This is a genomic window from Cytobacillus luteolus, assembly GCF_017873715.1.
Lineage (GTDB): Bacteria > Bacillota > Bacilli > Bacillales > Bacillaceae_L > Bacillus_BV > Bacillus_BV luteola.
This window is the reverse complement of the sequence record NZ_JAGGKM010000001.1, coordinates 807,402-865,072: the sequence shown is the minus strand read 5'-3', so window position 1 is coordinate 865,072 and position 57,671 is coordinate 807,402. Positions and strand designations below refer to the sequence as shown.

The window sequence follows — 57,671 nt, the reverse complement described above, 5'->3', positions numbered from 1 at the left end:
AGTTTTAAAGTTTTACGAGCATTCAAATTCAAAGGTAATCTATATGCATATACTTAAATTCCATTATTTAATAATAATACTATGTAAAAAATAAGTTATCTATTATGTAAATTGTATTATAATAAAACTTGATTCATATAGAAAGTAGGTAAATCAATGAACTATGATGAGAAGCAATTAGGAAAAAAGAGAAATTACAAACCGTTTATTATTGTTACGACAATACTTCTGAATAGTGTAATCTTTATTTTAGCGGGGATACCAGGAGTAGAGAATTTTACTGCTTTTGATCCTACTATTCTACCTTTACTGAATGCCATTTTTAATAGCTTCACATTTCTATTTCTTGTTGGAGCACTTATTGCCATTCTTAAGAAAAATGTACAAGTACACCGTCGCTTTATTTATGCAGCTTTTACAACTACAGCACTCTTCCTGCTCACCTACACGACATATCATTATATAGCTGAGTCAACACCATTCGGTGGTACAGGATTAATAGCCTTTATTTATTATTTTATCTTAATCACACATATTCTATTGGCAGCCATTATTGTTCCACTTGCATTAACCTCGGTTGCAAGAGCTTGGAATATGGAAAACGAGCGACATAAAAAAATTGCTAGGTGGACCATGCCCTTATGGTTATATGTAAGCTTAACAGGAGTACTTATTTACGTGATGATTTCACCATATTATTAAGTGAATAGTTTGAGAGAGTAAGCGTCCTTAAGGGACGCTTTTTTTGCATACTTGGCAACTGATAAGAGGTGTTACCTATCAAATATTTAGGTTCAGTATGTTTATCTAAGACCTTTTAGTGGAAAAACATAATAAATCATCATATAGGAGGTATTCAATCTATGATTTATCAGGAAAGAATTGCCAAATTACGAAATTTGATTCTGCAAAAACCAGATAAGATGTTATCGTTATATTTAAACACAGATCGAAGAGATCAAGAACAGCAGGACGGTAAGTGGAAGATTGCCTTGAAAACTGGATTTAATAGATTAGAAGAATATTTGAAGGTTAGTAGTGAGGAAGAGCTGAAACGTCTACATTCAATTCGTCAGAAAGTAGAAAAGTATATTGAGAACTTAGGAAGAAAACGGCCGCGTGGGATTGTCATTTTTGCTTCTGAGGATAGTGGTGTTTGGGAAGTCTTTGAATTACAGGTTCCCGTTGAAACTAGGTTTTATTGGGAAGAGAGACCTGTATTAGACCAACTGACTGAATTGCATAAACAATATCCCTTAACAGCTTTAATACTCATGCAGCAAAATCAAGTAAAAATCCTCAAAACCAACTTTGCCCATTTGGAAGGCTCAGAAACGATTGAAGTTGATCTAGTGTTTGATGATTGGAGAAAGAATGAAGGTCCTTCCCATGTTAATTCAAGCATGGGGGGTAAAGCAGTGAAAAGTGCTAACCAAGTGGATCACTTTGAAGATCGTGTGAAGGAAAATCAATATCGCTGGATAAAAAGTCTTGGTAGTAAGCTGGATAAAAAAATTGCAGATGAAAAATTTGAGAAAGTGATCTTAGTTGGAGATAAAGAAGAAGGAAAAATGCTTGATAAGAATATGAATAAGCAAATAGATACTATTATTCAAAAAAATTTATTTAATGAGAATGAACATAGGGTTGTTGAAAAATTGTTTGATGTAAATAAATAAAGATTGCATAAAATGAAGTCAGTCCTTGTTTTAGGACTGGCTAACTTTGTTGTTCATTATTTGTTACCAAAGTTGATGTGAAAAGCATAATGAAAAACAGGGGGAATCGCTCCTTATTGGTTCTTCAATAGGTGTTTAAGGTCTTTTATTTCACTTTCGTGCTTCACAGAACGAGCCGCTAAAGTATCAATGATCCTTTGTTGATCTTCTAGTGTATCTTTAAGTTCTCCTGTCCTTTCATCAATATGTTTCTCAATGTGTTCAAAGTATGGTCCTAGACCATTGATTAAATTATCTTTAATACTAGAAACGTCTCCCTGTAGTCCTTGCTGTCCTTCTTTTAGTTCTAGCTGTACTTCTTGCAGTCCTCGCTGTCCTTCTTTCAATTCTAGCTGTACTTCTTGCAGTCCTCGCTGTCCTTCTTTCAATTCTAGCTGTACTTCTTGTAGTCCTCGCTGTCCTTCTTTCAATTCTAGCTGTACTTCTTGCAGTCCTCGATATCCTTTTTTCAGTTCTTGCTGTCCTTCTTTCAGTTCTTTTAGGTCATTGAGAATTAATTGTAATGTTTGCTCCATTAAAAATCACTCCGAATTCTTTTTTATAGTATAACACGGTTAAGAGTTAGAGTTTAAATATTTCAAAGGATGGAATCAGCAAAGGAAAAAAACGTACAAATCTAGAATTATCGTTCAAGCTGACCTTTAATTCGCGAGTAGTCCGTTTTTTCTTAAGCAACTATGTAATTTTAATTGTGAATCTCTTCTTTTTCTTTTTCTTCTTCTTTTTCTTCTAGTATTAAGTTTACAGGTGGTGTATGCCCGGGAAGTGAACGTGTAATTCTTCCATCTGTAGAGTTAATCCAAAATGAAAATCGATTCGATGGAGAAAATCTTGCTGCAACAAAGCACGTTCTCGTTAACTGCTTAAATATGATAGAAGAAGACACATTAGAAACTTCGATATAGCTATCATCCTTAAATTTAATGATTGTTTTTTCACCATTATTGGCTGGGTAAGCATCAATAAAGTTATGAGCAATTATCCAAATGCATTCATATTGCTCTGGCGAATGTGTTGGAACTGCATAGATGTAATCATGTGTTTTAATCGGTGCAGGAACTTTTTGCGTAATGCCAGTGTAGCGCTTAATCGCTTTTCGTCTACCATCATACGAAGCTCCCCCATCTTGGCAACTATCGTCTACCACCTGAAACGGTTTTCTTGAACAATAAAAAACTCCATTCAAATCAATGATCATGGTTCGCAATGTTTCATGCGCAAATGGTAACAAAGCAAGTGTTGTTTCTCCTATTAAGTAATTTTCTTTGATCTTCATTTTCTACTCTCCTTATAGTGATAATAGTTTTCAATTAACCTTACAAGTTATACTATATAAAATATTATGAAATATTAGAATAGTAATTCTTAAACATTCAATAATTTGTCATATTTTGTCATATTTTGTGATTTAGGTCACTTAAAATGGGTGGATTGGTGTGAGATGGGTCACAAAAAAACCTACCTGGAGAGGTAGGGTCAAAATTCTTGGTAGTTAAAGTCTTTTCTTCTTAAATTCCATTACCGAATATGGAAAGCTATTACATTCTACTCCTAATAAATAATGGGAAGCAGGAATCAAGCATAAGGATTCCTACTTCCCATTTATTTTTGTGCCCCTGCCAAGGAATATCATTTTAGCATATTTTATTGAAATCTAAAATGGTGTTTATAGCCCAACTGAATTCAACACCACTTTTGGCTTTCTAGTTACAGTCACAATAGACCATCTCTCCATTTACAAATCAGCAACAATAGTCATAAGGATGAAGAGGAGGCTGTGCTTTGAATATCCATTTAGGTTTATACTTAGGATCCTTCCAATGCCATGCACCTAAAGCAGCTGCACATGCATCAATGGAATGACTTTCTTCTTCTATTTCAATAGGAATTTGAGTAAGTTTCTGCTCTGTAAACCACGTCCGAATAAAGCTTCTAGCTGAACGTACTTGCTTGTAAGTTAATGCAACTTCTATGTCTTGTTTTGATAGTCTCGAGCCAATAACCGCTCCTGGATGAACTTCCACTATAGAAATTGGATACTTGACGTTCAAGTTCTCTATTTCTCTACTAAGTTTAATCCCTCTTAATGTTAAATACACCATTCTATTTAAGGTAGGCGGCATGATGGACCCTGGTTTCATTCCTAGAGATACAATAAACTTTCTTAGTTCCCGATCACCTTTCCTATCTCCTCCCCCGTCCTCATAGGATAAGGGGGCATCGATTCCAATCACAACCTCATCTAATTGACTTTGCTCATAAATCTCAGTTAAGATTTCCTGATCACTTATATTACTCATCCACTTAACAAATTGCAGTTCATTTTGCTTTTGTTCAAAAACAGTAAGAACCGTATCCTTATGATTACTTGGCCCTGATAAATCGATTCCAATTACTCTCATATAGATCCTCACTTTCGCAAATCAATAGACGAACTTTAATATCACCTTTCCTTTGTTAAGTAATCACACCTTTTAATGAAAGCTAGACTCCACGCTTATTTCCCCAAATATAGGTATGAAGTTGAGGTAAAACCTTTACGTCTTTACACTCATGATCTAGCATTGTCTTATTAATTAACCATTCATATTTCTGCAATAACAGTGATACTAACTTCAGGTTATCACTTGTTTTATTATTTTCATTTCCCACCTGTAGGAAGAAGGGAATGTGAGGATAACGATGGTGGACTTTTTTCGCATAGTTGTAATCTTCATCATCAAAAACAACCACTTTTAAACTCGTATTCTGTGTTGTTTGTCCTTCAGATAGATTGTTAATAATCATGTCAAGAGCTTCAAAATCCGTTACCATCCCTGAACTAGGTGGCTTAGGAGAAAGGGTTAATTCATCAATTTGTAAAAACCAATCCTGCCACTTGCTTCCCTGTGTTTCAAGACCAATTTTTATATTGTTTGATTTTAATAGATCAATTAAGAAACTCAAATTTTTCAATAGTGCCGGATTTCCTCCTGAAATGGTAACAAACGAAAAACCTTCCCCACCAAGTGATGTAAGTTCATTCCAAATCTCTTCTGCTTCCATTTGCTTGGTCATCTCTTTACCAGTTCCATCCCACGTAAAGGCAGAATCACACCATGAGCAAGAATAATCACAACCTGCCGTTCTTACAAACATCGTCTTTTGGCCAATGACCATTCCTTCTCCTTGGATCGTCGGTCCAAATATCTCCATAACGGGTACTTTACTCAACTTCCATCCACTCCCGTCTTACCTCTGCATAACTCGTAGGTGTTTCATATAAACGAACAAATTCAACTCTGACTCCGTTATATTGTTCAGATCTCTTGTTTAAAGACTCCATCATCTTCTCATAGATCCAAACAACCATATTTTCCGCAGTTGTATTCATTTTAGGTAACGTTTCATTTAGATAACGATGGTCAAGGTAGATTTCAATTTCCTTTTTCCAAATCTCTTTTATATCACCAAAATCAATTACAAGGCCAATCTCATCTACAAAACCACTAATCCCAAACACTACTTTGTACGTATGCCCATGTAGATTCTTGCATTTCCCCTCATAACAATGAAGGTGATGAGCCGCATCAAATGTAAATTCCTTACTTACTAACACGCGCTTTTTATGGTATTGTAGTTCACTCTTTTTGATATCTTTATCCATCTTTTGAAGATTTTCTACAATTCGAAAACCAAAGAAATCATTCGTCATCATAATTCATTCCTTTCACGTGAAGTAAGGTAGTTGTCTAATCCATTTTTTCTTAACTTACATGCGGGGCACTCCCCACAACCATCCCCGATTACACCTTCATAACAAGTAAGTGTTTTTTCACGCACAAAATCAAGTGCATCTAATTCATCAGCTAACTTCCATGTTTCTGCCTTATCCAACCACATCAGTGGCGTATGAATCACAAACTGCTTATCCATTGAAAGATTAATTGATACATTGAGAGATTTTACAAAAGCATCTCGACAATCTGGATATCCACTAAAGTCTGTTTCACATACCCCAGTAATGATGTGCTTAGCACCAACCTGGCTTGCTAACACAGCTGCAAATGATAAGAAAATCAAATTACGACCTGGTACAAAGGTTGAAGGTAATTCTCCATTCTCCCCTTCTTTAATCTCTATATCATCACGAGTTAATGCATTCGGAGCAAGCTGATTTAACAGTTGCATGTCTAACAGATGGTGCCTAACATTGAGTTCATCTGCTATCGCCTTTGCACACTCAATCTCTTGTTTATGTCGTTGATTATAATTAAAAGTCACAACCTCAACTTCTTTAAAGGTTTGTAGTGCCCAAAACAAGCAAGTTGTACTATCTTGTCCACCACTAAAAACCACAATTGCCTTTTCATCTTTTAACATGTTAAATACTCCTTTTTTAAAAAGAAAAAACAGTACCCCCAAGATAGAAGTACTGCTTCCTCTTAGTTTTTTTAGAGAGGGGTGCTAGAACCTCTACCGCTTTTTGGGCGGATTTATTATTTGTAATGTTATAATATCATATTTTTTGAGAGGAGTTTATATTAAAAAATATGGTAGGGGGGATTCGGATTAAAAAAAGAGCCCATAATGAGCTCTTATCAGTTAGATTTACGTTCAAAATGCTGATGTAATCTATATTCACATATCTCCTGTGTCCATTTAAAAAGTATGTCTTGATCTTCTAAACCAACGTCACCTAAATCAATCCAGAACTGATTATCAACGAATTTAACAAGTTCCTTGGAACTACCACTCCATTTAGTCATTGGCATTGTCGTTATTAACTTACTAATTCTTTCCTCGTTGTACTCCCAGAGTTTCTTTGACCCAGCATCGGAAAAATCAATTCGTTTACGGTACTCTTTTTCAGTTAAATACTTATGGAAAAAAGGAGCTACTTCTTCTGCTGTAATTGGTTTATACCAATCTTGTTTGCCTCGATATAGCATAGATAACAACACAACCATTTTATAGCTCTTACTCATACTTGTACGCTCAGCTTCTATAAACCAATCACTGAACTTTTTGTATACCTCATTTTCAACATCAGTAAGTTCCTCAGCCCAACTTAGGAATCCAATGTAAGAATAGAACTCTTGTTTATATTGACTTGTATCGGCAATTCCTTTTAAATGAAGTTCTAAGTAGCTAGGTCTTCTACCTAGTTCCTGTTTCACTTTAAAATAGCTATCATACAACTGTTGTTTTCTAGGCTGCCTTTTTCTAGCCAATTCTTCAAGTAAATTGACTACTTGCACTTCCAAGTCAATAAAACAACCTATAGGCACTTCTGGCTGAATTTCGCTTACCTTTTTCTTCCTGTCACGACTGGATGTATCAAATAAACTCAGTTTTATATCGGCATTACGATAGTTCCCAATTAAATCAATGATTACACAGTGCCTTTTCTCCGAATGTAACCGTAGCCCTCGCCCAACTTGCTGAGTAAATACTGTTAAAGACTCCGTTGGACGCACAAATAATAGTGTATCTACTACTGGAATATCTACACCCTCATTAAAAAGATCTACTGTAAAAATAGCATCAAGCTTTCCCTTAGCTAAGAGCTTTGTCGCATCTGCACGACCAATTTCTGTTTGCTTAGAATGAAGACTTACTGTTTTATAGCCTTTTGAATTAAAATAATCCGAAAGAAATATGGCTTGTTTGATTGATGAACAAAATACAATAGTGCGAGTTTGTTTATGCTTATTCCACGCATTAACAATCCTTTCTGCCATCTCTTCTCTTAACTGTATTTGAAGTAGTTCTTCTTCAGCATATCTATTACCTAACCAAGTAATTTGACTGTAATCTGTATCATCATAAACTCCAAAATATTGAAAAGGAGCAAGCCATTGATGCTGTATGGCCTCCAAAAAATCAATCCGATAAGCAACGTTTCCATCACAAATCGCATACACATCGCGATTATCATTTCTATCTGGTGTAGCAGTGATACCTAGTAAAAACGATGGTTTAAAATATTCTAGAACACGTTGATAAGAGTTTGCCGCAGCATGATGGAATTCGTCAATAATTATTAAGTCAAAGTCAGTTGGATCAAAGAATTCTAAGTGTCTTTTCATACTTAATGTATAAATTGAAGCGAGAACAGTATCAGCTTGGCCTTCTTTTTCTTTACCATTGTATATTCCATAGACCTTATCAGGTAATACCATTTTAAAAGAATTACGTGCTTGGTGAAGAATCTCCTCACGATGGGCTATAAACAATACACGTTTAAAATTTTTTGCAAAAAAGGCTGCTAAGTACGTTTTACCTAGCCCTGTTGCCATAACCACCATCGCCGAAGAATAGCCTTCTTCTAAGGTAGTGTTCAATTCTTCAAGAGCATCAATTTGAGCAAAACGAGGTTGAATTTCTCCATATGGTGCAGCTGTTTCTTTAACAAATTCACTTTCCTCAGTTTCTACTTCTACTGTATTTGGAAGCGTTAACTCAATTTCTTCTCGTTCTGTCCACTTTCTTACTAGATTAGGATATGCTTGATGGTATTTATCATAATCTTTCTCATAAGATTTAATCGTTTCTATATTAATTGTTATAGTCTGAGGATGATAAAAAATCTTTGTGAATTGATCCAAAGCCTCTTGGAACGTGTCTCTCTCTATTGATTGATCCATGCCAATATTCCACTCAATTCCTGTTGTTAAAGCAGATCTAGAAAGATTGGAAGAGCCAACAATCAAACAGCCCTCGTCCTGAAACTGAAGTATATAGGCCTTTGGATGAAAGGATATTCCTTTACTTTCCCAAAGACGGACTTCAATTCTTTCATCAATAGCTATTAATTCCCTTAACGCATCTGGTTGAGTGATAAATAAGTAGTCACCTGTACATATCTTAACATCAGCTCCACGTTCCACCGCCTTCTTCAAAGACTCTTTAAGCACTTGAATTCCAGATTTCATCACAAAAGACGTCAAAATATAAATAGAAGAAGCCTTTTCAATTCCTTGAATTAGCTCCTCTTTTAAATTACTAGTAATTAACTTGATGTTAGTCATCTAGGACCTCAACCAGGAAAATTTTATCCTTGAAGCCTCCGCGATCAACTGCTTTCTTTTCTCTTATCATTTCTACCTCATCAATAGATGAACCATTAGCCTCTGCTAGTGCATGTAAGATTTCAAGAAGGTCTGCAAGTTCTTCCAGTGCATCTTCTTTGTTTGTTGTATTCATGTATTCTTCTAATTCTTCGAAGCTTTTCTTTTTTAGTTCAATCATGTATTCTTCATCTGATAGGATTTGCGTGATTGGTTTACTGCCTAATTTTTCGATGATTGTTGGGATTAGGTCTCGGACTAGTTTGTTGTAGGTTGGCATGGAATCTTCCCCTTTTGTAAATTTTTCTTTTTTAGTATAACACCAAGGATTGGCTTGGAAATTTTACTTAATGCCAGTCAATTGTCATTCAACAACATTACGAATTTAGAATAGTCAAAACTAAAATTCATAACTTGTCAATTTTTATGATTCAATTCGAATTAAATAGGTCACAAAAAAACTACCTAAAAAGGTAGGGAATAAATTCTTGTTTTATTAACTAGATATCTTAAGGACGTTCAGATTGATATTTTTATCAATGAGAACGCCTACTATTAAAGACTACAATTCAAACAATTTCAAAATCTCGTCCATATCATCTGAAGGTTCCGGAGTAAGTATATCTCCTTCAATTGCTTCTATCATTCGTCCTTCTTTTTCCTTTAGTCGTACATAAATCTTTTCGTCAATGGTGTTTCTTTGATGTTCATCTTCATTTTCTAACATGAAGTAGTAATATTGTGTATATTGTCCTTCTGGTAATCCTAATCTATGTATTCGATCTCTCGATTGTAACATATGAGTTAGGTTGAAAGAGTACTCTAAATAGATTGCATCATGACAAGTTTTATGAAGTGACACTGATTCAGCCAAGGTATGTGGGTTTGTAATAAGTACTTCAATTTCAGTTTTCTTAAACATATCTATTATTTTATCCCGATCCTTTTGGGGGGTACTTCCATAAATAACAGCTGCTTTAATTCCTTTAGAGCATAACTCCCGATACACTTTATCAATCGTATTTACAAACATACACCATACAATAGATTGCTTGTTCTGTTGATGTAGTTGTTCAACTAATTGTAACGCTCGATAGAATTTTGTTGATTCAGTAACTTTTCGGATTATTTTTATTTCTTCCTCATTAAAAGATACTGTATCAGTTTGAAACTCATCATCCCAGTCTTCCACATACTCATCTCCATACATTTCAATGAAGTCAATTGTCTTCAACAAGAGTTCTGGATTTGCCGAGGCCTGGATTAAACGGATATATAAATTGAATGGCGAATTACCATATTTACGATATAGTAAATCTATAATTTTCTGTTCTTCATGTGTCATAGTACATTTAATTATCATGTCTTCATTAGCCATTGGTACTTCGAGCTGCTTTTTGTTAGTTCGCCAAAAGAAAGGATATAACTTCTCATTTATTTCTTTAGCTTCTATTGGGCTGGGATTCTTTAATTCATTTAACTGGAAGTTAAAGAACATCTTATACTCTTCCATATAAAGGATATTTAAGAAGTTATAGATATCTTGATAGGAGTTTGGAATTGGAGTTCCAGTTAATACAAATTTATAAATCGGCTTTTCAGAAATACGTTTTGCAACCTGTGCCCGAATACTTTGTACCCCTTTAATTTTGTGTACCTCATCAAATACAAGAACAGTCTTCTCGTCAATAATATCTGATAAAGCGTATTCATACTTCCCAAGAGACTCATAATTAATTAAGATTAAGTTCATATTTGATCCATTAAGACGAAGATGTACTTCAGCTGCTTCTTCATCATGAATATCAAGAACTCTTAGTTCCTTTTTGTTTCCAAAGTTTTCTTCAAACTCTAATTTCCATGAGAGAAAAGAGTTTTTGGGGCCAATCATTACAATTTTATCAGCTTTATTAACTGCTGCTGAATTAAGATAAGCAAAAGTGCCATATACCATTGATGTTTTGCCTGCCCCAGGAACAGAGAAATTTGCTGCTTTTTGCATTTGTGTCATATAGAAAGAACTCCACATTTGCTGCTCTCTTAATGTACGCTCTAGTTCCTTTGATACAATAGTTTGAAACTTTTTATAATCGGTGATAACTCTTGAGTCAAGATTTTTAATTAATAGACCATATTGTGAACGTTCTTCAATCCAATACGAGTGTTGCTCAATATACTCTATAAGTCTTCCACTGACTATAAACTTAAACTTTTTCTTGCTAGCATACTTTTCCAATATTGTTATAACTTTTTGCATATCTATGTAGGTAAGATCTGAACGAAAATAAGGATAGCCACTCTTATAGTATTGTTTTAGCTTTCGTGCTAATGCAAAATCATCAGGATTAATTCGATAAGTGTCCAAATTATCTTGTAGGACTAATTGATTATCCTCTATGGTTAAAATTAAGGAATCTTTTGTAAGCATATCGGCATCCACAATAATTCTCCCCTTATCATAGGTCATAATTTTTTTCTTTACTACTTCATTAATTTCTTTAATAAAGATATTTTTCTCTTGAGCTTTGTCATTCCACAATAATTCGAATTCTTTTTGAGCTTTTTCTAATTTCTGGACATCAAATTCTGAGGCTAGCCAAGATGTAGTTATATCAAAAGCCTCATAGTTGTGCGTTATAGCGGCATATGTTTCATTGTTTGACCCTGTAAAATATATTACGTTTCCTTGTTTATCAGTGCAAAGGCCAAATTTAGAATGAAATAAACCATTTGCCTTGAAACCAATCTTTATATCTACGACACCTTTTCCGATAAGATGGGCAAGATTGTAGAAGTTAACTTCCTCATTAAGTGTTAGATAGTCTTCTAATTTACTAAATAACTCCTCCTTGATTTCGTTTCTTAAATCATACCCTTTTTTTATTAAATCAAAATCTTCTTCGCTTATATCTTGAGATATAATTAAACGAAAATGACCACCATTTTTAGTTAAGCCACTAAGGCCCTTAGCATAAGAAGCAAGGGCCTTTGAACTAAAATATCCGCTTACACGATCATACTTAACTGAATTTGATAATACTGGATTATAAAAAGATACTACAGTATCTCCGTCTGTTGTGTAATAGCTTGGTTTTAATGCTAATTGTTTAAACATCAAGCTTGTCCCTCAATAGAATAACCGTTGCTTGAATCTTCTCAAGTAGTTCTTTAAAATCCTCTTTGTTATCTTCTCCCATTCTTGAGACAGCAGTTGTATCAATTGTATCTAATGCTTGGAATGAACGCTCTAATAAATCAATAGGTTTATTACGCGCTGCATCAATTCGGTTTGCTTCAATTTTCTTTTCTATTATTTGATTACTTTCAGTTTTAAGGTCTTTTTTAGCACTGATTTTTTTGTTTATTGTAGAGATATCAACTACATCTTCTTCGTGTAAAGTTTCATATACTTCTTCAACTACATCTTCATACTCTTCAAGAAAGTCCTCAGCATTTTTTGTGTTAATGATATCTCTACCTATTTCCCGAATATGTCGTGTTAGGTCACCCTTATTAGATGTTAGTAGTGAAGCAAAAAGAGCGTTTTTTACATCCTCTTTCTGGTCTTCATTTGTACGATTCAAAATTACCAAAACTTCTTGCAATGGACCGTCCAAATTCAAATCACGTGCTATATAGTATTTTCCTTTTGCATTAATAAACTGCAGAAATTCTACCATTAAGATAGCTTTATCCCTTAGTTTTTCTACTTCTTTCTCTTTTCTGTTCGTAGAATGTGCATATTCTTTAACAGTAAATGTTTCTTTTTCAACTAAGTCTCTGTAGATATCGACTAGATTATCTATTGGATTATAATCAACTGGCCTTTCCTCACCATGCTGTAAATTCAACTCCAAACGCTTAATATCCTTAGGAGAAATTCCCTTTTCTGTATTTAAAATTACAGCCTCAAAGTAATAATCCTTACCTTCTTCTAAATGCAATTCACGAAGACAGGTAAAACGGCGATTACCATCAATGATTCGACCATTTTGTAAGACTACCCCTGGAAGTCGTTGCCCGAATAACTTAATATTAGTTTTTGTTTTATTAAGGGCATTTTTGTTTGATTCTACAATAAACTCATGAATAATATTGTTATACTTTTCCTTATTATCGATACTTAGTTGACCATGCTCGTCCTCATATTTGCTAATATAAGTTGCAATTCGACCATTTTGATCATTATAAAAAAGATATTCAAGAGGTATCCTGAAGACCTCATAGTTATCTGTTTTCCCTTTTATTGTTAGTTTTCGAGTTCCGCTGGTTTTAGAAATATCTTTTCCGATTAACTCTAACAAATTTATTTCTTCCATCGTTAGTATACCTCCTCATAAAAATCTTCTTTATCAATATAGAATTTATATAATTCCTCCGAATAGAAAACATCAGTTTGACCTAGCAAGTATACAACCTTAGATGCTTCTAAAATAATACCATAAACCTCTACCATATCCTCAATCAATTCCTCTAATTTTATTACACGCTTATCCGAAATATAATCGTATAAAAACTCACGTAAGGATAAAATAGAATTTGTCTTTTTAAAAATATAAGTACTTGCTGCCTGAATAGCTCTAAATCCTTCAAAAGTCCAGATTATTCTTTCATAGAAAATTTCAGAGAAACCTAAATTATTTAAAGGATGGTCAAAACCTTCCTCTCTAATCGAGTGGAGAGTAAAATATTTGTTTTCATCACTTTTTATAAAGTCTATTAAGACTCTCTTGTAATCCAAAATATCATTAACTGTAACTCCAGCCTCTGTAAGTTTCTTAAAAGTGATATAGGTATCTTTCTCTACCTTAAATATTTCATAGTTCTTCTCCAAATTATATATAACTGACCCGAAAGTTTGTGTTCGATATACGTCAAGGTGCTCATTAACAAAGTAATCATTTGATAATATCATTCTCCTAAAATAGTCATCCAAGCTATTATAGGAATCACTTAATATAAAATTACTTTTGATTTGATATCCTACTTTGGATAGAGTCATATTATTTAGGAACCTTTCATCAAAGTCGTCCAAAATTGACCTACCTATTTTCTTTACTTCTTCAAATGTATAAATAGGCTTTGTTAGTAGTGATTTTAATTTGGCTATTTCTACATCGGACAACTCTATATAGTCTGTTTTAATAATATCTTCATAAAGGTACTCATTTAGAAACCCAGTAATATAACTAGATAAGGAGTCCTGCCGTAGACCATATACTTCTTCAATGTACTCTACAAATTCCTTTAAAGGTATTGGGGAATATTCTTTAAATAATCCGATAAAAAATTCCTTCTTATCTATCTTCTCTATTGTGAATTCTGGCATTCTTGTATAATAAACATTATCAACCTCTATCGTACGACGATATAAATTGTGCAACTCATATTCAGTACGTATGTCAACTTCTTCCATTAACTCTGGATTTTCTCTGAATATTTTTTTCATACTATATACACCTGAGGCAAGCTCTAGGTGCTCTTTTAATTGATTGATTACATGATTTGTAAGTACTTCAAAATCATAATATCGATAAGTACTCCCTTTTCCCCTGATTACATTTTGACAACGATCACTAATTCCACGTAAACTAGATTCGTCTGATTGGTAGGATTTAGGTAAATTGTTTTTTATTATATATTCATTATATTTCTCAACTATCTCATCATCTGTTACAGCTTCAAGAGCATATTTACTTACGACTTCTTCAAATATACTCATTTTTGACAATTCTTTAATTTCACCTTTTCTACTTAGAAAACAATTAAAATATTTGAGTAGTTGCTTTCTTTGGGACTCAGAAAATTTTATATTAAAAAAGTCATTTATGACAGATTGATTACCTTTTACGTATTTCAAGTTTAAATAATAATAAACCTCAATTTGTTCTTCAAAAATACTGCAAAATAAGTCTTTCGGAAAATTGTATTTCTCAAAGTCTACCCGATAACGTATATCCTCTACAAAAACTGGCATACTATTAATTACTCTTACTTCAATATTTCTTACTCCTTGCCTTGAATACTGGAATTCATTTCCTAGCTCAGCGAGTGTTTTTCCTTGTAAACGCTTAATGAATATTTCCTTATCCTTGAATTCTCCCTTTAAATAATCCATTAGACTTGGATAATATCTTTTTATCCCCAGAGAATTGTATCCAATATAATTATTATTTAACATATCTTGTAAAATTGACTCCAGATTGTCATCATTCACCTTAATACGATATTCACTGAATAAAGTCTCTTGAACCTTATCTACTTTAATCGCTTCATCTAATTTAAGATTCGTTACAATTTCTATGATTGATTTCCTTACCTTCCTATACGGTACTCTCCCTTTCGATGTTTCAACGATTTCAAATGCTGTAATAATTTTTGTGAAAGCACTCTTCCGATTTCCACCTGTTAATTCATTAAATCTCTCTAAAGTAAGTATGTTTAGGTCATGATAAGAAATGTTTAAGTCTATTAAGTTGTTTATAATTGTTCCTGATAATCCTTCATTAGCTAGCTGATATAAGTTATCTTCCTTATCCTCCTTTCTTATATTAGGGATTATTTTGATTATAGTTTCCACTAAAGCAGGCTTGTGAACACCTAGTTCCATAACACTAAGTGTTTTTTCCTCAAAGTCCCTTAATGTAAACCCTGCTCTCACTAGGTTTTTAACTTGATTTAAGGATATGCCAAATATACAAAGAGCATAAAGACTATACACCATTTTTCACCTATTCCACTATTTATATAGTTCGTTATAATAAATTTCCTTGTCCTCATATAGCTTAAGAAGATCCTCAGAGTAAAAATATGTTGTGTTTTTCATTAATCTGATAGCATAATCATAATCAATTTCTAGATTACACATTGAGAGAGATCTCCCAATCAATTCATCAACCGTAAGGGATTCACTGTTTTGAAATATATATCCAATAAAATCATTAGTTGTTATTTCTTGTTTAGATTTAACAAAAACCAATCGGCCATCCATTCTTAAAAACTTCAATCTTCCAGGTCTCATTAATATACTTTCGTAGAATCTATCTTCAAAGCCATACCTCTTTAAGTAATGTCTAAAATGTTTTTCTTCCAAAGTTTGAAGAGTAAAGAACCTTCCAACTTCTACAAACCTCTCTACATTATTTTTATAGTCAATTAAATCTTTTTTAGTAACTCCTCCATTTAGAAGACTGGTATTAGTTATATAAAGATTATCTTCAACCTTCAATAGTTTATAGTCATTCTCGTAATTATCAAGTTTACGTTTTACATAAGGGGTTTGAAATACTGTGTTGTTAGGTATTTGAAAATACGAGGAATTAAAAATCAATGAATCTAAATATTGGTCAATACTTGACAGTTGCTTAGAAATAACAAAATTCTTATCAAGCTTATAGTCAATTGTTGAGAGCATATCGTAATTAACATCCAGCTCATTAAAACTAGGAATTACTTGTTTGACTTTAATAATGAATTCTTCTACTGGGTATACTTCCATCGTTAACTTGGCCTTGATACTATTAATTTCATTATTTGGGAATTTTGCATAGTATTTAGTTTTATTCAATACCCTACAAGTAACATTAGGAATATCCTTTAGGACAAATTCAATATAGGAATTATTTAACCAATATGCCTGCTTAGTAATCATTTGACCATCTGGCAATTCAACTTTATCATTACTATCATTAGCTTTTGGTCGAATATGAGCTACATTATTATCCTTCATTCCTGGTAAATTATTTTTCATAGTAACTTTTTTGCCCACAATTTGCTTTTTAAATTCTACACCTTTTGAAACAACTTCCTTTGTCGTTTCCCATAACTTCTTAACATCTGTATCTAAAGTTTCTTGTGGCATTTGCCACAACTTTATTCCCTTAAAAATTAGAACATTTCCACCACTTACCTTTTTATATTGAAATACTATAAACAAAAAAACTGTTTCAAAAAATTTAAACCTTATTTTACTGTCCATCCATGTTTCATTAATAATTTCTAGAAAATCTACATTTTCAAACGACATTGATTCTTTAGGTTTACCATTTTGCTGTAATCGTATTGTTTTAATGGATAATTTATTGGGAAGAACCTCATTTTCAAGTTTTCGTTTATCTAAACTTTTGTACTCAAACATCCTGTTAACAAGAGTAACAATTGATGCTTTGTTTGAAATTAGATTGGGATTAATATTAATTTTATAGGATATCTCATCAAATGTAAGTCCGGTAAACTCATCTAGTTTATTAGATATTTTAGACTGGAATGCTTTTTTATCAAATGCCAAATTAATCACCTTTATCATATTTAATAAGTAATAAATATATCTTAACATATTTTAACAATTATTTTAGAGTTAACTCTTCTTTTTCAATAGGAATTGTTCGTTATTCATATCATAATTTTAATGTTCGTTAACTAAAAAATCTATTTAGAAGTTATAAAAGAAAAAAATCGAGTGTCTATTTAACAACAGACACTCGATTTTTTAAAATAATTGTAACTGTAACGGTGATTCCTTGATTACCTTTTTGTCGTTTTCTTCTATTTCTCTAATTCTTTTGCCCATTTTTTTAATTAAACCTACTACAAGAGCATTACCCATACAGAAATATCTAGTTCTTTCGGGCATTCCTGTATTCGTCCAACCATCTGGAAAACCATTTAGTAATTCACATTCTTCCGGAGTCAAATAACGAATTCTTCCAGAGTATAAATCCTCTATTACATGGGAGCTTCGATTACATGTTGCTTCTGACGTTAACATCGTTCTACCAGGTTTATCAAGATGATCTGGAAACGCCATGCTACCTTCAGAGTAATAATATTCATGCTCAGTCAACTTTGAAACTCTCTTAACTTTTTTTGCATCTTTTAAATATTTCATTTCTTCCAATTCGGTTCGTCCACTTTTTCTACGTTTTTGATTATCAAGATAATACTTTTCATCAGCAGGTCCATATTTCTCGAAGACCTCTTCTAAAATAGCCCTTAAAGGTTTTGGTTCAAAAATCAATGGTGTTAACTCTCTAGAGAATATTCTACCATCTATCATAGTACCAGAATTGCGATAGGTTTCTTTAAAAAGATTGGAAACATCTAAGATATCAGAAAACAATTCTGAATAAATATCTTTATGTTTTATATGAGGGCCCACATGCACTGGAAACTGTGGAGCAAAGAACCCCTCGGATTGAAGAATTCCTTCAGGAGAAAGGGAACGCTGCTCCCTTGCAAACACTGTATCATTTCGATACGCAAAAATAAAAACTCTTCTTCTACGTTGTGCAAACCCATATTCCGCTGCATTAATAACTCTCCATTCAACAGAATAGCCTGCATCTCTAAAACTTGTAAGCATAATAGAAAAATCTCGACCACGCTGTTTAGAAGGAGATTTTAACAAACGATCTACATTTTCGAGAAGCACATAACGAGGAGTTTTAGACTCCACAATTTTCATAATTTCCCAGAAAAGAACACCTTTTTTCCCCTGAATACCAGCTTCTCCAGATAAAGTCCGAGCAACAGAATAATCCTGACAAGGAAAGCCACCAACCAATAAATCGTGATGGGGTATATCCTCCCAAACCTTTGAAATATCATCATTGACGTGGATTTCTTTCTCTCCAAACTTTTGAGTATAACAATCAAAGGCATGCTGCACTTTCGTAGAAGGTTCCCATTGATTTGCCCAAACAACTTCATAATCTTTGGTTGAGTTTAGACCTTCTAAACCTAAGCGAAACCCTCCGACACCGGCAAATAATTCTACTACTTTTAACATACTAACTATCCACCTTTCGGAAGTTACTACAACTGCTTTATTCTATCAACATCTATATAAGACAATATAATTATTATTAAGGTATTTATTTTAACATAAATTTATATAAATATGTTCATATTGATTACTAAAATTATAAGCGAACGATCGTTCCAAATCAAGAGTTTTATCCTCTGCAAGTTATACCTACTTAGAATATTCGTCGCAAACAAAAAGAAGTAACCGTCCCCCTCACCAAGGTTTGGATAGTTACTTCTTTTTGTAATTTACTTTTACACTGGTGGCCGCTCACTATGCGGCTATAGTTGCTTTGATCGGGTGTTGGTAGCACCTGATCTTTTTTATTTATATATATATTATAGGATAAATTATTCATGTAATGCAACATTCAGTCATCTTTTGTCGTGCAATGTGCTAGTAGATCTCACTAAAAATAACAACCATAAAATAAAAAGCGATCTTTTACCTTTTTATTTCAAAATATCTATCTATCTCCTCTTCAGACTTGAGGTTACCATCTTCATCATACAACTTTGGTAGAAATTTTTTATTGAGAGTTTGATTAATACGTGCGTAGCATTCTCATCGGCTTTCTTTTCTTTCAACGTACTTTCCTTTTTCTTAAAATAAAAAAGCAACCAACCCCGAACATGCACAGCTACCTAGCCATAACACATAAGATAAGTAGCGTTAAAATACAAGGAGGACAAACATGTATACAAATTATTATGGTCCGAGTTATTTTGATTATTATCGTATGCCAAATGACATTCAACTTATAGATGATATCCAGAAAGCAATTAATGCAGAGTATAGTGCTGTTGATTGTTATAAGAAGTTAGCCAAGATGGCACCTACAAAGGATGAAAGGAACAGAATTCTTGAGATACAAGAAGATGAAGTCCGTCATCTCGAAGAATTCAGCAGAATTTATACAAATTTAACAGGAAAAAAACCATCTTATCAGATCATTGAGGAATGTCCAGATACCTATAGGGCAGGAATAGAATTTGCTTTTAAAGACGAACAAGAAGCTGTTGATTTTTATTTAGATATAGCAGATAAAGCAAACGATTCAATCATTAAAGAGAGGTTTCGACGTGCAGCTGCAGACGAACATAATCACGCTATATGGTTTTTGTCTTTTTCTACGAATCCAAGGGTAACACATATTAATCGGCAAATTAACAATTACGGTGCTGAAGGGGCATTAAGTGCCTCAACATTAACGATACCTCAAATGTTGACGTATGCCCTTCAAGACGAATACCTAGCTCAAGCAAGATATCATAATATTCTAGGGAATTTTGGATATATACGTACATTTGCACAAATAAAAGAAGCTGAAATGAGACATATCAATGCTTTATTACCACTTTTTGAACGGTATCAGATACCTTTACCAGAAGATAATTCACAGGCATTCGTTACAACTCCAGAAAGTATTAAGGCAGCATACGCTGCTGGCGTTCAGGGGGAAATAGATAATATATCTATGTACGAAAGGTTTCTATCACTTACGATTCCTAATGATATCCGGACCGTTTTTACTCAACTACGCAATGCCTCTTTGAATCATCTTGCCGCCTTTGAAAGAGGTCTTGCAAGAACTTAACTATAAAGAGACGATCACTTTGAACGTAATCGTCTCTAAATATAGGTGTTACTCATTTGTATTCAGGAGATCTAGGTTTTGAATAATTCTAACGAGTTGGCCAAACTAACTATGTAGAGAGTTAAATTTACTACCATTAACTAACTTACTTGCAACCATGTATATAGCGATATAAAAAGGAAAAGAGGCAATATAATGCCAACTTGGATAATCAAAGAAACCTAACCATTTGAAAAAAGGCTCTGCTCCAAAAGATGTTAAGAGAGAAAAAAATATAGCTTTATATACTGGTTTAATTGTTGGCTTCACTTGAATAAAAAACATGATCGTTACTGGCATTAAGGAAAAGTCCCATGCTATAAAATCAGGTATAACGGGCATCGTTTTTACGTTATATCGCCAAAGACCCATTGCAACCCCGATGTAATCAAGCCAAGTAGCTATAAACATGGCCCATATCCCACCTAATAATAGACGGTGAGTACTATCCTTTTTTCGATAAAAGATCCATACTATCCATGGCACAATAACTAACATGGTTGCGCCCCACCAACCAAAACTAAATATAATTTCATCCTTCCATAATTCAGCAACCTTGGTGTTAGCCTTATCAATCACATCGTATTGTTCATTTAATGCTTTATTTATATGTGATGGTGGTTTAAACATACTCTAACCATCTCTCCTGGAAAAATTATAAAATCATGTCTGTGTTTACTATCTTTCTTTAAAATTCTATATTTATTCCTATGTACTTTTTTCCCTTGTACTTTGTCGATAAATAAATGAAGAATGTTTTGTATTTTGAGGCAGTCGGTCTCCCTTTTACATCCAAAAGTTCCATCAATAACGTTAGTTTCATCCTTCGCTTATGTACATACTAATTACGTAGGTTTCCTACTAGTAAATCTAAAGGAGATGTTACTTTTGGCGACAGCGACTACTGGTCAAGTTTTATCTGTTAAAGATGCAATTGTATCTCGTCACAGTATTAGGAAATTTGTTCAGAAACCGATACCAAAAGAAGACATAGATCGAATATTTGAGCTTGTTCGATTATCTCCTAGTGCTTGGAACTTGCAACCGTGGAGATTCCATATTGTAACCGATACTGAGTTAAAAGAGTCCTTAAAAGAGGCAGCCTACGGTCAACAACAAGTAACATCTGCCCCTGCTGTTGTTATTGTGATTAGTGATATGGAAGACGTTATCGCAAACTTACCAGAAACCGTACACCCAGGTTTATCCGAAGAACGTAAACAAGAAGAAGTGGCCAATCTTTCCTCATTCTTTAATGGACTGAGTGTTGAAGAAAGAGGGCAATGGGGCCTTACACAAGCCAATATTGCTCTTGGGATATTATTAACTGCTTTACAAGGATATGGCTATTCGAGTGTACCAATGCTTGGGTTTGATCAAGAAAAGGTAAAAGAAATTTTAGGTCTACCCGAACATGTAAAATTTGCTGCAATGGTACCATTTGGTATAGCAGAATCTGAAGGATATGAGCATCACCGCTTTTCATTAGATAAAATTGTTTCTTATCACTGATATACAGAAGTAACCTCGTAATGGGGTTGCTTCTATAGACCATGGCTCTCTTTTCTAACTTCGATATGAGACATACTACCTTCTCCTTTTGGTCATAATTCAATAAATCTTATTAAATCAATGTAATATAGCCTAGAACTTTTGAACGCCTAAATATCGAAAATAACATAATGACAACAAAATATGACAAAAGGGGCCTGACCCCCAGCGCGTTAAAGCTTTAACGCACTGGGGGTCAGGCCCCTTTTCCTATTAATTATCAGTTTAATTGTCTGAATTATATGAAAAATTCCCTATTGTTGAACGATAGTTAAATTAAATAGAATTAAACTTGCAAGTACTTATTACGTTTGGAGGGATTTTATTGAAGAGGAAAAAGTTACTTATTAGTAGTACATTGGCAGGAGCACTTGCGTTTTCCGTGTTTTTACCGGCTACATATGCTCATGATGCACTTGATGTGTTAGGTGGCGCAAAAGGTGAAGTTGAAGTGATGACGATGGAAGAGTTGAAAGCAATGCAACTTAAACACTCCATCAATGGTAGTAAGAATGTAAAGTTTTTAAAACAAGCTGCAGCTGTACAGATTAATCCGTTAAATGGTAAGCAGAACAATATGGCTGATGTGTATGCACACAAAGGGTTCGCTTACACTGGAACTCATACAGCTAATGGAGCAAACGGTGGTGTGCGTGTATTTGACTTAAAAGATCCTTCTAACCCTAAAGAAGTTGCTGTATTTGCAAATGAAATACCATATTCATGGCAAGAAAAGGTGATTGTAAAAACAGTAAATACTCCTTCATTTAAAGGAGATTTAGCAGCGGTGAGTGTACAGCAAACCTCTAGGAATAATGCAAACAGACCAGATAGCGTGGGTGGCGTATTACTCTATGATGTAACGGACCCTTACAATCCTAAGAAGCTTGGATTCTATGGGTTAGACCGTAAAATCACAGGAACCCACGAATTATATTTAACGACGCAAGGTAATCGTGCACTAGTGTTAACTTCTAGTCCTTATGCAGACTATTATACTCATGGGGCAGTACAGGATTTTCAAATTCTTGATGTTTCTGACCCAACAAGTCCTAAGAAAATTTTTGGTTGGAATCCACGTGACTTAGAGCAAATCCCAGAAGACTTTAATGGATATCATTGGTATGCTCAAGATGGAAAAACTCGTCCTGTTTTCAACCACAGTGTAATTACGGACAATAATGCACAGTATGCATATGTGTCCATGTGGGATTTAGGAACAGTTATCTTTGATATTCGTGATCCTGAAAACCCTGTATATTTAGGAAACACTACTTTCCGTGCAAATCAAAAGGGGTCTGCTCACTCTGCTGCCCTTGCTAAAGGTGGTAACATCCTTATTGAAACACGTGAAGTATCTAACCCTGTTGGATCAGGATATGAAAGTGCATATGGGTATACTCGCATTTTCGATATCAAAGATAAAACGAACCCTGTTTTATTAAGCGAGTTTACAACTGATTTAACATTTGATATTCCACCTACATCTGCTGGAAGATCTACTTTCGCTAAAACAGTTCACGATCCGAAAGTGCAAGGCAATACACTCTACCTATCCTACTATTCTGGTGGAGTTCTTGCTTTAGATATTACAGACCCTAGCAATCCAGTAGAAATTGGCCGCTATACACCTGAAAACGCAGATGTTTGGGGAGTGTTTGTGGATCGAAACTATATCCTAGCCTCCGACATGGGCCAAGGGTTAAAAGTTCTTCTAAAAAATAATAGTGGTGGAAAATCAGAGGCACTACAAAGATAACTTGTATAAAAAAATGCCTGTAACCATTAGAGTGGTTACAGGCATTTTTATCATTCTATCCAATGCATTAGTAGAATAATTTGGAGAACATATTTTTAATCGAATACAACAGGGGCCTGACCCCCGGTGCAGAAAAGAGCGGACATTAATGTTCGTTTAACTGCCGCCGTATAGACTGAATTAAAACTTCAAAATCTTCTTCATTTGGCATATGTGCTGAGTTTTCCAGAATGATAAAGTTCTTTTTTGGGGCTTCAACACGATCAAAGTAACTTTTTGCTAAATTAAAGTTTGCAACCTTATCGTGTTTTCCTTGAATAATATAAGCTGGAGTCTTAGAACTTGTCAATTCTCTTTTCAACTCTATTTATTGTTGCACCGGCACCTTCAAGCTCTCCATTTTCTCACTCAGAAAACTTGTTAAGTCAATAAATGTTTGCTCTTCAAAAGGTGACGATAATTGCCCTTCTTCTAATAGCTCGGTAAACGACTTGCTTCCACCTATCTTACAAAGCTTTACGTAAGTATCCCATGCATCGTCCCAATTTTCAGTTGATTTATCCCATAATTGAAATGCGCAAACCTGTGCTAAAGCATAATCAAGGTAATAAAAAGGAACTTCATAAATATGCGGGATCTCCTGCCATGCTCCTCCTTCTTCTAGATGGGTGATTTGATCATTGTCTCGGTATGGCATATATTTTTTCTCTAATCTAGACCAAAGCTGCCTTCTCTCCTCTGGGGTTAACGAAGGGTTTGCATACACTTCTTCCTGGAACTCATCACCTACACACATTTTAGGAAGTTTTATCAGCGAATCTACTAAGTGGAAGAATCGGTGCTTATCGGCATCTTCCTTGAAAAAGAGGTGAGCCCAAGGGAAGATAAATAACTCCATACTCATCGAAAAGATTTCAGAACCCTCCATTGTTGGGAAAAAGTATTCTGGTATCTCTTGAGATTTGAGAGTCGAGTACGCCTGGAAGGCATGCCCCACTTCATGAATCAGGACTCTAACATCATTTGACGTCCCATTAAAGTTCGCAAACACAAATGGTACTTTTTCCTTTGCGAAATACGTACAATAACCAATGTTTGCTTTTCCTTTCTTATTGAGTAAGTCAAACAGTCCTTTTTCCGTCATTTCATTATAAAAATTCTTTGTGTCTTCGGATAGCTCACTGTACAACTGTCTTCCCTGTTCAACAATCCAGTCAGCATCCCCTTGTGGAACTGGATTCCCGCTTTCAAATTGGACTTTTTCATCGTAAACCTTAACCTTATCTATTCCCAACCGTTGTCGTTGGCCCTCTACTAGCTTAGAAACAAGTGGTACTAGGTAGTTTCGAACATTTTCACGGAAAGCAGCAGCCGACTCTTTATCCCAACCAGATCGAGCCCATCTTAAATAGGCTAAGTCTGTAAAAGAAGGAAAACCAAGCTTTGTAGCAATCTCATGTCTCACTTTTACGAGGTTATCAAATAGCTCATCATACACCTCTTTTTTAGAAGAGAAATAGTCGAACTTCGCCTCGATGGCACGTTTTCTAGTATCACGGTCTTGGTCTAAAACAAATTTTTCAAGCTTAGAAAGTGTTAGCTCCTCCCCCTTAAATGGGACTACAGCTGAGGCAATGAGCTTTTGATAGTCACTTGTTAACCGATTTTCTTCTCCTAAAAGCTCCATCACCTCTGGAGAAAATGTCTTTACCTTAGATTCCGCGATTTTGAAAAACTGTTTACCAAAGGTTTCTTCTAGTTCACTTCGAAAAGGTGTCTCTAGTAAAGCCTGAAAGAATTGTGTTTCAACATCAGTGAAGTGTGGAAGGTTTTTGTTAAAAAAACTATATTCTTCTTCATAAAACGGATCTGTTGTATCCAATGTATGCCGTACATGAGCAATCATCTGAATGGAATCAAAATTTGACCTGATGTCATTGATTTTTTTTACAAGTGTACTTTGTGTTTCTGCACTCGTTGCATTCTTAAACTCAGTAAGCAACGTACCTATTTCTGTTGTGACTTTTTCAATACTTGGCCTTTCATAAGGAAATTCAGAAAACCTCATTTTTTTCGCCCCCGATATGAATATTAAACTGACTGTTTAGTTTATATTATCACCCGATTTTAAAATTTTCAATAATCTTTTTGCAATATTATGGAAACATCAACTAATTTTGACTAAATTCTTATCCATTAATTCCCTTTATCTTGCGTAGTAAAATAAGGATTTTTTAGCCAACCTATAAATAAACACTAGCTATTTAAACTGGGAGGTAACCACATGAAAAGAACATTTTTCACCCTTACTGCTTCTACATTACTAGTCGTTGGACTTACAGGATGCGCTGGCACCAACAATAATGTGGATACACAAAATGAGGACAATGCAAGAATCCTAAACCAAGGAAGTCATGAAAATGAAATGGATACTAGAAGCTACAATCAAAATGAAATTTTGCACAGAGATCGCGAGTTACTAAATGAAGAAAGAAATTATTATCATGACCGCCTAGACAAAGGAAATCGTCCTGATCATAATAATATCGAGGATATACGTAACCGTAATAACAGTATCTTAGACATTGGCCCATTGTAAAAACCTATCTATTCTGGATAGGTTTTTTACAATTTGAGCTAAAGTATAAATTCAGGATTTAGTTGGCATGCCAATGTTATCATTACGCTTATCTATATAAACATTTCCTACTCCATCCATTTGGGCGTAAAAGACATCCTTAATCGTTGCAATGTTATTTTTAGTTAGTATTTGGTCTACCCAATTCATGTCTTTTCCGAGCATATTCAAACTATGTGTTAGAACCTGGCCATCAATGATAAAAGCTTGGGAAATCCCTCTACTCATTTGGATGTTATGTATATCCTTTTGTGTGACGTTCATGTATGGTGGTTTGGCCATAGCACTAATCGTTCCGTCTGTCTCAAGGTAAGCCGTTTCAACTTGGTCAATATAAAAGAACCCCTTTTTACGTAGTCCTGTTAATAAACTATCCATAGTCAGCCTTGCTTTCTTTAGTCCCTCTTCATAAACCTGCCCATTTTTAATCAGAAATGTAGGCTCATCCTCTAAAATTTTTCTACCTACTAAACTTTTTATAGCCACAATACTACTTAGAAACGTATATAAACAGAACAAAATTAATCCAGTCATTCCGATGTAGATAGGAATATCTTTCATTAACATAGAACTAGCTACAACAGATCCAATCGTAATCCCTGCTACAAAGTCAAAAAAAGTCATTTGTGCAATTAGCTTTTTGTTTAAAACACGACACAAAATGTACAGCGTTATGAACCCGATGGTCGTTCGAATAACCATTTCTAAAATTGTCATTTGTTATCACCTTCCTCTAAATAGTATTTTTGATAGTATTTCCTAGCATTATTCTCCTAATTCCTTTGTGCTTCAATTAAAGGGGCCCTTTTTCCAGGCCCCTTTTTCTATTTTTCTATTATTTTGGAGTCAATGCTTCGAATGTGTAAGTCGCGTTGTGGAAATGGTATTTCAATTTGATGGTCTGCTAATATTTTGTTGATTCGAAAATTGATATTACTTTTGGTATGAATCACGTGATTTGGATTCGCAATCCAAACAAACAGTTCAAAATCCAATGAGGAACTTCCAAATCCTACGAAATTGACAAACGGTTCTGGGTCTAGTAGCACCATCTCTGAACTAGCTTGTTCTTCACTCGCAACTTGTAATAGAAGATCCCTGACCTTTTCTACATCAGTTCCATAAGCAACTCCAATAGGAATAACCAGACGTAATTTAGGATCGCTATGTGATCGGTTGACAACTTGTTCTTCTAGAAAGTATGAGTTTGGGACAATCATATGTTCATTATCAAGCGTTTTTATGATCGTCGCTCTCATGTTAATCTTTTCTACATCTCCAATCACGTCATTTACAATGACACGATCTCCTACTTTGATGGGCCGTTCAAATAACAAAATAATCCCCGAGATAAAGTTTGAAGCAATATTTTGCAGCCCAAATCCAATCCCTACTCCTACTATTCCGGCAAAAACCGTTAAAGCACTTAAATCAATTCCTACAGTCGTTAAACTGACGACAAATGCGATAACCATGATACTGTAGTGAAAAATTCGGTCAAATGTAAATTGAATACCACGGTCTAATGAATAACGCTCATAGATACTAGGTAACACGTACTTCGTAATTACCTTTGAAGTACGATTTGCAAGCGAAATAATCAAAATGGCAATAATCGTTAAAAAGACAGTAACCTGTACTCTTCCAATTGAAACAAACTCTTCAAACATCCAGTCCGATTCTGAAAAATAAAACAGCATAAAAAGTAAGATCCCATAGGTAGTAAGCCAATTTAGTATATTTCGTATGAGTGAGTCCATATGAATGAAGACTTTTCGATTACTATTCTTCATCTTTTTTGTGAGAAACAAAATGAACGAACGAATAATTAAAATAACCCCAACATATAAAATGAACATAAGGATGTCCATCCACTCAATTTGCTGAATGGTCTCATTAAATTCTTTCGTTAATTTACTAGTAGTTATATTAAAAAGCATGTAACTCTCCCTTCTGTTGTTTTTCTTAATTATAAACAATTCTTCCTTTAGGGTTAAATGATGTGATCCAGACCATGCTAGCATAACTAGGGCAATTGTTGGCTTTATTTGAGGAGAGGTCATTATAACAACCTTTTAACTTCAGTCTTTAGTTACTTATTGTTAAAAACTACTTATTATACGCCATTTTGTACATTCTTATTTATTTCAACTTATAAAGTGTTAAAAACTTGATAATAATGCATGTAAGAAAGGAGTGAGAAAAGTTGAAGAAGAGTTATATTATGATAGGTGTAATACTCGCATTAGTCATTATTCTAGTTATTACGAATCCAAAACAAGAGGAATATGTGAATTGGGCAACACAACAAATTACAGAAGATAAAGGGATTCTCCTACGTTTAGGCGCAGATCACCTAGCCAAACCAGTCATTCATTCCGCAACAGAAACAACAAACTTTGTACTATTTTCTGTCTACAAAACAGCCATGCCTCATAAAGAAGAAAATATCACAACAATCGGTTTTCTAAACCAATTCATCACAACAAAATAAATTGTGACAACCGGGGCCTGACCCCCGGTGCGTTAAAGCTTTAACGCACTGGGGGTCAGGCCCCACTTTTTTATTCGAATAGATGGCGTAGCAGTCTATCACGGTTGTCAAAGAATTGCTTCATGATGGAGTAATGATCGGTTTCTTCCAATTGTAATTCAGACATTCCTTCTTGTGATAGTTGGATAATCTTTGCATCAGGATAGGCCATGATAATGGGTGAGTGAGTTGAGATAATAAACTGTGAGCCTTGGTTTATTAATTCATTAATCCTTGCTAATAACGATAGCTGCCTTAAAGGCGATAGTGCTGCTTCAGGCTCATCTAAGATGTACAGCCCATTTCCCCGGAATCGTTCCGTAAAGGCAGCAAAAAAGGATTCACCATGAGATTGTTCATGAAGTGATTTTCCACCGAAAGAATAAATCACTTTCCCTCCACCGAATGGTTCTTTATCCATGTCCTCAATATTTGTGGCCACATTGTAAAATGTTTCGGCTCTAAAGAAAAAACTGTCTTGTGCTCTATCAACTCCTTTTATGACGCGGAGGTATTGGTCTAAGTCTGAGTGTGAATCATAGCTTGAAAATCGAAAGTTTAATGATCCTCCCTCTGGGTTAAACCCTAATGCAATGGCGATTGCCTCAAGCAAAGTTGATTTCCCCATTCCATTTTCGCCAATGATGTAGGTCACATTTGGATGAAGCTGAATATCTTCAAAATGTTCGATCACTGGGAGTTTAAAAGGAAATTGATTAAAGGAAGGTATTTGGTCCCTTTTCAATCCGATTGCTCTAATATATTGAGAATCTCTATCTAATTTCATGTCAACATCCTCCTTTATCAACGAGTTTTATTATAGTTACAATATCATAGATCTCCATAAAAAAGAGTGACTAATTAACCAAAACAGAGGCTATCAACTTCTAATAATTTACAATTTTTCGTTTCTACTTTATAATGGCTAGAAAATGAGGTGATAGTTTATGGCAATTGTGACAGTAGACTTTGACGGGACCCTATATCAAGGAAACTCATTCAAAGTGATGTTTCAAGTGGGGAAAAAGCAATTTACAATGAAACAATGGAGTATCCTCTTTTCAGGATTGGTAAAAGCGGGTGCTGTGGGGCTAGCCAATGGAAAAAATGCGTTTCGTCATCAGTTTTTCAAAGCATTTGCAAAGACATTTCAGGGGAAAACAACGAGTGAATTAGACGTCTTCTTTCAAGAACTTGTCGATGTTGGCAAAGCGGAGGTTCACCAGTCTCTCGTACTCCAAATTCAGAAACATCAACAAAATGGAGATACGGTCATCTTATTATCTGGTGCACTCCAACCATTCTTAAGAGCATTTGCCAAAGAGCTTCAACTAGATGTACATATTATTAGTACCGAATTATTATTCGACCAAAGAAACCTCTGTACTGGAGAAATTGGTCAAATTATTAATGGCGATGAAAAAGTAAACAAATTACAAGAATGGTTAGAAGCAAGATCAATGATGGATCAACCATCGCAAGAAATCTGGGCATATGCTGATAGCGAAAGTGATATTCCACTATTAAACTTTGTCACCAACCCAGTTGTCGTCAATCCAAAAGACGACATGAAAAAAATCGCCCAACAAAACAAATGGACCATCTTCGCATCTTAAATTGTGACAACAGGGGCCTGACCCCCGGCGCGTTAAAGCTTTAACGCACTGGGGGTCAGGCCCAAAATCATTTAATACACGTCTCTTTTTGTAAAAGTGGCAAATGATACGATCAACGCAACTAACGCCCAGACCAAAAGAACACTCATCGAGAATCCTAAGTTCATTCCTTCGATTGGTGGTGCCATTCCTCGGACATAGTCTGTTAGACGAAGATTGACCATAAAGAAGTATTTTGCCGACACCCATGAAGATACCATATTTGATAATATTGCTCCTGATATTAGGGCAGCAAGCATGATCCCCATGACAGCTGCTGTACTTCTAATTAACACTGAAAGCATAAAGGTTAATGTTCCTACAACCATACACACAAACCAGGCTAGTCCAAACTGCATTAGCAGGTATTGCCATTGTGGAATTAGATGCACATTGTCCGTAATTAGTTCTTCTCCCACAACGGAGAATCCTGTTAAGACAGGCATAGTCCAGCCACCGTAACCGAGGATAATCCCAGAGATAAGATAAGATAGTATACCAACACCAAGCACTATAAACGACACAGATAGCATCATACTAATATACTTGCTCATAAGTATTTTCCATCTCTTTACGGGTCGTGTTAGCAGTAGTTTTATCGTTCCCCCACTCCCTTCTGAAGAAACAAGGTCTGCGGCAATGACCATGACCATTAATGGGAGAAACAGGTCTATTGAGTTTTCAATAAACATCCGCATAAAAGAAGGTGCACCAGGTGCAGTAGGATTGATATCATGATCCAAATAATACTGCTGCTGACTTAAACGTATCTTTATAAATTTTCGCCATTCATCTGAAATACTGCTCGAACTTAATCGGTTTTGCGTATTAATGATTTCCTGTTGAAGCTGTGTTCGCCAATCCGTCGTACCTAATCGTTCTTGCAGGGATTTAACTTCTTTCATTTGTGCATAGGTAAAAAGAGATACAAGTACAGCTACAATCGCAAGAACAATAAACAATCGTTTTTTTCTTGTTATTTTAATCATTTCGTTATGTACTAAATTAATCAATGGTTTCCCCTCCTGTTAGCTCGATAAATAAATCTTCAAGAGTCGGAAACTTTGTTTGAATTTCACTTACCTTTACACCCGCTTGAACTAATTTTTGGTTCCATCCTGACACCTTTTCTTCATCATAAAAAGTGACTAATAACCCGTCTTCCTCACTAACAACTGTCGTTTCTTCTGATAACAGTGCCTTAGCCTGATCAATTGGACTCACTTTCCATAGTAGTCTCTCTTTATTGGAAAGTAGACTGTGAACGGAATCTATTCTTATTATTTCACCTTTTGATATGATCGCGACCCTATCACACATTAATTGAATCTCACTAAGAAGATGAGAGGATACCAGGATGCTAAGACCTTCCTTTTTAGCTAAAAAGTCAATAAACTCTCGCATTTCCCTTATACCCACAGGATCAAGTCCATTTGTTGGTTCATCTAAAATAAGAACTTTGGGTTTTCCTAATAAGGCTTGAGCAATTCCAAGTCGTTGCCTCATACCTAATGAATACGTACTAACCCGATCATGAATTCGATTTTGTAGACCTACCAGTTCGACTACTTCAGCAATACGCTCTTTTGGAATTTCAGGTACCATGCGAACAAAGTGCTGTAAATTTTCATACCCACTTAAGTAAGGATACAACTCTGGATTTTCAACTATACAACCTATATTGCTAATTGCACTCTGAAACTGACGTTGCAAATTATACCCACAGATTGATATCGTTCCTGAAGTTGGTTTAATTAAACCTACAAGCATTCGAATTGTTGTTGTTTTTCCAGAGCCGTTCGGGCCTAAAAAACCAAACACTTCACCTTCATTTAGATCGAATGATAGTCCCTTAATAATTTCCTTTTTGCCTATCTTTTTTCGAAGATCATCAACGACAAGTGTTTTCACTCTACCATCACTACTCATTTTCTGTTTCTCCTTCCTCACTGAAAACGGTAAGTGAGGCCACACGTTCAGCAATTAATTTATATCCCTTTTCATTTGGATGAAATTTATCATTAAATAGATAGGCTTCTACGTTTAATTGAAACAAATCATAGGTCGGAACTTGTATTATTTTATAAAATTTTGCAGCCACCTCTGCAGAATCGTAATTCCACTCTCGAACAACTTCAGATGTTACGTCTGCATTTTCTAGATTTTGAAAAGGGTTATATAACCCAACATGAAATACAATAGCCTCTGAATTCAAGTTCCTGATTGATGTAAAAGTGGACTCAAGATTTTTTAAATAAGCTGATTTAGTTACGTTGTTTTGTTCCTTATTAAAGTCTATAAGTGCCTCTCCTCGTTGAAATAAATCATTTCCACCGATGGTCATGATCAGAATATCTGCCTGCCTGATCTGCCTTTGAATTTCAGACTGCTCAATTAACCCTACTAGTTGCTCAGATGTGTATCCTCGAATCGCTAAGTTTGTTAGTTGAACTTCTTGATCTGACTTCTCCCTTAGCTGATCAACCAAATACCCGATATAGCCTTTACCCGAAGAATCACCTGTTCCACGTGTTAAGGAATCACCAACGGCAACGATGTTTAATGTGTCTTGCTTATCAATTGTTTCTAGCGGAGATTCTTCAATTGGCTTATCTGATGTTTCTGCTGAATAAAAGAGCTGGTCTTTGATTGTCCAAAATAAACCAATAATTAGTACAATACTTGCGACCACTGATATGAAGGTTATAACTTTCACCGTATTTGTTTTCATTTTCTCTACCTTTCTAAAAAACGTTCTAACTATCTTTCCTCTAAGATTAACAGAATCTATTCTATCTTTAAAATTTTAAAGGTATTTTTTCTAAACATTGTTTCCATTGTAGCTATTTTTAATATCCAGTACGTGACAGGGGCCTGACCCCCGGCGCGTTAAAGCTTTAACGCACTGGGGGTCAGGCCCCAAAAGACATAATTTATTCTTATCCCCGCTCTCGCTTCATTACTATCCCCATTGGTAGGTACGTAATGAAAAATACAATGAGTGCTGCAATTTCGAGATTAATATAATACATAATACCTGTTCCGAAAAAGGACAGGATTGTTTGGGATTCGGTAGGGTTTGCTAAATAAAAGAAGTTGGTTTCGAGAAGATGATTAATAATGAAAATTGGGATGGCGATACTATTGAGCAGGATGAGGCCGGTCCATATGGCTTTTTTCGGGAGACGATATCCCTCATAAACGATGAAATAGAAAACAGCCCAAGTAATTGCAGCGTGATGCAAGAAGTATTTTAGGAAACGAAAATGAGGAAATTGATGAACCAATTCAGGTGTAACCATACTTAAGATGGGTGGAAGCATCCCAGTAAAGAACAGGAAATAGAATACTTTTTTACTAGGCTTCAAGAATAAGAATATGGCCATAAATGTGCTTATCGAACATAGGTGTAAAGGCAGATTGCCTATCTCCCATTGGTTTGTCATGACTAGCCAAAGTTGTTGTGATATTTCACTAATGACCAATATGGTAAATATCGTCCACTTGATAATGGACTGGTGAGGCTTTAGTTGACCTCTGCAATAGACCAAGACAAAACAGATACCAACAAAGAATAGTAGAAAGACGATATGCGGAACAGAAAACAACTCAAATGTACGCATTTCTGTTACCGAGAACATGAGTGTCACTCCTATTCACTTTGAAATATGGTGCTTATAGCTACTGTATTCGGTATTTATGGTAATTAAGTCTGTACTTAAAAATATTACAGCTCCTTTTTTAGATGAAGCTATATGAATCACCACTTAAAATCGAAATAAACTGCATTTTTCATTTATCATAGCGTTTCTGTTTTACTTCATGAAAGTACTACTCTACATTTAAGAAATGTTGTAATGTAGATATTATGTAAAAAAGAGTATTTAAAGGACTATTGTTAAAGGAGGGGAAATTTGATGTTAAATCATGTTAGTCAACAATTTGGGTTGCAGGTACTTTCCGTAAATGAGGTTGATGACTCCCATAGTTCAACCGTTTATAAATGCACTTTGGTTAATGGTGAAACTGTTTATTTGAAAATTCCTTTTACAAAATTGAAGTTTAAACGAGAGTTAGAAGCCTATGAAATTTTAAAAGGAAGTGTTTCTATTCCTACGTTGTTGGACTTTTGGTCTGGTGATGAGGAGTGTCCTGGTGCTTTTTTATTATCTGAATTAAAAGGAACACCGTTAACATCTAAGGATACCCCAGCAGTAGCGTACCAAGTTGGAGTTCTTCAAGCTAAAATGCATTCAATTCGTCCTGCTGCAGGACAAGTGTTAACAGGTATTAAAAATGAATTTCCGAACTGGTCTACTTTTGTTGAACAACAATTTTATAGTTTTGCTGAAGATGTAAGGGACATTTTGGATGAACAATTATACAATAAAGCCATTGAAAAATATGAAGAGATGAAACAACAGCTCCCGTCTCCAGATGGACCGAGTTTTGTACATATGGATTTTCGTCCAGCAAATATAATTGTTAATAATAATAAAGTTTCAGGAATGATAGATTTTGAGAGCGTAAGATTTGGTTCAACAGAAATCGATTTTACTAAACTATATCGCGATTTTTTAAGTTTTGATGTTAGCTTGTATAATGCATATCAAGAAGGCTATAAAAGTATCAGGCCATTAATTGACCTAGAAAAGGTATTACCTTTTTACAGATTTACCGATGCCTTCAATAGTATTGGATGGTGTAAACGACGAGGAATTGAAAAAAATGCGCTATTTCTAGAAGAAAATTTGACGAGATTGAAGGAATGGTTGCTTTAAATTTTGGCTGATACAGTTCCATTGCGATTGAGTAAGAAACAGGGGCCTGACCCCCGGCGCGTTAAAGCTTTAACGCACTGGGGGTCAGGCCCCGTATTTCTACTAATTTTCTTCTTGTTCAATTGGATGAGTTGCTTCATAAATAAGCTGGTCAAGTTCATTTTTATACTCATCTTCCTGCTCATCTGTCCAGTTAAATTCCTTCTTCATAAACTGGGTAACAGAATCTTTATGCTCACGAACCCAATCAATCTCAAAGAAGATAGCTCCTGTACGTCTATTGAAAAAGTCAATTGGTTTATAAGCACACTCATGATCAATCGCGTATCTTAAGCTAGCGTAAACGACAGGGTCAAGGTTAGCCGCTTTTGCCTTATCTTTATCATTCTTATAGAGGTTAAAGATAATATCTACATTAGACCCATAACGATAGATAAGTTTATTAGCCGTTTGATCCGATAAGCCCATTTCCTTTGCAGCTTTTCTTTTATTAATCACAAAGATTTTAAACCCTTCTGAACCACCTACATCCCCACCAGAAATAGGCAAATATTTCGTTTGTGACCTTGGAAAACTTTTACCTTCTTCTTCATGAAGTTGCTTAGCTACTAAATTAACAATTGCTTCAGCCATTTTTCGATATCCTGTTAATTTACCACCAGCAATGGAAATAAATCCTGAATCAGAAACAAATAGTTCATCTTTACGGGAAATTTCAGATGGTGCCTTCCCTTCTTCATGAATCAAAGGTCTTAATCCTGCCCAGCTAGACTCTACATCCTCAGCACTTATCTGAACCTCTGGGAACATAAAGTCGATTGCGTTTAAAACGTAGTCACGATCCTCTATGGTCATTTTAGGATTTGCAATATCACCTTTATAAACCGTATCCGTCGTACCTACGTACGTTTTACCATCCCTAGGAATGGCGAACACCATACGGTTATCAGGCGTATCAAAATAAATAGCCTGTTTTAATGGAAATCTCTTCTCATCAAATACTAGATGAATCCCTTTCGTTAATCTTAAAGTTTTACCTTTTTTAGAATTGTCAATTTCCCTAAGTGAATCAACCCATGGACCAGCAGCATTCACAATTTTCTTGGCTCTTATTTCCTGTACGGAGCCATCCGTTACATCTTCTGCTTTTACTCCTACCACGTTGCCGTTCTCATACACTAATTCAATCACTTTCATATAGTTGAGTGCATATGCACCTTTCTCTACAGCTTTTTTCAATACCTCAAGGGTTAAGCGAGCATCATCAGTTTTATATTCTACATAATAACCTGCACCTTTCATTCCCTCACGTTTTAATAAGGGTTCACGTTTAACCGCTACTTCAGGTTTAAACATTTTTCTTCTTTCGCTCTTTTTTACTCCAGCTAGGAAGTCATATACCTTTAACCCAATATTGGTTGTGAGAGGACCAAAAGTTCCACCTTTGTAAAAGGGTAGCATCATCCACTCAGGTGTCGTAACATGTGGTCCATTTTCATAGACAATTGCACGTTCTTTACCGACTTCAGCTACAACTCCAAATTCAAATTGTTTTAAATAACGTAAACCGCCATGTACAAGCTTCGTAGATCTACTAGATGTACCGGCAGCAAAATCCTGCATTTCAACCACAGCCACTTTCAATCCTCTTGTAATGGCATCTAAAGCAATACCTGCACCTGTAATGCCTCCCCCTATAACAAGGATGTCCAAGGTATCTTTTTGAATGTTTTCTTTAATGTCCGATCTTATTAAGTTAGTAAATTGCATAACAATCGATCCCTTCAAGATAAGTAAATTTGTAAGTTTATGAATCTACTTAGCATCAAGAGGCTTAAAAAGCACTCCTCAAAGATGCAAAGTTGTTTATCTTTACCTCTAAATCACCATCAGAGAAACACAAAAAGAGACCACAAATCAGCCCTATTTTTTTCGTATTTTCGAAAAAAATAGAGTGATGTGGTCTCTCGAATTCTCCATCCACAATATTAACTTGATTTTAGTATATCACGATACTAATAGAATTTAAAGTTTTTTAACTTGTTGAAGGGTGGGTTCTAGCTTTGACTTTTTATCTATATTCACGTGTGGCAGTGACGGCTTTCTTCCAGCCACGGTATAGCTCTTCACGTCTTTCTTCGGCTAGTTCTTTTGTGAATGTATGTTCTTTTTTCCATTGTTTCGCAATTTCTTCTTTATTGGCCCAAAAGCCAATCGCTAACCCAGCAAGATAAGCCACACCTAATGCTGTCGTTTCATTAACAACAGGTCGATCAACAGGAACTCCTAAAATATCACTTTGAAATTGCATTAGAAAATCATTTTTTACCGCTCCACCATCAACACGAAGTGACTTTAATTTAATTTTAGAATCTGCAGTCATTGCGTCTAATACATCTCTTGTTTGATAAGCTAGAGATTCAAGTGTTGCACGGATAAAGTGCTCTTTAGTAGTCCCTCGAGTTAGCCCAAATACAGCACCCCTGGCATCACTGTCCCAATACGGTGTTCCAAGACCAACAAATGCTGGAACTACATACACGCCCTCTGTCGAATCCACTTTCGCTGCATAGCTTTCACTTTTTGCTACGTCATCGATCATACGCATACCATCACGTAACCATTGAATAGCAGAACCAGCTACAAAAATACTTCCTTCTAACGCGTATTCGACTTTTCCATCAACACCCCAGGCAAGCGTGGTTAGGAGGCCATGGTTAGATTTAACGCCCTCTTCACCAGTATTCATTAACATAAAGCAACCAGTTCCGTACGTATTTTTAGCCATACCTTTTTCAAAACAAGCTTGGCCAAATAGTGCAGCTTGTTGATCACCTGCAATACCTGCAATAGGTACATTATGACCAAAGAAATGATAGTCCACTGTATGTGCGTAAACTTCGGAGGATTGACGTACTTCTGGAAGCATGCTCTTTGGTACCGTTAAAATCTCTAGTAGCTCATCGTCCCATTTCAAATCATAGATATTGAACATTAAGGTTCGAGAAGCATTTGAAAAATCTGTAACATGGGCTTTACCGCCAGATAGCTTGTAAACTAACCACGTATCAATTGTACCGAAAAGTAAGTCACCATTTTCCGCTTTCTCTCTAGCACCTTCTACATTATCAAGAATCCATTTAACCTTTGTACCAGAGAAATAGGGATCAAGAAGCAATCCTGTTTTTTCGTTAAAAAGATCATTGTAGCCTTGCTCCCTTAACTCACGGCAAATCACTTCTGATTGACGAGACTGCCAGACAATGGCTTTATAAATCGGTTTTCCACTGTTTTTATCCCATACGACCGTTGTTTCACGTTGGTTTGTAATACCAATTCCCGCTATTTCTTCTGGACCAATATCTGACTTTCTTAATACATTGGCTATACAAGCAAGAATTGAAGTCCAAATTTCATTAGGTTCATGCTCTACCCAGCCTGGCTTTGGAAAGAATTGCTCAAACTCATGTTGTGCTGTTTCAACAATCTCTCCATTTTTATTGAACAGAATAGCACGTGAGCTTGTTGTTCCTTGATCAAGTGCTAAAATGTAGTTTCCCATTCTTATACCTCCTTGCTCTACTACCTATGGTCTGGAACTTAACAGAACATTGGCGATAAAAAAGAGCTCGGGACCTTTTTGAGTCCCTTGCTCTTTTTAAATTGTTACCATAGCTTCCTATTAAAGTATTGTATAAAGCGTAGTATTTGCTAAGGTAATCATCGTCATTAACAGTGTGTTAAGGAAAGCTGCTACATAAACGTTTCCTGTCTTTCTAAAGAAGTATCGGTTAAATATCGCAGCAACTAGTAGTACTGGAACTAGACCAATAACAATAATTGAAGAAAGTGCTTCTGCAGGATATCCAGATGTTCCTGTTAAGAACAATGATCCATAGTGATATCCTAGGTAAAGAACTAAACCACCTATAAAATGGAAGATAGAAATTAAATATCCTTTGAATCCATCATACTCTTTAGTAGCAGTATTCATGTTGACAGATAGACCAACGATAAAGTAGTAAATTAAGAATAATGGTGCGTATTTTAACAATGCAACTACATGTTGACCTTCAAATGTCTTAACAGCTAATGTCCAAAGACGGAAGTCAACTTTAAATAAGGCATCAACAAGATATAGAACCGCATAACCAATGACAACAGCTACAACTGCTGTTAACAGTGAAGCAATGATTGCCTTTATGTTAGTTTTTACCCCATAACTCTCGATTGTTGCGCCTTCAGCTTTTTTAGAAGAATAGTGATATCCAACCATGATCATTAGTGTGACAATCGCTACATTGATTGCCCAGAAAAGAATTGGGTTGGCAGTTGGTGCACCAAAATATTCTGTTGTCGCAAAAAAGTCAGCTTGATTTTTTAAGTATAAATATTGGATTACACCTAAAACTAGCATAATCACCGAACCTGTTTTTATGTTGCGCTCTAAGTTTTTAACCAATGAGTAAATTAGAACAATCGCAGATAAAGCAATAATGATCATACTACCTTGTCTTAATAACGTCATTCCGTAAGCATTAGCACTATATAATGCCGGGAAAAATAAGGCTGGGAACAGTCCACCGAATACTACTAGTAATAAACCAGTTAACTTTTCACCATTTGTTTTTGGTCCTGGAAGTGGTGCTGGTTTTTTAGTATAGATGCTGTTAAGGAATGGCAATTTTGATAATAGAACAATAACTGGAATAAATAGCATAAAGAATCCGATAAGCGCTACGAATGAAAACCACTCTTTAAACATCCATGTTTGGCCTTTTTCACCAGTTGTTACAAGGTTGCTGTAATCCGCAAATGCCATATCGTAAAAATCAATTGCGTGCCCTGTAGATGTTTTTGAGAAGTGATTCCAAGGGTGTGTTTCATTAGGTTGATAGATGATTCTTTTCCCACCATTTACATCATAAACAGTTTCAGCTGAAGCTGTTTCTTGGCCACCTAAAAACCCTAGACCCTCAGGGGTAGCAACATAGTTTTTCTTTATAACTGTATTACTACCTGCTGCTACATCAAAGAAAAACTCGTCATATTGGCCAGCAATCATACCAGAATATCTTGGCCCATATGAATTGTTAATTTGTTCATCAGTATATCCAAGTGTTTTAACCCATTTATAGTCGGCACCTACTACTAGTGAACTATGAATTTTTCTAATTCCACTTGCTTGGAAATCTACTTCATCTAGCATAACGGCATGAATAGAAGAAAATCCACCCATTGAGTGACCTGTAACACCAATAACTCCATTACCATTTGCATCTTTTAAAACAAAATCTTGTTCATACATGTATTGAACTGCATCATAGATTGCATGAGGCCAAAACGAGAAAAACGGTATAGGCTTTTCCTGTGTATTTGTTGAATGTCCATGATCATACTGATCTAAAGCTAAAACAACATAGCCTCTTTTTGACATTTCGATAGCCTGAGCATCTTGCATTTCAGCAGAATTAAGATATCCATGTGTTGCTATGATTGTTGGCTTAGGTTGCCCGTCAGCAGCTTCTGGTTTATACAGAAGACCAGAAAGTTCACCTCTTGGTGTTTCAAAATAAATTCGTGAAACATCCACATCTCCACTAGAACTGTTAAACTGGTAAGCTGTAAAACTACCGATGAAGATTAACAGTAAAGAAATAACTAACAATACGACTGGTTTTTTTAACCTATTCATAATATCCCCCTCTTAAATGATTACTAATTTCCGGCACTCATCGTACCGCTTACTCAAGAATAAACATTCACCCCCAGGTCGGTTTGCTGTTCAAATAGGGCGTTTAGAGAATACAAAAAAGACACATTAAAATACCCCTGAATACAAATTCAAAGAATTTAATGTGTCTCCTGTTCTCGTCACAGATTATTAACTTACTAGTTATAATACAGCCTTTTGAAAACGTTGTCAATTCAAATAATTATCTTTTATCGGACTATTTTACCATAAGACTATTTTTACCAAAGATCCTTATTTGAAGTTGTTACCGCAAAAGCACCACTATTCAGTGAATTTTTAACATCTTCTTTAGTTCGAATTAAACCACCAGCAATGACAGGAATACCTGTTTCATCGTGAATTTCTTTAATAATGCCTGGAATAACCCCAGGTAAAACCTCAATATAATCAGGTTGGATTTTTTTGCAAGCTTTTAAATTGTGATTAAGTGCATGACTATCTAAAGCGAATAACCGTTGAATACCGATTATATTTTGTTTTTTTGCAGTGGCAATGACGTTTACTCTTGTTGAAATAATCCCATCCACCTTCACATTGTTGATTAAATATTCAAGCCCATATTCGTCCACTTTTAACCCTTGGATAAGATCTGCATGCATAAATACTTTTTTCTTATGCTGCTTCGCATATTTTACGATACTCTCTACTTGTGAGAGACGAGTCTCTAGAAAAATGATATGTTCATGATCTGTCTTAAGTACTTTTTCAAAATCCTTCATATTACGAATAGCTGGTATCACACTACTAAACAAAAAATCACCCCAAACAAGGAATTTATCTTGTACGTTCATAAATCTAACTTTTCTCTAAGATTAACAGATTTTATTCAATTATAACAGGGGCCTGACCCCCAGTGCGTTAAAGCTTTAACGCGCCGGGGGTCAGGCCCCTCAAAAATGTTATTTAATTGCCTTGCTAACTTTAAGCTTTTTCCCTTTAACCGTTGTGTTTTCCATTGCTTGTAGAACTAATGATCCTTTTCCATTAAGGATATCTACATAAGACATGGCATCCTGAACGGTGATAATGCCAATATCCTCCGCTGTTACACCTGGAATGTTTGAGATGGTTCCAACTAAGTCCAACGCACGAATCTTTTTCTTCTTACCACCACTAAAATGAAGCTTCATGATATCTTGATTGATTCGTGCTGTTTTATTATTTTTCACCACACGCCTGCCACCGATTTTCTCTTCGAAATCAGCTTTACCTTTAGACACTTCTTCCTTTGTAGGAGGATCCATTTTTGGTATCTCAAACCCTATATACCGTTCAATCGCTTTAACGTATTTTTCTTCATATGGAGTGGCAAGCGTAATTGCTTTTCCTTTATTACCCGCACGTCCTGTTCTTCCTGTTCTGTGGACATAGCTCTCTTTTTCCATCGGAACATCATAATTAATAACCAGAGTCACATTATCAACATCGATTCCTCTGGCTGCTACGTCTGTTGCGACTAAGTAACGGAAGTTCCCCATTTTGAACCCATCCATTACTGCAAAGCGGTCGACTTGTTCTAATCCGCCATGAAGTTTCTCACAGGCATAATTAGATTCTTCTAGCTCAGTGAACACGTTATCCACATGTTCTTTTGTGTTACAAAAAATAATACAGCTATCTGGATTTTCAATAACTGTTACGTCTTTAAGTAGAGAAAGCTTATCTTCTGCTTTCGCCTCAATTAATTGATGGTCGATTGTATTAGTCGTGACTCCAGTCGATTCGATTTCAATGTTGATTGGATCTTTCATATATTTGTGGCATAGATTTTCAACATCTTTTGGTAACGTAGCAGAAAACACCATTGTAACTCGATTGGTTGGTATTTCCTTTATAATCGTTTCCACATCGTCTATGAACCCCATATTTAACATTTCATCGGCTTCATCAATAATTAAATACTTTACTTGGTCTAGTAGGAGTGTTCCTCTTTCGATATGATCCATTACTCGCCCAGGAGTCCCGACAACAACATGCGTCTTTTGTTTTAATTCTTCTTTTTGTTTCGTAAAAGGTTCTTTACCATAGACCGCCATCGCTTTAATTCGTTTAAATCTACCAATGTTCGTAATATCCTCTCGAACTTGAACCGCAAGCTCTCTTGTAGGAGTTAGTATTAAGGCCTGTGGATTTTTCTCTTCCCATTCCACCATTTCACATAGAGGGATTCCAAAAGCTGCTGTTTTCCCACTTCCCGTTTGAGACTTAACGACAAGATCTTGATTTGATAACGCCTTAGGTATAACTTCTTGCTGAACTTCTGTTGGCGTTTCGTACTTTAACACACTAAGAGCTCTTCTTATTTCTTCACTTAACTTGTACCCTTCAAAATTCCGTTCACTCATGTAGTAACCTCATTTTTTTGTATTATCTGATTTAGTAATAGCATTCTCGCAGATACACGATCATATTCGAAATCCGATTAGATTCATTATACACTATTTTGGGGCCTGACCCCCGGCGCGTTAAAGCTTTAACGCATTGGGGGTCAGGCCCCTTAGTTTTTGCTATAGAACTTGTTCGATCTCTTTTAGGAGAAAGGAATAGCCAGGTATGTCTTTGTATTTGGCTTTTACATGTTCTAACGCTGTCTTATAGACGTATGCGAAGGCTTCTTCTTTATCCATTAGGATGTGTGGTTCAACACCTGTGCCTTCCCAGTTGGTATTTGTAATTGGGTTGATCGCTTTTCCAGTTGGTATAAAGGCTTCAAAGTTGTTCGTAATTGGTTGGAAGCCCCCCGGATGGGCTCCTCCACGTGTAATTTCCCCAACAATAGTCGCTCGGTTTAAGTTTTTTAAATTATAAGTGAATTCTTCAGCAGCTGAGAATGTATAATTACTTGTTAGAATGTAAACAGGCTTATTGATATATTGTGTGCCTTGAACTTGATTTGGATTAGTCCATGACTCACTCATTGTATCTGTTGGACGGAAGTAAAAGCTGTTTAAATGGACTTTTTCTTCAAATAAATAACTAGAAATAAGAGCAACCATTTCAGGCGAACCGCCACCGTTTTTACGTAAATCAAAAATAAGCGCTTCTGTATCTTTTATTAAATTCATGGCATGAACAGCTGTTTCTCCGGCTTGGGTTGGATGATGAAAGTTACGTAAATCAATATACCCTATATTTCCTTGGAGTCTTTCAATCTTATAAAAGCCATAGTTTTGAACTTTTGCCCTGCGCTCAAACTCACCAACATTATTTTCCGCTGTGACATTCTTATCTCCGGATTCAACTAATACTCTTAAATGTTTATCTTTTGAGATTGCTTGTAAATCCTCGGTTAATTCCTTTGCAAACTCATCAACAACGAGAAACGAATCATATGCCCCTGCTTCTAATTTGTTTAGCAGGCGTTGCTCTATTTTCTCAGCTACCTCGGGAAAGACATAGTCCCTATTTAATTTCGTTATTAATTCTGAGATTACGTCGTTCTTAACTATTTCATTAATAGTATGAGCATTTGTTTTAAGCAATTTTAACACTCCCTTAACTTTTATAGGTTAAATGGTATTCCTTTAAAAAAATTGGACTTTTTAAGTGGTTCAAAATAATTTGAACTTGATTATAAGTTTAGTATATTTTATCATTTATAAAAGTCAATGTTTTTTTTTGTAATAATAGGCTATTTATTGGAGGACAAAGAATGACTTATAAAGTAGAAATTGATTTTGAGCCTATTTATGAAGTAGTCTCTAGTTTGTCTGTTTATGTAACTCAAAAGACAAATTATGATTTAGATAAACAGTGGTTTAAAGATGTGGAGATTCGTATACAACCTGAATTGAAAAAGCTGTTAAAGGATAAAGAATCATTACATCTTATAGGATATTTGCTCCTTCTTGCAAGGAAGAGTCCATATAAGAACTCATTAGAGAAATTCCTCTCTTGGTTTAAGGGACTATCAATTGGTGAAATTTATGAGTTGTTGTATATGTATTTTAAAGAGGAGCCACTGAAGGACCTTGAACACTTCAGGAACTATTATGCAACATTACTGCCCTTATGGGATGATGTTTATAAAGTTGATGCCGAGATAAATAATCACTTAACAATTATCCAGGAGGTAAAGGCAGTAAAGCAAAACGAAACAACCCCTGAAAAAATGGTTGAAGAATGTACGAATGGCATCCATATACAACCAAGTCAGGAAATCACGGAGATTATATTAATTCCTACTTACCATCTTTCTCCTCAGAATAGAATATATGGTTTTAAAAATACTGTTTTGATACACTTCTCTGTTGATATCCCTAGGGAGAATGGACATGAAGTACCTTTAGTCCTTTTAAGAAAAACGAAAGCTCTTGCTGATGAAAAACGACTTAAAATATTGCAACTCCTAGCTACTGAGCCTAAAACCTTTACACAACTAGTAGAATTAACAAATCTATCAAAAAGTAACTTACACTATCATTTAGTCTTGCTGCGATCTGCAGGGCTAATCAGGATTACAAACTTTTTATTTACACAAAAACCAGACCTTTACGAAGTACGACCCAACATCTTTAGTGCACATAAAGAAGACTTAGAGGCATATGTTTATTCGGGTCTAACCATATAAAAATTATTAAAAACCACTTCTCAAATAGGTGATTAAATGAAAGAAAAGTTAGAGCTATTAAAAAAGAACGACCCAATTCTAGGGCAGTTTATCGACGTTATAGGTACATTAGAATTAACGACACGCGAAGATCACTATTTATCACTTGTTAATTCCATCATCGGTCAACAGCTTTCAGTAAAGGCTGCCGGTACAATTTTCAATCGCTTTGTGGAATTAACCAATCATACGGTTACTCCTGAAATAGTACTTGGACTATCTGATGACCAACTGAGGGAAATTGGGGTCTCCCGCCCTAAGATTAGTTATATAAGGGACCTGTCACAAAAGGTTTCGGAAAAAAAACTCAGATTGGACACTCTAGAAGAGCTTCCGAACGAGGAAGCCATGCTCGCTTTAACAGCGATTAAAGGTATTGGAAATTGGACAGCAGAAATGTTTCTGATATTTTCCCTAGGAAGGGAAAATATCCTCTCCCACTTAGACGTAGGATTACACCGTGGCGCCAAATGGTTATACGACAGTGAAGATGGAAAAACCACACTCATTGATAAAGGAAAGAACTGGGAGCCTTATCAATCTCTAGCCTCCCTTTATTTATGGGAAGTAGTTAACAGAGGGTTAGTAACCAAGTACGCCTCGTTTACGGAATATCAGAAGAATTTATGACATTAGGGGCCTGACCCCCACCGCGTTAAAGCTTTAACGCACCAGGGGTCAGGTCCCACTTGTCACATTTATCATTTTTGTCATATAGCATTAATAAAAGTCACATAACACCTCTTTCCTCACACCTGTCAATAGGCATATTCTAGTACTGTCTACCAATGATGGTAGAAAAACACACTAACGGAAAGCAAACCCAAGTCGGAAAAATCTATTACTTTTCAGTTCTCTCACAAACTTTCAATAGGAAGATAGTTTTGAGTTTTGGAGAGTAGGAAATGTCTTCCTGAATTATTACAAAACTTGCGTGCTATGATGTGGTTGTAGCCGAGGTTACACACAACAAGGAGGACTGAATATGAAAAAGACAGTATTATCAATCGTCGTAGCAGGAGCTTTATTAGTCTCAGGGCCACTGGCTAGTTCCGCAGAACATTATAGTGGAACAAAGAATACGTATGAAACTCGTTACACTGTAACTGTTAACAACTCAACGAATTGGAATGAACTCATTCAAAGCTTGTTTAAAAAATACTATACTCAAAACTATCAAACTCAACTAAAAGTAGAACAACCTACGCAACCAGTTGAGCAACCAACGAAGGAAACGACTCAAACTCAACCAACAGAACCACAACAAACAGTACAACCCGTTCAAGAAAGTCCTGTGGTTCAGCAGCCTGTACAACAACAACCTAAAGAAACAACAAATGAAACAACAAATCAAGCTACCTATGCTTTAAGTCAGTATGAGCAACAAGTCGTTACATTAACGAATAATGAGCGTGCGAAATACGGATTACAACCTCTTAAGGTTGATTTGAAAGTTAGTGAAGTTGCTAGACTTAAGTCATCTGATATGAAAAAAAATGGGTATTTCTCACATACAAGCCCTACCTACGGATCTCCATTTGATATGATGAAGCAGTTTGGAGTACAATATCGTGCAGCAGGTGAAAATATTGCAATGGGCCAACGCTCACCTCAAGAAGTGGTAAATGCTTGGATGAATAGTGAAGGTCATAGAAAGAATATCTTAAGTTCGAACTTCACTCACATTGGAGTAGGACATGTTGAGGGGAATTATTGGACACAGATGTTTATTGGGAAGTAATAAAATGTGACAAAAGGGGCCTGACCCCCAGTGCTTTAAAGCTTTAACGCACCGGGGGTCAGGCCCCACTTTCTATAGGTATGCTTTGATTTTTGGAAACACTTTTAGGGCTGTGTTGTAGAATACGTCTTCATGGTATTCTTTTGGAATGATGTCTTTGATAAATTCAATGTATGGTTTGATTGGTGTTAGTGGCCAATCGGTCCCAAATAGGAATTTCTCATAGTTATTTGTAAACGTTAAGGCATGCAAAAGGTGATCAAAGAATCTTGTGTCCTGTAGACGTTTGATGTCTCCATCTGCTCCAACAACTAGTCCAGAAAGATCCGCGTAGACATTTGAATTTTTGTAAACAACCTCTGCCCCATCAAGTACCCACGGGTCTCCGAAATGAGCCATCATGATTGTCATCTCTCTGTGTTTTACGGCTACTTCATCAATTGCTAGTGGATGTGAGAAACGAAGTCTCCCTCGCTCTGAATATGTATCGCCTGTATGATAGACAACTGGAACATTGTATTTCTTAGCAATCGTATACACAGGTTCATACACATCATCATAAGCATAGTAAGGGTAATAACCCAAGTAAATTTTGATGCCTACACAATCAGGCTTTTGAACATCTTTTTCTAATTGCAAGAGGGCTGCCTCATCTAGTTTAAAAGGGTTAATTCCAGCACAATACACAATGTTTCTTGGAATTTCAGGTGTTAAATCAATTCCCATTGGAGAAGAAGAAGCTGAGTCAGGAAATCCTTCCCCAGCTGTCTCAGTCACACCCATCGCAATACCTAAGACGACATTGTTCTTTGCAAACTCCTTCTGAATGCCCTCAAACGAGTAATCTACTTTCGATATGTCAGTAGCTGTTTGGTGAAAGCTTTTAATATCGGAATAGTGAATATGCGCGTCAATTATTTTCATCTTCAACCTCTTTAAATGTCATTCGTTGTAAGTCTTTTACTTCATCTGAGCTTAAAATCTTATCTGATCCAACAATAAAGGATGGGGCTGATAATAGCTCTGTGCCATTTGCCATTTGTATTTCTCTCCAAATAGCAAATAACATAACCTCTTTGTTCATATAAGATTCAACGTCTACTGCTTCACGTTCTGCGACTAATTGTAGGATCTGTTCATCCGTAGTTGTACCAACAATCGTATGGTCTGACAAGCCTGCTTGAAACTCAGTTTTTCCAGCAATATACTTTCTATCACTTTCCGTATTTTGCACCCAGCCAAGCTGGAAGTTGCACTCTGTGAACCATTTTTTATAGTGAAAATAAGTTCCTGTATTCTGAGTGATTTTTGTAAAAAAGGCCACTACAGGAACACCTGGGAGCATCAGGTAGTATTGGTGAATTCCGAGTCCTTTATACGTCTCATTCTCAGTAAACACCGTGGAAATTTTAAGACCCTTCCACACTCTTCCTTCTTGGTCCTCAAGTTTCCCTTCACCAATAATTGTCTTTTCTTTTGTAAAAGATTTATTGTTGATTCCAAGTAAACCTGAGCGAATTCCTCCACTCCATGGATTCCACCATGATTTCGGTTTTAGTGTTGGGAACGATGTATCTAACCATTCTTTCTCGTTCACTTTTAAAGAGAATAATGCAGGGTAGAAGCTTTCTGCTGCAGCAATCGAGATTTCTTCATTAGTTGCTGTAACCACTTCAACTCCATCTCTCATTTCTTTTTGAATAGTGATCGGTTTGTTTGAAGGATTTATGGTTAAGGCCTTTTTACAATCTTTTATACCATTAATCTCATATTCTGCTACTACTGTTGAAAGAGGTGTAGTTTTCATCTCAATCGTGGCATCGACTTCTCGTTTTTCATCCTCAGCCGATACGGTGATTGTTTTCCCGTTTAGGGTGACCTCTCCCTGGATATAGTTCGCTTTTCGATCTACCAATTTCATTTCAAGTTCTTCTTTTTGGAAAAATAAATCATCAACCGTTGCTGCAGTTCTCACCGTTTTTTTCAAAGCAAATTCTCGAAACTCTTCCCAATTTTGGTAGGCCCCTAATGAATGATATACAGGCTTTGTACTAATCTCACCATTTGCAGGGATATTTCCAAGGTTATGCTCTACGTAGAAAAACCAAGTTTCAAAGTTTACTCTTGCATCATTAGGCCATGAGACTCCATGGGCATAGGAATCATGACGAGAGAATAACCAGTTTTCAGTTAGATCCGCGCTATTCCAAACACCATAATCCGAGTAGGCTTGATCTTCCACTTTTACAACCTGACCCTTCATAGGAAGAATTGGCTTAACCAACTCATGATAGATTGGCTGGTAAATCCATACTGGATCTGCTGTGTTAGATGTATTTTTGTTTCGTACAAGGTAAGATTGCTCCACTAACCCCTCACCATAAAGCTTAGAAACACTTACTAATTCGATATTTGCAAAATCGGATGATTCATATGTCGCATACAATACCATCGCGCCGTTTTCTTCCTTATACTCTACGAAACTCGGTTTACGTTTTGATAATTCACTTGAATAAGGCTTTCCAAGTTTAGGGTACATAAACATTGTCGATTGTGATCCCTTTGTTGCTCTGCCTGGAATCAGTTTGTTGTCGAATTTGCTTAAATATAAATGATACAAGCCATTGTAAATGTGCCAGTAATCATCACATTCTCCTGCAAAACGTGCTCCTAAACCTTTAAAAGCGACACCAATTTGTTTAGTAAATTGCTGACTTCCTCCGTTTTCCCTTTCTACTGAAACCCTAATTACAGGTGCATAAAACCCATATTGTAAAAGAGTGTAAGGTACTGGAATTGAAGTCTTTTCTTTAGGCGCAAGTGTTACGCTAAACTCAGATTGCTTTAAGGAAACAAGCTCATTCTCTGGTACAGTCAATATAAAGCTTGCTGTTTCAGAGAAATTATTTTCTAAGTCCAGATAAAACACAGCTTTTTCATTCAAATAACATTGAGAACCTGGGACAACACCTTTCAGCTTGGCTGGCAATTTCGGTAATATACCGACTGCAAACGTTGCCTCTTTCCCGTTAATTAACATGTTTGTAACAACGGAAGGGTGAGTTCTCCAGTTGCTTTGTTCCTCTACTAGATTTTCAAGGTGAAAAGTCGCTTCGAGAACAGTCTCTTCGTTAACCGAAAGGGAATGTTCATAGGAATAACGAACGATCTTATGGTCTTTCCCTTTAAGATCAATTTGAAGTGGTTTTCCTGATTTATTTTTTATAAAATAACGAACCGTATAGGCTGCATCACAAACTAATGTGAAGTTTTCAACTTCAACTGTAATCGAGTAATCATTGGTCTCAATTGATCTAAGTCCACGACCTGTCCGTTCAAATCCAAGTCTTAACTCATCACCGTTTGAATTCCACTTGTACTCGTAGTAGGTGAAATCATTCTCTTTTTTCCCATCAGGCGTAACTTCAATCACTCTCGTACTAGCATCATACCAATCTACGTTTGTAAAATAATCCTTAATGGCTTCCGTATTTAAAACCGTTGGCATAAAGTTCATTAGATGTGTTGTATCGTCACGATCTTCCCAGAAGAATCCACACTTCTTATACAATGGAACCGCTTTGGAATTACCTGGCCATGTATATAAATCAAGCCTTGGCCAGTTCAACTCAACTGCACGCTCTAATGCTTTTAAAACAAGCTGCTTCCCAATCTTCTTCCCATGATAGTCTGAACGGACATTTAACAAAGGTATGTAAAGTGCACCCTCGTCTTCACGATACTCACAAAGACCACAATACCCAACCACCTTGTCTCCGTCCATTGCTAAATAGAGATTTAGATTACTAGAATTTGCTTCTTGAGTACGAACCTTTTCCTCGGTTGTCACATGCGAATCTCCACCCCAACCGTCCCGGCTAAGATTCCACATTTCTGCTACACCTGCTGCAAGACCTTCATGATACTCAACAATTTCTATCTTTTGTTTTGTTTGTTCCATTCTGTTTTCCTCCAATAACATTTACTACGTCTTCCAATTCCTACTCTCATCCTTACCATTGTATGCCTTGCTTTGACCGTTAATCATTTACATCTCCTCCTGTTCTTACCGTTACCGGCAGTATTTTTTTGAAAATTATGGATAAATATCCACCTTTTCACTATACATGAGGTTCAACAATGAAGTAAAGAGGGAACATAATATGACAAAAGGGGCCTGACCCCAGTGCGTTAAAGCTTTAACGCACCGGGGGTCAGGCCCCGAAAGACATAATTTCTATAAGTATTTAAGTACAACTTCAAGCATGATTTTGGTTTCTACCATCGTTGTTTTCGAATTAAACGATCTAATAGTAAGACTCCATCAAGCTCTTTTAAGGCCTCTTCATTTTTTCCATTTCTAGAGTATTCGATTCCTAGCTTAACCTTCGTTTGAGCTTCAGAAACATGAATTATCGTCGAGCAGTGGAAGTGAGCCCCAGAATGTTACTGCATACTCTCAGCTTTATAAAGTAAGTCAGTTGATAATGAGGATATCCCCGTCATAGTATCTTTAATTTCCGTAATGGATTCTACAATGTAATCAAGATCCTTCTTATTTCGTGAAAACATTTCAATATAGTTCTCCATCTCCATTTTAACGGTTTGAAGTCCACCTTTTACGCGGTCAATTTCGTGTTGGGAACTTTCAGATGAAGCGTTCATCACATTCATATGGCTACTTAAGTCACTTATGTGCTGGTTACTTTTTTGAATGGATTGAACAATTTCATTACTCATGCTTTTTGTATTTTCTGCAAGCTTTCTTACTTCTTGAGCCACTACTGCAAATCCCTTACCATGATCACCAGCTCTAGCTGCCTCAATGGATGCATTCAGTGCTAGTAAATTCGTTTGATCTGCAATCCCCTCAATCTGCCTTGTCATGTCAGATATTGTATTCGTAATTTGTTTTACTACATCAGTGACTTGAATTGAGTCATTTATTGTCTTCTTCAATTCTGAAAAAGAGGACGTTAATTTTTCCATTTGCTTTTCATTTTCATTCGATAGATTGATTAAGTTTTTACTACTTTTTTCAGTATTTTCTGTTTCAGTCTTAATTTGCTCAGCTTTTTGAGTTGTTTCGTGTATGGAAGCATCCGTTTGTTCTACTGATGCTGCAAGTTCCTGACTCATAGAAGTCATTTCTTTCTGCAGTTCTGCATTTTTATTGGTAAGTTCCTTTAATTGTTCAATTCTACTATTTAAATAATTTTCAGTAACGAGCTGCGAATCAAAGTTAATAATATGCGTTACAGCCAAAAGTACATCTGCAAGTTTCTCTGGTTGATCTTGATAACACTCGACAATCTTTGGTATCAGAAGCGATTGTATAGTTTGGTAAGTTGCTAGAAACCAACCGATTGGTAGATCAGCATTATTATGTGTCCCCCCAATGCGATTTCTCATTTCTAGGAATTTATCATCTATTGTGCCACTGAATACACTTTTAAAATAATATAAGAATACATTCTTTAATCTTTCTCTACTTGAATGTGTTGTCGCAATTCGCTCGAGTGGTTTAAATGTATAGAGGTGATCAAGTACCGTTTCAAGTACATCATCGGCTAAATCCATAATCACTGGTTGTATTTCCACAAGAAGATCAAGATGTTTTTGTGTAAAGCCCATATATTGAAGTCGCAAATTTAGTTTTTCATCTGCTAGGTTAATAGATTTGTCAGTGTTATTGAATTGAAGAGTTGCTTCAAACTGTTCTCTTTTATTTTTATGTAATTGCAGGAACTGTAACATCAGTGTCATCATCCTTAATTGTATAATTTTTGTATAACTTATCTTGTTGTATTTTATCCTAACCTTGCCATTAATGCAAGTAGTAAAGACCTATGAGTATATACCTATACAAAGTTTATATAAAAAAGGGCCTGACCCCCGGCGCGTTAAAGCTTTAGCGCACTGGGGGTCAGGCCCCTTATGACACATTTTAATTAAGAATATCTTTTTTTCACGGGTTCATAATCAAATAATTTCCCTTCATATACTTGTTCAAATCTAGGGTGGTCTCGAAAATCGTCTGGAGTGACTAGTGCAGGGAGTTTATCCCATAATCGGATACCTGAACGATGGAGAACTTCTGCAACGAACTGAGAGCAGAAATAAGAGTTACTGAATTCAATCGGTTCATTAAGAGAGACTCCGACTAGTCCTAGAAGGTTATACAGAAACTTACTTTGATTTCTCTTGAATACATTTAATACTCGCTTCATTTTTTCAACGTCCCGCTCTGAAACTTCAAGTTTATAAATTACACAGGTTGTATTCGGGTATTTACTATAGGTACCTTTGAACACATCTTCCCTCACAAATCCACCATTAATAGGGTTACTCGGTTTTTTTCGGCCGAAACTATATAGCTCTTGTAGATTTGGATCGAAGGCAATTGAGGCATGATTATATGGAGCCTTTGTATATTTTTTTATCGATTTTGTAAATAAAGTACCCGTGTCGGTAAGCATTAGATAGACACTTTGATTCATTTCCATCCGTATTCCCTCTTTTAAAACTGACATTTTTATCCTATAGTAATTATACATGACTGTTTTTACAAATATAAGAACAAAGTTGGTGAGAGGTTGAATAGTGCATTATGGACACAGTTAGTGATTTTTCTTAGTCTACTAGTAATTAGTATATTATTTAGTATTGTAAAAAAGAGCCAGCCCAAAAAGGACTTTTCAGCGTTATCACTTCGCGTAAAAACATGGTGGGGCATGTTTGTTATTTTTGTGTTCGCGACTCTTTTCAATCCAATTGTTTCGTTGGTTTCCTTGATGGTGCTTTGCTTTTTTGCGCTAAAAGAATATTTTTCAATGTTCAAAACAAGGAAAGTTGATCGCAGGGCTTTTTTATGGGCCTATCTTTCCATTCCGGTACAGTTTTATTTGATTTACATTGAATGGTATGGCATGTTTATTGTCTTTATTCCGATTTATGTGTTTTTGTTCTTGCCATTACCTCAAATCCTAGGAAAAAAAGGAACAGTTGGTTTTTTACGCTCGGTAAGCTCAACTCAATGGGGTTTAATGCTCATGGTGTTTGGTTTGAGCCATCTTGCCTACTTCCAATTCGCATCTCCCGAATACGGAGCGAATCTTGTCTTATTCCTAGTATTACTCACACAGTTGAATGATGCTGTACACTTTTTAATCTCGCTCTATTTTGGAAAAAGAAAAGTAGTTCCAACTGCCAACGCAAATATTTCTTGGGAAGGATTTATTGGCGCAACTATTGTTACAACAACTGCTGCCTATTTCGTATTTCCATACCTAACCCCATTCGATGTTAAATTTGGCATTATATCAGGTCTACTCATTGCTTTTGGAGGATTTTTTGGAGCACTTACTATATCAGTTTTGAAGCGTGATTTACTTATTGGAGACAACGAAAAGCTAGCCTCCTCTGGAGAAAGCTATCTGAGTCGAGTGGATAGCCTAACATACACAGCACCAATCTTCTTCCATGTAATAAGGTACTTCTTTGACTTTATGTAAATTGTGTCTTTCGGGGCCTGACCCCCGGCGCGTTAAAACATTAACGCACTGGGGGTCAGGCCCTTCTTTTTTAAAAAAACCCAAGCAAGAACACTTGTTCTATTTAGGTTGAGTATGGTATAATTTTAGTTGTAAGAGAAATTATTTATATAAGGGAGGTGATCATGGTGGATCAGGAACTGAGAGGAATTCTTCAAAGGCTTGAGACAGGTTTCGGTAGGTTGGAAGAGGGACAAAAAGAGACAAACAACAGATTAAACCAGATGGAACAAAAATTCGAGGCAAAGTTTGATGCTGTTGACCAGAAGTTCGTTGCTATTGACCAACGATTTGATGCTGTTGATCAACGATTCGATGCTGTTGATCAACGATTCGATGCTGTTGACCAACGATTTGATGCTGTTGATCAACGATTCGATGCAGTTGATCAAAGGTTCACAGGTATGGACCAACGATTTGACTCTGTTGAAGCTAGGTTAGGGTACCTAGAAAAAGGACAAGACGAACTAAAGGATTTGTTCAAACATACGACCACTCTTTTAACTGAAAACTTTACTAGCATTAGACAAGACTTAAGGCGCAACAAGTCTGAGACAGATTCTGATATTAATCTACTTTTTAATAGAACAGAAAAGCATGAACGAGACATTGCAAAAATCAAGCAAAAGTTAGATATATAGAGAGTTTTTAAATATTACTTTGTGCGATACCCTTAAGTCTTTATTTTTCTCAAAAATAAAGACTTTGATTTACTCTATCTTAGTTGCACCTCATAAACCCCATTACCATTTCAAAAGGCAACAGGGTTTACTGTTTCTAAATTTCTCTTATCCCCTATACTTAATAGCCAATCCCTTTAAGAAATTACGAGCGAATCTGTCCAGACAAACCTTGTAATTTTTATGTCCAACTTTACGAAGGATCGCACCGAGTTCTCCCTTGGAAACGGCAACTCCTCCCATGTCTAACACATCAATCATTTCCTCACTAGTCAGAGAAAGTGCAATCTTTACTTTCTTTAAAAGCATATTATTCACAGGCTCAGGCTGAGACGGTGGCGCTGAAGCTTGTCCAGGTTTAGGATCCTGCTTTCCTCTTTTAAACGTAATAAAACCGTTTAAGAAAGACTCTAGCTTTTTATTGTTAATTTTATAAATCTCTTCATTTTCATCGTACTCATCTTCTTCATACGTCTTTTTCAGCATCATTTGCACATCTTCTTTTGTTACCTCTACGCCACCTAACTTAAACATTTCTACCATGTCGATGTCTCTAATATCTAGTGCATATCGTAAGCGAATTAATATATCATTGTTAGTCATTACTATTTCCTCCACTATCTTGTTTGGGACTAGACACGAACTTAACAAACTGTCCCTCTGTTTCTCATTGTTATTCTTTCCAAATTTTAAGTATATCAGAACATATCTTTCAATGTAGATGTATTTATAGTTCAGGCAACTAAAATTTCTTTGCTTCTTGTAAAATATGGTAGAATAAAATAGACCAATTATATGGTAGTTTGTTGAAAAAGGTTGTGAAACTATTGAAACGAATGTTAGCAATAAGTGATATACATGGAGAACTAGATAAATTTGAGCGCCTTTTGGAGCTTGTAAACTATAACAGTACGCAGGATCAGCTTTTACTATTAGGGGACTTTGTTGATCGTGGACCTCATTCGAGGGCTGTGTTAGATAAGGTGATTGAGTTAAAGGCTGAAGGTGCCATTGCTTTAGTTGGCAACCATGAAAAAATGATGATGGACGCCTTTCATGGTGATCCAATGAATTTAAAGCGTTGGTTTTATAATGGTGGTATTAAAACCCTTCAAAACTATGGGTACGAAATTGCAAAAGACGATGCGAAGTATTGGTTTACGACCGATGAAATTCCTGACCCTCTTTATATGAACAAAGAGATCCAATCACATATTGAGATTTTGAAAACATTTCCTTACTACTATGAAACAGACACTCATATTTTTGTTCATGCAGGTGTTCATCCAGAAACACCTCTTGATGAGACAGAAAGGCATACATTAGTATGGATTCGCGATGAATTCCACCAGGGATACAGTGGAGAAAAGACAGTCGTGTTTGGACATACTCCAACGAAACGTTTACATAAAAGTGATGAAGTCTACTTTGGCGAAAATAACATCATCGGAATTGATGGTGGTTGCGCTTATGGTGGAAGGTTGTATTGTTTAGAGATTGGTAGCTCAGAGGTTTATTATGTTGAATAAAAATAAGTGATGCGCACCGGTTGTATAGGGTGCGCATTCTTTGTGTTGCTTATTTTTACGATCTCTTCATCGATAGATTATTGTGTAAAACTAACTTCCCCATCCTCACTAATTTCAATAGTTGAATAGCTTTCAAAGGTATCGAAGTCGGTTATGTGAGGTTTCACTTCACTTGTTAATGACACCATATACTGTGAATATGCATCTGGATTTTTAATGATATGGTAATAATAAACCGTTTTTCCGTTTAGTTCGTCCTGGTTTTTAAAGATAAACTTGTCTTCGAAATATTCCTCAAACCAAGCTTTTGCATCATCATGGTTCTCGAAGTTAGGCATATTTTCAGCAATTGTATTGAAATCAATGTTCATATATACACTCCTCAAAAAGATACTGAATATAGTATGTCCAACTATGAAATATTTTACAATCGGGGGCCTGACCCCCGGCGCGTTAAAGCTTTAACGCATTGGGGGTCAGGCCCCAAATCCCCAAATCTTAGTGGTCCCGATTTACGATATAATTCACTAAATGCTTTAGAAAGGTAGTGTTACGTGGTACTTTTTCTAGTGCTTCCATTGCTAGACAGTAGTGTTCCCATAGTTCTTTTCGTGCATTTTCTATGCCGAGAATTGTTACAAACGTTGAGTTGTTG

At 35.8% G+C, this 57,671-nt stretch carries 51 protein-coding genes (1 of these 51 only partly in view); 15 read left to right on the top strand and 36 right to left on the bottom strand.

From position 1 onward, the window contains the following. The first annotated feature begins 156 nt into the window (after positions 1–156). Together J2Z26_RS04425 and J2Z26_RS04420 are read left to right on the top strand one after the other, a co-directional pair. Positions 157–702, top strand: coding sequence for a DUF420 domain-containing protein (locus tag J2Z26_RS04425; protein WP_193534003.1), 546 nt, complete (start codon positions 157–159; stop codon positions 700–702). A 161-nt stretch (positions 703–863) separates the two neighbouring features. Beyond that, positions 864–1,679, top strand: a complete 816-nt coding sequence (locus tag J2Z26_RS04420) for a VLRF1 family aeRF1-type release factor (RefSeq protein WP_193534002.1) — start codon at positions 864–866, stop codon at positions 1,677–1,679. A 113-nt stretch (positions 1,680–1,792) separates the two neighbouring features. Here J2Z26_RS04420 and J2Z26_RS04415 read toward each other — a convergent pair whose 3' ends face one another. The 13 genes from J2Z26_RS04415 to dcm all read right to left on the bottom strand — a co-directional run bounded on the left by J2Z26_RS04415 (position 1,793) and on the right by dcm (position 18,578). Next, the gene (locus tag J2Z26_RS04415; RefSeq protein ID WP_193534001.1) at positions 1,793–2,254 is read right to left on the bottom strand and encodes a hypothetical protein; all 462 of its coding nucleotides are present in this window, start codon (positions 2,252–2,254) and stop codon (positions 1,793–1,795) included. Between the two features lie 170 nt (positions 2,255–2,424). Then, complete coding sequence (locus tag J2Z26_RS04410) at positions 2,425–3,015, bottom strand: competence protein ComK (protein WP_193534000.1); 591 nt, start codon at positions 3,013–3,015, stop codon at positions 2,425–2,427. 466 nt (positions 3,016–3,481) lie between these two features. Beyond that, on the bottom strand, positions 3,482–4,141 hold the full coding sequence (locus tag J2Z26_RS04405; RefSeq protein ID WP_193533999.1) for a DUF429 domain-containing protein: 660 nt from the start codon (positions 4,139–4,141) through the stop codon (positions 3,482–3,484). Positions 4,142–4,223: 82 nt separating this feature from the next. Beyond that, entirely contained in the window at positions 4,224–4,952 is a 729-nt protein-coding gene (gene queE, locus J2Z26_RS04400) for a 7-carboxy-7-deazaguanine synthase QueE (RefSeq protein WP_193533998.1), read from the bottom strand. After that, the gene (gene queD / locus J2Z26_RS04395) at positions 4,945–5,433 is read right to left on the bottom strand and encodes a 6-carboxytetrahydropterin synthase QueD (RefSeq protein WP_193533997.1); all 489 of its coding nucleotides are present in this window, start codon (positions 5,431–5,433) and stop codon (positions 4,945–4,947) included. The genes queE and queD overlap by 8 nt, the downstream gene beginning before the upstream one ends. Further along, complete coding sequence (gene queC, locus J2Z26_RS04390) at positions 5,433–6,101, bottom strand: 7-cyano-7-deazaguanine synthase QueC (RefSeq protein ID WP_193533996.1); 669 nt, start codon at positions 6,099–6,101, stop codon at positions 5,433–5,435. Before queC ends, queD begins: the two co-directional genes overlap by 1 nt. Before the next feature lie 218 nt (positions 6,102–6,319). Continuing rightward, entirely contained in the window at positions 6,320–8,752 is a 2,433-nt protein-coding gene (locus tag J2Z26_RS04385; protein WP_193533995.1) for a DEAD/DEAH box helicase family protein, read from the bottom strand. Continuing rightward, positions 8,745–9,071 (bottom strand): nucleoside triphosphate pyrophosphohydrolase, encoded by a 327-nt coding sequence (locus J2Z26_RS04380; RefSeq protein WP_193533994.1) that lies wholly within the window; start codon positions 9,069–9,071, stop codon positions 8,745–8,747. Before J2Z26_RS04380 ends, J2Z26_RS04385 begins: the two co-directional genes overlap by 8 nt. Positions 9,072–9,353: 282 nt before the next feature. Further along, positions 9,354–11,906 carry an SNF2-related protein gene (locus J2Z26_RS04375; protein ID WP_193533993.1) on the bottom strand — a complete coding sequence of 851 codons (2,553 nt, stop codon included), beginning with the start codon at positions 11,904–11,906 and terminating at the stop codon, positions 9,354–9,356. Next, a complete protein-coding gene (locus tag J2Z26_RS04370) occupies positions 11,899–13,110 on the bottom strand; it encodes a ParB/RepB/Spo0J family partition protein (protein ID WP_193533992.1) in 1,212 nt (403 codons plus the stop codon). The genes J2Z26_RS04375 and J2Z26_RS04370 overlap by 8 nt, the downstream gene beginning before the upstream one ends. 2 nt (positions 13,111–13,112) lie before the next feature. After that, on the bottom strand, positions 13,113–15,512 hold the full coding sequence (locus J2Z26_RS04365) for a hypothetical protein (RefSeq protein ID WP_193533991.1): 2,400 nt from the start codon (positions 15,510–15,512) through the stop codon (positions 13,113–13,115). An 18-nt stretch (positions 15,513–15,530) separates the two neighbouring features. Then, on the bottom strand, positions 15,531–17,078 hold the full coding sequence (locus J2Z26_RS04360; protein WP_193533990.1) for a MutH/Sau3AI family endonuclease: 1,548 nt from the start codon (positions 17,076–17,078) through the stop codon (positions 15,531–15,533). Between the two features lie 201 nt (positions 17,079–17,279). Next, on the bottom strand, positions 17,280–18,578 hold the full coding sequence (dcm, locus tag J2Z26_RS04355) for a DNA (cytosine-5-)-methyltransferase (protein WP_193533989.1): 1,299 nt from the start codon (positions 18,576–18,578) through the stop codon (positions 17,280–17,282). Between the two features lie 712 nt (positions 18,579–19,290). Between dcm and J2Z26_RS04350 the strand changes: the two genes are divergently transcribed. Continuing rightward, positions 19,291–20,193, top strand: coding sequence for a ferritin family protein (locus J2Z26_RS04350; RefSeq protein WP_193533988.1), 903 nt, complete (start codon positions 19,291–19,293; stop codon positions 20,191–20,193). Positions 20,194–20,298: 105 nt separating this feature from the next. Here J2Z26_RS04350 and J2Z26_RS04345 read toward each other — a convergent pair whose 3' ends face one another. Beyond that, positions 20,299–20,862, bottom strand: a complete 564-nt coding sequence (locus J2Z26_RS04345) for a CBO0543 family protein (protein ID WP_193533987.1) — start codon at positions 20,860–20,862, stop codon at positions 20,299–20,301. A 258-nt stretch (positions 20,863–21,120) separates the two neighbouring features. On the opposite strand from J2Z26_RS04345, the gene J2Z26_RS04340 reads away from it, so the two are divergent. Continuing rightward, positions 21,121–21,744 carry a nitroreductase family protein gene (locus J2Z26_RS04340; RefSeq protein WP_227413543.1) on the top strand — a complete coding sequence of 208 codons (624 nt, stop codon included), beginning with the start codon at positions 21,121–21,123 and terminating at the stop codon, positions 21,742–21,744. 364 nt (positions 21,745–22,108) lie between these two features. Further along, positions 22,109–23,542 carry an LVIVD repeat-containing protein gene (locus J2Z26_RS04335; protein WP_193535175.1) on the top strand — a complete coding sequence of 478 codons (1,434 nt, stop codon included), beginning with the start codon at positions 22,109–22,111 and terminating at the stop codon, positions 23,540–23,542. A gap of 145 nt (positions 23,543–23,687) precedes the next feature. Here J2Z26_RS04335 and J2Z26_RS04330 read toward each other — a convergent pair whose 3' ends face one another. Together J2Z26_RS04330 and J2Z26_RS04325 are read right to left on the bottom strand one after the other, a co-directional pair. Next, on the bottom strand, positions 23,688–23,891 hold the full coding sequence (locus J2Z26_RS04330; protein WP_193535174.1) for an alpha/beta fold hydrolase domain-containing protein: 204 nt from the start codon (positions 23,889–23,891) through the stop codon (positions 23,688–23,690). 18 nt (positions 23,892–23,909) lie between these two features. Next, positions 23,910–25,610 (bottom strand): M3 family oligoendopeptidase, encoded by a 1,701-nt coding sequence (locus tag J2Z26_RS04325; RefSeq protein ID WP_193535173.1) that lies wholly within the window; start codon positions 25,608–25,610, stop codon positions 23,910–23,912. 216 nt (positions 25,611–25,826) lie between these two features. On the opposite strand from J2Z26_RS04325, the gene J2Z26_RS04320 reads away from it, so the two are divergent. Next, positions 25,827–26,141, top strand: a complete 315-nt coding sequence (locus tag J2Z26_RS04320; protein ID WP_193535172.1) for a hypothetical protein — start codon at positions 25,827–25,829, stop codon at positions 26,139–26,141. 51 nt (positions 26,142–26,192) lie between these two features. Here J2Z26_RS04320 and J2Z26_RS04315 read toward each other — a convergent pair whose 3' ends face one another. Together J2Z26_RS04315 and J2Z26_RS04310 are read right to left on the bottom strand one after the other, a co-directional pair. Beyond that, complete coding sequence (locus tag J2Z26_RS04315; protein WP_193535171.1) at positions 26,193–26,897, bottom strand: DUF421 domain-containing protein; 705 nt, start codon at positions 26,895–26,897, stop codon at positions 26,193–26,195. A gap of 107 nt (positions 26,898–27,004) precedes the next feature. Further along, positions 27,005–28,243 (bottom strand): mechanosensitive ion channel family protein, encoded by a 1,239-nt coding sequence (locus tag J2Z26_RS04310; protein WP_227413653.1) that lies wholly within the window; start codon positions 28,241–28,243, stop codon positions 27,005–27,007. A 143-nt stretch (positions 28,244–28,386) separates the two neighbouring features. On the opposite strand from J2Z26_RS04310, the gene J2Z26_RS04305 reads away from it, so the two are divergent. Beyond that, positions 28,387–28,674, top strand: coding sequence for a DUF4359 domain-containing protein (locus tag J2Z26_RS04305; protein ID WP_193535170.1), 288 nt, complete (start codon positions 28,387–28,389; stop codon positions 28,672–28,674). 70 nt (positions 28,675–28,744) lie between these two features. Here the strand turns inward: J2Z26_RS04305 and J2Z26_RS04300 are convergent, their stop codons facing one another. Then, positions 28,745–29,500: an AAA family ATPase gene (locus J2Z26_RS04300; protein ID WP_193535168.1), complete on the bottom strand. Its 756-nt coding sequence runs from the start codon at positions 29,498–29,500 to the stop codon at positions 28,745–28,747. 160 nt (positions 29,501–29,660) lie between these two features. Here J2Z26_RS04300 and J2Z26_RS04295 point away from each other — a divergent pair, with 160 nt between their 5' ends. After that, positions 29,661–30,329: an HAD family hydrolase gene (locus J2Z26_RS04295; RefSeq protein WP_193535167.1), complete on the top strand. Its 669-nt coding sequence runs from the start codon at positions 29,661–29,663 to the stop codon at positions 30,327–30,329. Between the two features lie 71 nt (positions 30,330–30,400). On the opposite strand, the gene J2Z26_RS04290 is transcribed toward J2Z26_RS04295, so the two are convergent. The 4 genes from J2Z26_RS04290 to J2Z26_RS04275 all read right to left on the bottom strand — a co-directional run bounded on the left by J2Z26_RS04290 (position 30,401) and on the right by J2Z26_RS04275 (position 34,009). After that, on the bottom strand, positions 30,401–31,381 hold the full coding sequence (locus tag J2Z26_RS04290; protein ID WP_193535166.1) for an ABC transporter permease subunit: 981 nt from the start codon (positions 31,379–31,381) through the stop codon (positions 30,401–30,403). Then, positions 31,374–32,297 (bottom strand): ABC transporter ATP-binding protein, encoded by a 924-nt coding sequence (locus tag J2Z26_RS04285; protein ID WP_193535165.1) that lies wholly within the window; start codon positions 32,295–32,297, stop codon positions 31,374–31,376. The genes J2Z26_RS04290 and J2Z26_RS04285 overlap by 8 nt, the downstream gene beginning before the upstream one ends. Then, positions 32,290–33,099 (bottom strand): GDSL-type esterase/lipase family protein, encoded by an 810-nt coding sequence (locus J2Z26_RS04280; protein WP_193535164.1) that lies wholly within the window; start codon positions 33,097–33,099, stop codon positions 32,290–32,292. The genes J2Z26_RS04285 and J2Z26_RS04280 overlap by 8 nt, the downstream gene beginning before the upstream one ends. Positions 33,100–33,307: 208 nt before the next feature. Next, on the bottom strand, positions 33,308–34,009 hold the full coding sequence (locus J2Z26_RS04275; protein WP_193535163.1) for a YwaF family protein: 702 nt from the start codon (positions 34,007–34,009) through the stop codon (positions 33,308–33,310). A 276-nt stretch (positions 34,010–34,285) separates the two neighbouring features. On the opposite strand from J2Z26_RS04275, the gene J2Z26_RS04270 reads away from it, so the two are divergent. Continuing rightward, complete coding sequence (locus tag J2Z26_RS04270; RefSeq protein ID WP_193535162.1) at positions 34,286–35,149, top strand: aminoglycoside phosphotransferase family protein; 864 nt, start codon at positions 34,286–34,288, stop codon at positions 35,147–35,149. A gap of 102 nt (positions 35,150–35,251) precedes the next feature. Here J2Z26_RS04270 and J2Z26_RS04265 read toward each other — a convergent pair whose 3' ends face one another. The 6 genes from J2Z26_RS04265 to J2Z26_RS04240 all read right to left on the bottom strand — a co-directional run bounded on the left by J2Z26_RS04265 (position 35,252) and on the right by J2Z26_RS04240 (position 44,386). Then, positions 35,252–36,919: a glycerol-3-phosphate dehydrogenase/oxidase gene (locus tag J2Z26_RS04265; RefSeq protein ID WP_193535161.1), complete on the bottom strand. Its 1,668-nt coding sequence runs from the start codon at positions 36,917–36,919 to the stop codon at positions 35,252–35,254. A gap of 301 nt (positions 36,920–37,220) precedes the next feature. After that, positions 37,221–38,711, bottom strand: coding sequence for a glycerol kinase GlpK (gene glpK, locus J2Z26_RS04260; RefSeq protein WP_193535160.1), 1,491 nt, complete (start codon positions 38,709–38,711; stop codon positions 37,221–37,223). 120 nt (positions 38,712–38,831) lie between these two features. Next, entirely contained in the window at positions 38,832–40,844 is a 2,013-nt protein-coding gene (locus tag J2Z26_RS04255) for an alpha/beta hydrolase family protein (RefSeq protein ID WP_193535159.1), read from the bottom strand. Between the two features lie 278 nt (positions 40,845–41,122). Beyond that, a complete protein-coding gene (locus J2Z26_RS04250) occupies positions 41,123–41,695 on the bottom strand; it encodes a glycerol-3-phosphate responsive antiterminator (RefSeq protein WP_193535158.1) in 573 nt (190 codons plus the stop codon). Between the two features lie 108 nt (positions 41,696–41,803). Further along, entirely contained in the window at positions 41,804–43,249 is a 1,446-nt protein-coding gene (locus J2Z26_RS04245) for a DEAD/DEAH box helicase (protein ID WP_193535157.1), read from the bottom strand. A gap of 162 nt (positions 43,250–43,411) precedes the next feature. Beyond that, positions 43,412–44,386: a S41 family peptidase gene (locus J2Z26_RS04240; RefSeq protein ID WP_193535156.1), complete on the bottom strand. Its 975-nt coding sequence runs from the start codon at positions 44,384–44,386 to the stop codon at positions 43,412–43,414. A 170-nt stretch (positions 44,387–44,556) separates the two neighbouring features. Between J2Z26_RS04240 and J2Z26_RS04235 the strand changes: the two genes are divergently transcribed. The 3 genes from J2Z26_RS04235 (at position 44,557) to J2Z26_RS04225 (ending at position 47,254) form a co-directional block, all read left to right on the top strand. After that, positions 44,557–45,474, top strand: a complete 918-nt coding sequence (locus tag J2Z26_RS04235) for an ArsR/SmtB family transcription factor (RefSeq protein WP_193535155.1) — start codon at positions 44,557–44,559, stop codon at positions 45,472–45,474. Between the two features lie 36 nt (positions 45,475–45,510). Further along, positions 45,511–46,143 (top strand): DNA-3-methyladenine glycosylase family protein, encoded by a 633-nt coding sequence (locus tag J2Z26_RS04230; RefSeq protein WP_193535154.1) that lies wholly within the window; start codon positions 45,511–45,513, stop codon positions 46,141–46,143. Between the two features lie 355 nt (positions 46,144–46,498). Then, the gene (locus J2Z26_RS04225; protein ID WP_193535153.1) at positions 46,499–47,254 is read left to right on the top strand and encodes a CAP domain-containing protein; all 756 of its coding nucleotides are present in this window, start codon (positions 46,499–46,501) and stop codon (positions 47,252–47,254) included. Between the two features lie 72 nt (positions 47,255–47,326). Here J2Z26_RS04225 and J2Z26_RS04220 read toward each other — a convergent pair whose 3' ends face one another. From J2Z26_RS04220 to J2Z26_RS04205, 4 genes are all read right to left on the bottom strand, one after another. After that, positions 47,327–48,178, bottom strand: coding sequence for an amidohydrolase family protein (locus tag J2Z26_RS04220; RefSeq protein ID WP_193535152.1), 852 nt, complete (start codon positions 48,176–48,178; stop codon positions 47,327–47,329). After that, positions 48,165–51,215 carry a GNAT family N-acetyltransferase gene (locus tag J2Z26_RS04215; RefSeq protein WP_193535151.1) on the bottom strand — a complete coding sequence of 1,017 codons (3,051 nt, stop codon included), beginning with the start codon at positions 51,213–51,215 and terminating at the stop codon, positions 48,165–48,167. Before J2Z26_RS04215 ends, J2Z26_RS04220 begins: the two co-directional genes overlap by 14 nt. A 485-nt stretch (positions 51,216–51,700) precedes the next feature. Further along, the gene (locus J2Z26_RS04210) at positions 51,701–53,011 is read right to left on the bottom strand and encodes a globin-coupled sensor protein (RefSeq protein WP_193535150.1); all 1,311 of its coding nucleotides are present in this window, start codon (positions 53,009–53,011) and stop codon (positions 51,701–51,703) included. A 194-nt stretch (positions 53,012–53,205) separates the two neighbouring features. Beyond that, entirely contained in the window at positions 53,206–53,760 is a 555-nt protein-coding gene (locus tag J2Z26_RS04205) for a C40 family peptidase (protein ID WP_193535149.1), read from the bottom strand. 90 nt (positions 53,761–53,850) lie between these two features. Between J2Z26_RS04205 and J2Z26_RS04200 the strand changes: the two genes are divergently transcribed. Both J2Z26_RS04200 and J2Z26_RS04195 read left to right on the top strand, forming a co-directional pair. Then, the gene (locus J2Z26_RS04200; RefSeq protein WP_193535148.1) at positions 53,851–54,768 is read left to right on the top strand and encodes a phosphatidate cytidylyltransferase; all 918 of its coding nucleotides are present in this window, start codon (positions 53,851–53,853) and stop codon (positions 54,766–54,768) included. 167 nt (positions 54,769–54,935) lie between these two features. Further along, positions 54,936–55,448 carry a hypothetical protein gene (locus J2Z26_RS04195; RefSeq protein ID WP_193535147.1) on the top strand — a complete coding sequence of 171 codons (513 nt, stop codon included), beginning with the start codon at positions 54,936–54,938 and terminating at the stop codon, positions 55,446–55,448. Between the two features lie 147 nt (positions 55,449–55,595). Here the strand turns inward: J2Z26_RS04195 and J2Z26_RS04190 are convergent, their stop codons facing one another. After that, positions 55,596–56,096: a YehS family protein gene (locus J2Z26_RS04190; protein ID WP_193535169.1), complete on the bottom strand. Its 501-nt coding sequence runs from the start codon at positions 56,094–56,096 to the stop codon at positions 55,596–55,598. 218 nt (positions 56,097–56,314) lie between these two features. Here J2Z26_RS04190 and J2Z26_RS04185 point away from each other — a divergent pair, with 218 nt between their 5' ends. Further along, on the top strand, positions 56,315–57,016 hold the full coding sequence (locus tag J2Z26_RS04185) for a metallophosphoesterase family protein (RefSeq protein WP_193535146.1): 702 nt from the start codon (positions 56,315–56,317) through the stop codon (positions 57,014–57,016). A 77-nt stretch (positions 57,017–57,093) separates the two neighbouring features. On the opposite strand, the gene J2Z26_RS04180 is transcribed toward J2Z26_RS04185, so the two are convergent. Both J2Z26_RS04180 and J2Z26_RS04175 read right to left on the bottom strand, forming a co-directional pair. Continuing rightward, the gene (locus tag J2Z26_RS04180; RefSeq protein WP_193535145.1) at positions 57,094–57,387 is read right to left on the bottom strand and encodes a hypothetical protein; all 294 of its coding nucleotides are present in this window, start codon (positions 57,385–57,387) and stop codon (positions 57,094–57,096) included. 127 nt (positions 57,388–57,514) lie between these two features. Further along, a protein-coding gene (locus J2Z26_RS04175; protein ID WP_193535144.1) for a polyprenyl synthetase family protein crosses the window boundary here: on the bottom strand, positions 57,515–57,671 show its 3' portion. The gene runs 2,216 nt beyond the window's last position; only the last 157 of its 2,373 coding nucleotides appear in the window; its start codon lies off the right edge, out of view — the gene reads right to left on this strand; its stop codon occupies positions 57,515–57,517.

Excerpts from the sequence above, each read along its gene's own strand:
- J2Z26_RS04300 (WP_193535168.1), bottom strand. The coding sequence starts at position 29,500 with ATGAAATTAGATAGAGATTCTCAATATATTAGAGCAATCGGATTGAAA.
- J2Z26_RS04345 (WP_193533987.1), bottom strand. The coding sequence starts at position 20,862 with ATGTTTAAACCACCATCACATATAAATAAAGCATTAAATGAACAATAC.
- queD (WP_193533997.1), bottom strand. The coding sequence starts at position 5,433 with ATGACGAATGATTTCTTTGGTTTTCGAATTGTAGAAAATCTTCAAAAG.
- J2Z26_RS04205 (WP_193535149.1), bottom strand. The coding sequence starts at position 53,760 with ATGGAAATGAATCAAAGTGTCTATCTAATGCTTACCGACACGGGTACT.
- J2Z26_RS04405 (WP_193533999.1), bottom strand. The coding sequence starts at position 4,141 with ATGAGAGTAATTGGAATCGATTTATCAGGGCCAAGTAATCATAAGGAT.
- J2Z26_RS04210 (WP_193535150.1), bottom strand. The coding sequence starts at position 53,011 with ATGTTACAGTTCCTGCAATTACATAAAAATAAAAGAGAACAGTTTGAA.
- J2Z26_RS04350 (WP_193533988.1), top strand. The coding sequence starts at position 19,291 with ATGTATACAAATTATTATGGTCCGAGTTATTTTGATTATTATCGTATG.
- J2Z26_RS04410 (WP_193534000.1), bottom strand. The coding sequence starts at position 3,015 with ATGAAGATCAAAGAAAATTACTTAATAGGAGAAACAACACTTGCTTTG.
- J2Z26_RS04215 (WP_193535151.1), bottom strand. The coding sequence starts at position 51,215 with ATGGAACAAACAAAACAAAAGATAGAAATTGTTGAGTATCATGAAGGT.
- J2Z26_RS04225 (WP_193535153.1), top strand. The coding sequence starts at position 46,499 with ATGAAAAAGACAGTATTATCAATCGTCGTAGCAGGAGCTTTATTAGTC.
- J2Z26_RS04295 (WP_193535167.1), top strand. The coding sequence starts at position 29,661 with ATGGCAATTGTGACAGTAGACTTTGACGGGACCCTATATCAAGGAAAC.
- J2Z26_RS04275 (WP_193535163.1), bottom strand. The coding sequence starts at position 34,009 with ATGTTCTCGGTAACAGAAATGCGTACATTTGAGTTGTTTTCTGTTCCG.
- queC (WP_193533996.1), bottom strand. The coding sequence starts at position 6,101 with ATGTTAAAAGATGAAAAGGCAATTGTGGTTTTTAGTGGTGGACAAGAT.
- J2Z26_RS04245 (WP_193535157.1), bottom strand. The coding sequence starts at position 43,249 with ATGAGTGAACGGAATTTTGAAGGGTACAAGTTAAGTGAAGAAATAAGA.
- J2Z26_RS04425 (WP_193534003.1), top strand. The coding sequence starts at position 157 with ATGAACTATGATGAGAAGCAATTAGGAAAAAAGAGAAATTACAAACCG.
- J2Z26_RS04250 (WP_193535158.1), bottom strand. The coding sequence starts at position 41,695 with ATGAACGTACAAGATAAATTCCTTGTTTGGGGTGATTTTTTGTTTAGT.
- J2Z26_RS04315 (WP_193535171.1), bottom strand. The coding sequence starts at position 26,897 with ATGACAATTTTAGAAATGGTTATTCGAACGACCATCGGGTTCATAACG.
- J2Z26_RS04285 (WP_193535165.1), bottom strand. The coding sequence starts at position 32,297 with ATGAGTAGTGATGGTAGAGTGAAAACACTTGTCGTTGATGATCTTCGA.
- J2Z26_RS04310 (WP_227413653.1), bottom strand. The coding sequence starts at position 28,243 with ATGACCTCTCCTCAAATAAAGCCAACAATTGCCCTAGTTATGCTAGCA.
- J2Z26_RS04320 (WP_193535172.1), top strand. The coding sequence starts at position 25,827 with ATGAAAAGAACATTTTTCACCCTTACTGCTTCTACATTACTAGTCGTT.
- J2Z26_RS04220 (WP_193535152.1), bottom strand. The coding sequence starts at position 48,178 with ATGAAAATAATTGACGCGCATATTCACTATTCCGATATTAAAAGCTTT.
- J2Z26_RS04265 (WP_193535161.1), bottom strand. The coding sequence starts at position 36,919 with ATGCAATTTACTAACTTAATAAGATCGGACATTAAAGAAAACATTCAA.
- J2Z26_RS04420 (WP_193534002.1), top strand. The coding sequence starts at position 864 with ATGATTTATCAGGAAAGAATTGCCAAATTACGAAATTTGATTCTGCAA.
- J2Z26_RS04415 (WP_193534001.1), bottom strand. The coding sequence starts at position 2,254 with ATGGAGCAAACATTACAATTAATTCTCAATGACCTAAAAGAACTGAAA.
- J2Z26_RS04380 (WP_193533994.1), bottom strand. The coding sequence starts at position 9,071 with ATGCCAACCTACAACAAACTAGTCCGAGACCTAATCCCAACAATCATC.
- J2Z26_RS04325 (WP_193535173.1), bottom strand. The coding sequence starts at position 25,610 with ATGAGGTTTTCTGAATTTCCTTATGAAAGGCCAAGTATTGAAAAAGTC.
- glpK (WP_193535160.1), bottom strand. The coding sequence starts at position 38,711 with ATGGGAAACTACATTTTAGCACTTGATCAAGGAACAACAAGCTCACGT.
- J2Z26_RS04370 (WP_193533992.1), bottom strand. The coding sequence starts at position 13,110 with ATGGAAGAAATAAATTTGTTAGAGTTAATCGGAAAAGATATTTCTAAA.
- dcm (WP_193533989.1), bottom strand. The coding sequence starts at position 18,578 with ATGTTAAAAGTAGTAGAATTATTTGCCGGTGTCGGAGGGTTTCGCTTA.
- J2Z26_RS04230 (WP_193535154.1), top strand. The coding sequence starts at position 45,511 with ATGAAAGAAAAGTTAGAGCTATTAAAAAAGAACGACCCAATTCTAGGG.
- J2Z26_RS04235 (WP_193535155.1), top strand. The coding sequence starts at position 44,557 with ATGACTTATAAAGTAGAAATTGATTTTGAGCCTATTTATGAAGTAGTC.
- J2Z26_RS04255 (WP_193535159.1), bottom strand. The coding sequence starts at position 40,844 with ATGAATAGGTTAAAAAAACCAGTCGTATTGTTAGTTATTTCTTTACTG.
- J2Z26_RS04375 (WP_193533993.1), bottom strand. The coding sequence starts at position 11,906 with ATGTTTAAACAATTAGCATTAAAACCAAGCTATTACACAACAGACGGA.
- J2Z26_RS04270 (WP_193535162.1), top strand. The coding sequence starts at position 34,286 with ATGTTAAATCATGTTAGTCAACAATTTGGGTTGCAGGTACTTTCCGTA.
- J2Z26_RS04385 (WP_193533995.1), bottom strand. The coding sequence starts at position 8,752 with ATGACTAACATCAAGTTAATTACTAGTAATTTAAAAGAGGAGCTAATT.
- J2Z26_RS04180 (WP_193535145.1), bottom strand. The coding sequence starts at position 57,387 with ATGAACATTGATTTCAATACAATTGCTGAAAATATGCCTAACTTCGAG.
- J2Z26_RS04280 (WP_193535164.1), bottom strand. The coding sequence starts at position 33,099 with ATGAAAACAAATACGGTGAAAGTTATAACCTTCATATCAGTGGTCGCA.